The organism is Actinomadura fulvescens (assembly GCF_039533225.1).
Lineage (GTDB): Bacteria > Actinomycetota > Actinomycetes > Streptosporangiales > Streptosporangiaceae > Spirillospora > Spirillospora fulvescens.
This window is the reverse complement of record NZ_BAAATD010000002.1, coordinates 806996-864666: the sequence shown is the minus strand read 5'-3', so window position 1 is coordinate 864666 and position 57671 is coordinate 806996. Positions and strand designations below refer to the sequence as shown.

Sequence of the window (57671 nt, the reverse complement as noted above, 5' to 3'; positions counted from 1 at the left end):
GATCCCGACGAGCCTTCGCAGGCGGTGCCGGTGAGCGCGATCGAGGCGAGAGCCAGGCCGGCGACGAGACGGCGAGCGGACATGGGACCTCCAGGGGTCGGTCGTGGGAAGGGTGCGGGGTCCGGCGTTTCGAACGGAACGATTAGAACATGAGTGAATCGAGTTCACAACATCAATCTGTGAAGCATATTTGTTCAACGTGACTACGGTTCACAGGCATGCACTGTGTGTCGGATCGCGTCGTGTTAACGTGCTGGTTGCCGAGCGAGAGGAGGACCGGACGTGCCCGAGGACGCCACGGTGACCGCGGCCGACATCGCACGGCTGGCCGGGGTGGGCCGGGCAGCGGTGAGCAACTGGCGGCGCCGGCATCCGGACTTCCCGCGTCCGGTGGGCGGGACGGTGGCCAGCCCCACCTTCTCCCTCTCCGAGATCACGGCCTGGCTCCGTACGCAGGGCAAGCTGAACGAGGTCCCGCTCGAAGAGGACGTCTGGCAGCGGCTGCGCGGGATGGCGGCCGACGAGACCCAGCTCGGCGTCGTCATCGGCGAGGCGGGCGACCAGCTGCGGGGAGCGCGGCCGATGGCGGTCGAGGGGCTGCGGGAGCTGGCCGGGGCGTGGGGCGCCGAGGCGGCGTTCGAATTCCTCGTCGGCCGCCACCTTGAGGTGCACGCGCGGCGCGGCGAGACGACGCCCCCCGAGATCGCCGCGCTGATGGCCGGGCTCCTCGACCCGGGCACCGGCGCGGTGCTCGACCCCGCGTGCGGGACGGGCACCCTGCTCCGCGAGACGCGGTCGACGAAGTGGCTGCTCGGCCAAGAGCAGGATCCTGGGCTCGCGCACATCGCCCGCACCCGGCTGGCGTTCGCCGGAGCGCCGGGCGTCGAGATTCGGCCCGGCGACTCGCTGCGGTTCGACGCGTTCGGCGGCACCACGGTCGACGCGGTCCTGTGCGACCCTCCGTTCCACCATCGGCACTGGGGCCACGAGGAGCTCACGGCCGACCCGCGCTGGGAGTACGGGCTGCCTCCGCGGATGGAGCCGGAGCTGGCGTGGGTGCAGCACGCCCTCGCCCACCTGGCCCCGGGCGGCCTCGCCGTGATCCTGATGCCGCCCGCCGCCGCGGGCCGCCGGTCCGGCCGCCGTATCCGCGCCCAGCTCCTGCGCCGCGGCGCGTTGCGCGCCGTCGTCGCGCTCTCCGACTCCTACCATCTGTGGCTGCTGCGCCGTCCCGGCACCGGAACGTCCCCGAACGGGGTCCTGATGGTCGAGGGCGCGGACGCGGACGGCGTCACCCGGCTCTGGCGCGGCTTCCACGACGAGCCCGACCTCGACGAGCCCGGTCTCGGCCGGGTCGTGCCCGTCATCGATCTGCTGGACGACGAGGTCGACCTCACCCCGGGCAGGCACCTGGCGGCCGGAGGCGGGGCGCAGACCGCCGAGCGCTACGTGCAGACCCGCGACCGGCTGGCGGCGCTCGTCCGCGGGCTCGGCGAGCTGATCCCCGGCGTCGAGCCGCGGCCGGAGCCGCGCGAGCTGCCGGTGACGTCGCTCGCCGAGCTCGCCCGGATCGGCGCGCTGTCCCTCCACCAGGGGCCGACGGGCCGCGAACCCGATCTCGCCGGGTCCGGCCGTCCGCTCCTCACCACCGAGGACGTCATCGAGGGGCGGCGCCCGTCCGGCCGCGTCGTGGCCGCCGACACCGCCGGCACCGGCGAACCCTGGATCACCACCCGGAGCGGCGACGTGGTGGTGACGGCGGCGGCCCGCCACTTCGCCGCCCGGGTCGTGGACCAGGACGGCGCCCTGCTCGGCCCGCACCTGTGGCTCGTACGGGTGGATCCCGCGGCGCTCGACCCGCACTACCTCGCGGGCATCCTGCGCAGTACCGCCAACGTGCGGTCGTCCTCCGGCGCGACGACCGGCAGCCGCGTCGACCCGAGGCGCGCCCAGGTGCCGCGCCCGCCGCTTGAGGAGCAGCGCCGCCTGGGCGTGGTGTTCCGCCGCGTCGAGGAGCTGGAGCAGGCGTTGCGGGGCAGCGTCGCGCTCGGCAGCGAGATGGCCCAGCTGCTGGCGGACGGCGTCGCGCAAGGCCACCTTCTGCCAGAAGACCGCTGAAGATCGTCCATCCGCCCCGGCATCCCCGTCGATACGCCACAATGTGTGCCACTTCGGGGGCGGTTGCTGCAGAGGGGACACGATGGCACCGGGGCTACTGGCGGGTCGCTACGACCTGAGCACGCCGCTCGGACGCGGCGGCATGGGTCAGGTCTGGGAGGGCACCGACCGGCAGCTGGGTGACCGCAGGGTCGCGGTCAAGCTGCTCACCAACGAGCTCATCACGGCCCGGACGGACCCGGAGGAGCTCGTCCAGCGCTTCGCCCGGGAGGCCGCGTTCACCGCCCGGCTCCAGCACCCCGGGGTGCCGGCGGTGTACGACGCGGGCGCCTACGGCGGCGGCCTCTACCTGGTGATGGAGCTCATCGAGGGGCACACGATCGGCGACCTGATCGCCGAGGAGGGCCCGCTGCCGGTGCCCTGGGTCGCGGCGATCATGGCGCAGGTATGCGCGGTGCTGACGCTGGCCCACGGCCGCGGGCTCGTGCACCGCGACCTCAAGCCGCAGAACCTCATGCTCACCGGCGACGGGTCGGCGAAGGTCCTCGACTTCGGCGTGGCGACCGTGCTCGACGCGGCGGGCGTGCCGAGGCTCACCAAGACCGGCGACACCGTCGGCACGCCCGCCTACATGGCGCCCGAGCAGCTGCGCGGCGAACGGGTCACGCCGCACAGCGACCTGTACGCCGTCGGCTGCGTGATGTACGAGATGCTCACGGGCCGGCCCGTCTTCGAGGCCACGTCCCCGCACGCTCTCAGCTACAAGCACCTGCAGGAGACGCCGCGCCCCATCGACCGGCCCGACGTTCCGTCGCAGCTGGAGTGGCTGGTCCGGCAACTGCTCGCCAAGGAGCCGCGCGAGCGTCCCGGCGACGCCCGGGAGGTGTACGAACGGCTGCTCGGGTACGTCGGGCCCGCCGCGCCGATCGGCGGCATCGTCCTCTCCCCCGCCACCCTCAGCGGCCAGCACCTCTATGCCCAGGCCCTCGTCCGCCTCGCCATACCGGCCCCGCCGAAGGCGTCCGAGGCCACCGCGCCGGCGCCCTCGCAGCACATGAAACCGACGTTGAACCAGGCGGGCGCGGCACGGCACGGCGTGCCGGGCGGCGAGGCTCCGGTGGCCGTGGTGGGGAACCATTCGATCGGCTGGATGGTGCTGCACAGCCTCTGGGTCCTGCCGACGTTCTTTCTGGGCTTCACGTCGTGGACCTCGTTCCTCTACATCGGGATACGGCACCGGCATCGGCTCTGGCTCATCAGCAGCGCTGTGTACCTCGTCCTGCTGGTGTTCATGATCACGATGATGGAGATCAGGGGCCAGGAGTCGGCGTGGTTCGTCGGGTCGCTGCTCGTCCTCGTCTGCGCGGCGCCGGTGCACGCCCTGGCCACCATTCCCTTCCGCCTCCAGGCACGCGCCCGGGAGGCCGCGCGCCGCGCCGCCTCCCCGCCCGTCTGGCGCCCCGGCCCCGGAGGTCCGGCGGGCCTGCCGCCCGTCGCTCCCCCGGCCCCGGTGGACGCCCCGCCGCGACCGACCGCGCCCGCGCCGCCCTGGTGACACAACGGCCAAGGGCGCTGGTGAACACGCCGTTCCCCGGCCTCCGATTCCACGTTGAGGGCCCGGTGGCCGTACGGTAGTGCGCCGTGTCACCCACCCCCGAGAACGCGATCAACGACTCCGACGCAGCCCCCAGCCTGGACGACGCGCTGGTCGGCGAGGCGGTGCTGGGCGTCTACCGGCAGATGTTCGCCGCCCTGGCCCGCGACAGCGGCGCGGTCGTGGACGATCCCGATCTGGTGGACGTGGCAGAGACGTTGCTGACCGCGTTCGCGGACGCGGGTGAGGACGGGCTGAGCCGCGAGCAGATGCGCTACGTCTGCCGGCGTTACCCGGCCGAGGTGTTCGACAACCGGCTGCGGGTGCTGAAGGGGCTCGGCGCGATCCGGGAGGTCTTCCCCAAGCCCAACCAGCTGCGCTACCGCGCCTCGTTCACCAGCGTGGTGGGCCTGATGTTCGTCCGCCGCATGATGCTGGACGGCGGCCAGAGCGAGATGCACCGGCTGCTGGCGCTGGAGCAGCTGAACGTGGCCGACCCGCGGATGACGCCGGACCAGGCCCGGGACGGGGCCGAGGGGCTGGCGAGGGCGTTCCGGCTGTGGAGCGTCGAGCTGCTGACCCTGACGAACGGGACGATCGAGGAGCTGCGCGAGCAGGCGCCGAAGCTGTGGGGCACCGAGGAGATCCTGCTGCGGGCCGAGCGGCTGCACGGCGCGATCCTGCGGCGCTGGCCGCAGCTCGACCGGACGTGCACGGAGCTGCGCGCGGCGATCTACGCCTACGGCGACGCGTCCCGGCGGGCGGCGGCGCGGCTGACCGACTCCGCGGGAACGACGCGCAACCTCACCCTGCTGCCGCCGGAGACCTGGCGGACGTTCGCCCGGACGGCCTCGCGCGAGGACTTGGCGGCGGTCCTGGAAGGGTTCGTGTTCGACGCGGCGGCGCCCTGGCACGAGCCGTCGGCCGTGGTGACCGCGGTGGAGGACGGGCCGCGCGCCACGCCGCCCCGGCCCGCGCCGCCCCGGCCGTCCGTGCCCGACCCGGGCCTGTCGGACGACACCGGCTCCGACGACACCACCGCCGAACGGCTGCGTACCGTCGCCGAGCACGTGCTCCGGGGCGGGGATCGTGTCGCGGTCGAGGAGGTGCTCGGCGACGACTGGGTGACGGCACGCCGGATGCTGGCCGACCTGTCGGCGGCCCACCTGCACCCCGAGCTCCCCTACCGCCTGGTGTGGTCCGACGGCATGACCGTCCGCGAAGGCGGGTCGCCCACGTGGCTCTCGCCCGGAACGTTCGAAAGGACCGTCTCGTGAGCGTCGAGCCGCCCGTGAGCGTCGAGCCGGAGGTGCTCGCGCGGGCGCGGGCCCGCGTGCTGGGCGTGGCGTCGATCCCGGCGTCGGAGCCGGTCCCGGCCGGGCTGACGGCCGCGGGCGACGGCGCCCGGGTGTGGCTGCTGCCCTCGTGGCCGGACGGGGCCACGCCGGCACTGCTGGAGGAGTACCAGACCGCGCCGATGCCGCTGGACCGGCCGGGCCAGGCGCGGCGCGTCCTGGCCGCGGCGTTGCGCTGCTGTTGGCCGAGGCTGGACGACCCGCCGTGGCCCGGCGAACGCGCGCGGGTGGCGACCGTGCTGGAGGTGTACGGGATGATGGCGCGCGGCGACATCGAGCTCGCGCGGCGATGGGCGACCGGTGAGCTGCGCCGCCTGGCCGACACCGGCTGGCTGCTGCTCGACCAGGAAGCCGGGACGGTCCGGCCGGGTCCCCGGGTCGCGCTGTGGCCGGAGCAGTCGCTGAGCTCCCTGCGCGACCTGCTGCGGCGCCTTCCCCAGCCGCCGGAGGCCCCGGAGTCGCCGGAGTCGCCGGGTGAGTGAGCTGTTCGAGCCGCTGCTGCGGTCCTACGACGAGCGGCGGCGGTCGGAGCTGGTCGCCGCCTACATGGCCGTCGAGCACGCCGCCGAACCGGTGCCCGAGGTGCGTTTCACCGCGCTGCGCGAACCGGCGCTGCGCCGCACCGTCGAGGGCATGCTCGCGCTGACGGGCCGCACGCTCGTGCGCTCGAACCAGAACGAGTGGATCTCCGGATACCGCGACGACGTCGCCGCCGAGCTGGCGGGCGACCCCGCGTGCGTGCCGCCGGCCGGGGACCGTGCCGTGCTGGTGCTCGTCCTGATCCACTCGGTGGCGATCCCGCGGGCGGCCGGGCTGCTCGGCGAGGACGCGTGGACGTCGACGTATCCGACGCCGCTGGAGGAGCTGCGCCGCCGGTCGCAGCTGCCGATCGGCGAGCTGGAGGGCGCGCTGCGGCGGCTCCGCACGGCGGGGCTGGTGTCCCAGGTGAAGGCGGGGACCGGCGACGCGGGCGGTTTCGTTCCCGGGCCGCAGTTCCACCGGCTCACCGACGCCGCGCGCCGCCGCCTGCAAGAGGAGCTCATCCTCGCGGCCGGACCGGATTCGCCGCTCGCGGCGGCCATCCGGGCACGCCGCCGCGACCGAACCGGAGGGAACCTGTGACCGCTGTCCTGGAACCGCTGACGCCCGGCGCGGCGTCCGCCCGCCCGGGCGAGGCGGGCGTCGTCGGCGCCCGGACGCTGATCGCCGTCCAGGCGGTCAACATCTCGCGGTTGTCCACGCACCCGGTGCCGACCGTGCCGGGGACGCTCATCGTCGTCGCCGGGCAGGGCCCCAAGGACTCCAACGGCGCGGGCAAGTCGTCGTTCATCGCGGCGATCACAGCGCTGCTGGGCGACGAGCAGTGGCGGTTCGCGTCGGGCGCGCGGGCCGTCGCCGAGCTGCTGTTCAACGCCGAGCTGGCAGCGCAGGGCGACGCCCAGTGGGCGAGCGCCGAGCACGGCTACATCGTCGGAGTCTTCGACTACCCCGAGGGCGAAGAGGCCGAGGAGACCGACGACCCGGCCGAAAGCACGGCGCTGACCGTGTGGTTGCGGGTGAACGCCGACGCGCCGCATCTGGAGATCCGGTGGCGCCAGGGTGTGCACCTCGCCGCGGCGCCCTCGGAGGCCGAACGCGTCGCGGCGGCCGACCGGATGTGGGCCTCGCTGCCCCGCAGCGCCGGGCGCCGCGACCTGGTCGCCAAGGACCTCGGCAGGACGCTGTACGGGGGCCGGGTGCGCTGCGTGTCGTTCCTGTCCACGTCCGTGCGGTCCAAGGTCGCGACCAACCTGCTCTCCCAGCCGCTCAACGAGATCAGCCCGGAGCGCGTCTTCAGCGCGATCGCCGCGCTCACCGGGCTGGACCGGGAGCTGGAGGCCGAGCGCACGTCCCGCGCGGAGGAGCACCGCGAGCGGGCCAAGGCGGTCGAGGCGGGCGAGCGGCTGGCCGGATGGGAGAACGAGGCGGCCTCGCTGCTGCGGACGTTCGACCGGCGTGACCGTGCCCGTGCGGAGGTCGCCGCGGCGCAGCGCCACTGGCGGACCCGGCAGGCGCGGCTCCTGGTGGACGCCGCGGAGGCCGACGCCGCCTGCGCCGCCGAGCAGGACCGGCTGCGCGCGGAGAACGAGGAGATCGCCGCGGCGATCGGCGCCGCGGCCAAGGAGGTCGAACAGCTCACCGGCGGCGCGCTGGACGCGCGGCTGGCCGAGGCGGCCGCCGCCCTCGCCGACCTCAAGGGCCGGGCCGAGCAGATCGGCGCGGACAAGGCCGTGGCCCGCAACCGCATGGACGACCTACGCCGCCAGATCTCGGCGATGGAGGAGCGGCAGCGCGAAGCGGACGGCCGCGACGCCGAGACCGCGCAGCGCGAGCTGGCCGCAGCCGAGGCCCGCCGTGACGAGGCGCAGCAGGAGTTCGGCATGGCCAAGGGCGCGGTGGCACGCGCCGAACGGGAGCTCGCGGAGGCCGAGGCGGGCGAGAGCAGCGCCCCCGCCCAGATCCGTGCTCTCGCCGCCGCCGGGATCGCGGCCGTCGGCCTGCTCGACGCGGTCGAGCTCGCCGAGGACGTCCGGGACCGCTGGGAGACGGCGCTCTGGCCCTACCGCGAGGCCGTCGTCGTGGGCGCGGCGGACCTGCCCGCCGCGACCGCCGCCCTGCGCGGCCTCCCCGGCTCGATGATCGTCCCGGCGGACGGCGACCTGGCGGGCCACCCCGAGGGCGTGCGCTCCGACCGCCCGCTGCGCGGCTTCTTCACCGCCCTGGAGTCGGGCGGCGGGACCGGCGTCGTCATCGTCGGCGGCTTTCCCGAGCCGGTGACCGGCCGCGTGGCCCGCGTCGAGGCGGCCCGCGCCGCCGTGCGCACGGCCCGCGAGGGCCTCGAACAGGCCCGGCAGCGCACCTCCGACGCCGCCGCCGACGTCGCCCTCGCCGGTCGCCGCCTCACCGGCGCGCGCGCCGCCGCCGAGCTGGAACTGCTCCGGGAGACGATGACCGGCCTCCGCGAGCAGCTCGAAGACCTCGCGGGCAGTGAGGCCAAGCTGGGGCCGCGCCTCGGCTCGGCCGAGCAGACGCTCCGGCGTCTGCAGGCCAAGGCCGACACGCGTGCCCTCGAAGTGGACCGCCTGCGCGGCCGCCGCGAGGCGCACGAGCGCGACCGCGACCAGGTCCGCGCCAAACTGTCCGAGCTGGCCGACCGGCGGGCCGCCCTCGGCCTCGACGACCTCGAGAAGCAGTGGGGCGGCTCCCGCGACGGCGCCGCCGAATGGCTGGCGGCCCTCGACGCCGACGAGCGGACCTGGACTCCCGACGAGTGGTGGCACAGCGCCGAGAAGCACCTGTCCGAAGGCATGCGCCGGGTCTTCCCCGACGGCCCTGCCGACGACGACATGCCCGAGGAGATGCGCTTCCTCCTCAACGAGAGGGCCCAGGGCGAGGGCCGCCGGACCGAACGCGAGCAGGCCACGTTCCCCCGCCTGGTCAAGGCCCTGGAGAGCTATCTGCGCCAGCAGGAGGACTACGAACGGCACCAGCGCCGCCAGATCGAGGTGCAGCTGTCCGCCCGCCGGGCCGACCTCGACAAGGCCCAGAGGGGTGCCCAGGAGGCCGCCGGTGCCGCCGAGGCCCACCGCACCGCGCTCACCGCCGCGATCCGTGCCCGCCTCCAACGCGTCTCGGAGGAGTTCGAGAAACTGGACCTCGCCTACGGCGGCTATGGCGCGACCCTCGAATTCCCCACCCCGGAGCAGCCCGGCGACCCCGAGCAGGAGTGGCGCTGGCGCGTGACGCCCAAGTGGCGGCGCTCCGACGGCCAGCGGTACGTCCCGTACAACCGGCGCGCCAACACCGCCCTCATGGACGAGAAGGCGGTCAAGCTCGTCTGCGCGGCAGCCCTCGCCAGCTCCGGCGGCGGCCGCCTCGTCCTCGTCCTCGACGAGCTCGGCCGCAACCTCGGCAAGGAGCACCGCAAGGAGGCCGTCGCCCTCTTCCGCAAGATCGGCGAGACGCACGGCATCACGGTCATCGGCGCGCTCCAGGACGACATGGAGCCGTACGCCATCGACGCGTGCGGCCAGTACGTGAAGCTGCGCCGCTCGTCCGACACCATGCCCTACAACGAGCCGCCGGTGGTCGTCGGCTACGACGACCACGAACCCCGCGTCCGCCTCCTGACCGCCCAGATCTCCGCCACCCGCCCCGTGGATCACTAGGACAACCTTTTCGGCGTACCGGACGTCTCACCGGACGTGACCGAATGGCGTGTAACGGAATTCGAAGAGGTCCGCGAGCTCGGCCGGGGCGCGCAGGGCCGGGTCGTGCTGGCCCGGCACGCCGAGCGCGGCACGCCTGTGGCGATCAAGTACCTGCCGGCGGACGCGGACGACGCGGCCAAGGAACGGTTCCGCTACGAGGCGCGGATGCTCGGCCAGGTCGACAATCCGCATGTGGCGAAGCTCTACCGGCTGGTCGAGTCCGACGAGGGCATCGCGATCATCATGGAGGCGGTCGAGGGCGTCGCGTTCAAGACGATCCTCGAACGCTACGGACGGCTCGAACCCGAGGCCGCCCTCACCGTTCTCAAGGGTTCGCTGGCCGGGCTGGCCGCCGCGCACGCCGCCGGGGTCGTGCACCGCGACTACAAACCGGCCAACGTGGTCGTACGGGCGGACGGCCTGAGCAAGCTCATCGACTTCGGCATCGCCTCGTTCGCGGGCACAACGGCCGGGTCCGGCACGCCGGTCTACATGGCACCCGAGCAGTGGCGCGGCGGGTCCGCCACCCCGGCGACCGACGTGTACGCAGCCACCTGCGTCTTCTTCGAATGCGTCACCGGCGAGCGCCCCTACCGGGGCGACCTCGCGGCCCTGCGCCACGCCCATCTCGAAATGCCCGTCCCGCTTGAACAGGTGGACGAGCCGCTGAGGCACCTCGTGGCGCGCGGCATGGCCAAGCAGGCCGGCCAGCGCCCCGCGAGCGCCTCCGCGTTCATCGCCGAACTGGAGGAGACGGCGCGGCGGGCCTACGGCTCCGACTGGGAGTCGCGCGGCGTCCGGGTCCTCGCGACGTCGGCCGTGGCGTTCGCCGCGCTGTTCCCGCTGGCCGCCGCGGGCCTGGCGCCCGCCGGCACCGCCGCCGCGATGGGCTCGACGGCCGCGACCTCGTCGACGGGCGTGATGAGCGCCCTCGGCACCAAGGCGACCGTGGCCATCGCCGGGACGGCCGTGGTCGGCACGACGGCCGGTGTCTTCGGCGTCTACGAGCTCGCCAAGCCGGACGACACCCGGCGCCCCGCCGCCACCGCGACGACCCTCGCGCCCGGCCGCGACGTCACGTTCGGCAAGCTCTCCCTGCGGCTTCCCCTCAACTGGAAGTCGCATCCGCTGCCGGTGCACGAACGAAATTCCCGGACGCCGTTGACCTACAACTACCGGGTGAACGTGCCCGGCCCGTGCCGCGTACCGAAGATCGTGCAGGACAACGACAGGCGCGAGGGGAAGACGCGCGAGCAGGACACCTACTACAACAACTACTGCCCGAGCTTCGCGGTGATCGTCATGCCGTTCCGCAACGACGGCGAGCTGGGCTGGGACACGTTCAAGATCACAAGCACCTTCGCGCCCGACACCGAGGCCGCGCACGTCTGCCCGCCCCGCGCCGACCTGTACGGCGTCGGGGGGCAGAAGCTGGTGAAACGGGGCCTGGCCCCCGTCGGCGGACGCCAGGCCGAGTACCGCGAGTGGCAGATCAGATGCGCGAAGATCATTCCCAGGTACGAGAAGTCGAACGTGAGCTTCGTGCACCGGCTCTGGTACCTGCCGCAGTCCAAGGTCCTCATCGTCGACGAGTGGAACACGCCGAACCTCGGCGCGATCCTGGAAAAGGCCGTCTGGCGCTGATCCGTTCACCCGTTCGGCGACGCGGCGGGGCCGTCACCCTTCGCCGCCGTGACGCGTGTGGGCGTCGAGCCACTCGGGAGTCGCTTCGAGGTCCTCGCGCAGCGCGCGGGCGTCCGGCGTCCGCCGCTCCCGGTCCGGTTCGAGCGCGCGGGAGAGCGCCCGGCGCAGGCTCGGCGAGACCGGCAGGCCGGACAGGTCCGGTGTGCCGTTCAGGACCTCGTGGAAGATCGCGGCCATGTCGTGCTTGCCCGCCCACGGGTGCTCGCCCGCCAGGCAGAAGTACGCGACCAGCCCGAGGGCGTACAGGTCCGTCCGCGGGTCCGGGGTCTCGCCCCTGACCTGCTCGGGGGACATGTAGCGCGGGGTCCCGATCACCCCGCCGTGCGTGATCGGGGTGTTGTCGTCCATCACGCGGGCGATGCCGAGATCGACGATGACCGGCCAGTCCGGCCGCGGCATGATGACGTTCTGCGGCTTGAGGTCCAGGCGGACGATCCCCTGCTCGGCCAGGTATTCCAAGGCGCCCGTCAGCCGGTGGAGGAGGCGGACGACCTCCGCCGCGGCCAGCGGCCCCCGGTCCGTCACCAGGTCCCGGAGAGTGGGCCCGTCCAGCAGCTCCATCACGATGGCCGGGGTCCCGTCGGCACCGTCCACCACGTCGTACGACTCGACGATCTGCGGATGGCGCAGCCGCACCGCGAGCTCGGCCTCCCGCCGAGCCCGGGCGACCATCAGCGGCTGATCGGTGAGATGGGGCAGCAGCATCTTGACGGCGACCATCCGGGCGTAGAGCCGGTCGTAGGCGTGCCACACCGATCCCATGCCGCCCTGGCCGATCGATTCGCGCAGCTCGTAGCGGCCGGCGAGCAGGCGCGGCTGGTGGGCGGCGGGAATCCATTCGCTGCGCGACTCCGTCAGCTCGCCGCGCGACTCCGCCGGCCGAGGGGACGGGCGCGGCCCCGCCAGCGAGATCTCCATGGCACCGCGCTCGGACTCGTGCCGCATCGCGATGCCGAACAACGACCGCCGTACCTCGGCGGCGAGACGGTAGACCTTGTCCTGGGCGGACGGCACGTCGCCGATCATGGTCGCGGACGAGTTGAACTCGCGCGCCACCTCCAGCACGCCCTCGTCCGCCAGATGGTCGAGCAGCCGGTCCACGTTGCGCCGCGAGATGCGCAGCAGCGGGTCGAAGGCCGCGTCGTCGTCGCCCTCGCGCAGGATCTCGCCCGCGCTGAACGGGGCGCCGTCGCTCTGGAGCACCCGGTCGACCACGTAGTAGCCGCCCAGCCGCCACCGGTCCTCGTCGATCGCGACCGGGAAGAGCCGCTCGTGGCCGCCCCGCTCGAAGAAGCGGCGCAGGACCCCTTCCAGCCGGGCGAAGAACGCGACGCGCTTCGCGTTCTCCTCGTCCACCCGCAGGTACGGGCGGTCGCCCTCCCATCGCACGAACCGGTTGAACTCCTGGAGCAGCCGCCGCGGCACGCCCCTGGCCTTGAACCGCAGATAGTGGATCAGCCGCTGGAGCTCGTCGGGGTCGACCTCGGCGCCCGGCTCGACGACGTCGGCGAGCAGCCGGTCCGGGGCGTCCCAGCTGCACGGCACGTACATGTGCCAGCCGAACACGCTCTCGTAGACGCCGTTGCCGCGCGCGGCGTCGCTGAGGGCGCGGTCGTGCAGGTCCGGACCGGCGACGATCAGGAAGTGGGCGCCCGCCATCGTCAGGACGTTCTTGGTGCCGCTGAGGAGGTTCTCCACGGCCTCGCGCCCGGCCTCGTCCACGGTCAGCTTGTCGACCTCGTCGAGCACCACCACCAGCCGGAGCCGCGACGGCGCCGGGCGCGGCCACGGCCACAGCCGCCGCAGCCGCGAGCGCGGGCGGGGCAGGAGCGGCGCGTCCTGGTTGATCAGGGACACGATGCGCATGAGGTCGTGCTCGACGTCGGTCTCGGAGTAGGCGAGGAACGCCGCCTCGGTCGCCAGCGACCGGGTGTTGCGGACCGTCAGGTTGATCTTCGGGGTGACGGCGTTCACGAGCGCCTTGGCGCCGGCGCCGGTGCCGGCGCCGAGATCGAGCGCGGCGGAGCGTTCGCGCGCGTCGGACTGCGTCTCCTTGAACGAGAGCGACGTGCGCATGTACGCCAGCAGCAGGGACTGGCCCGTCTCGGGCGGAAGCCGGTCGAGCACGCCCGAGTCGCTCAGCGTCTCGAAGATCCGGCGGACCATCGCGAACAGCAGCCGTTCGGTGGTGGTGGACCGGGCGACGCTGAGCGAGACGGGCAGCACCAGCTCGCCCGGCGCGCTCCGCTCGGTGATCTCCTGCAGGGTGCGCAGCACGAGGGTGGACTTGCCGACTCCCCGGAAGCCGGTGACCAGGAACGTCCCGCCGCGCGAGTGGACGACGCGGCTGCGCAGTTCGGCGGCCAGCTCCTCGTTGCCGAGCGGCGGCAGCGCGTCCTCGCCGGCGGCCAGTGGCTCGTGCACGTACCGGAACGACTTCTTCAGCGGCACGTCGACCACACGAACCTCCCCGGACGGTCAGCGCCAGGTTAGACCGCGTCAGGGCTCCGCCGGTTCCGATTGACGCGACAATGCGCGAAGCTGTGTCACGGAGGGATGAACGTTGACGGATTGGAGCGTCTCGGGCTTCACGGAGATACGGGAGCTGGGCCGGGGGGCCCAGGGGCGCGTGGTGCTGGCCCGCCACGCCGAGCGGGGCACGCCGGTCGCGATCAAGTACCTGCCCGCCGACGCCGATCCGGAGGCCCAGGAGAGATTCCGGTACGAGGCGCGGATGCTCGGGCAGGTCGACAACCCGCATGTCGCCAGGCTCTACCGGCTCGTCGAGTCCGACGAGGGCATCGCGATCATCATGGAGGCCGTCGAGGGCGTCGCGTTCAAGACGGTCCTGGAACGGCACGGAAAGCTGGAGCCGGAGGCGGCCCTCGCCGTCCTCAAGGGTTCGCTGGCCGGGCTGGCCGCCGCGCACGCCGCTGGGGTCGTGCACCGCGACTACAAACCGGCCAACGTCGTCGTCCGCGCGGACGGCCTGAGCAAGCTCATCGACTTCGGGGTCGCCGTGCTCGCGGGCACGACGGCCGGGTCCGGCACGCCGGTCTACATGGCGCCCGAGCAGTGGCGCGGAGGTGCCGCCACCCCGGCCACGGACGTGTACGCCGCCACCTGCGTCTTCTTCGAATGCGTCACCGGCGAACGCCCCTACCGAGGCGATTTGGCCGCCCTGCGCCACGCCCACCTCGACACACCCGTCCCGCTCGACGAGGTGGACGAGCCGCTGCGGCATCTCGTGGGGCGCGGTATGGCCAAGGAAGCCGCACAGCGCCCCGCGAGCGCCTCCGCGTTCATCGCGGAGCTGGAAGAGACCGCGCGGCGCGCGTACGGGCCGGACTGGGAGTCGCGCGGCGTCCGGGTGCTCGCGGGCACGGCGCTGACCCTGGCGGCCCTCTTCCCGCTGGCCGCCGCGGGCCTGGCCCCGGCCGGCGCCGCGGCCGCCGCCGGATCCACGGCCGCGACCACGTCCACGGGCGTCTTCGCGGCCCTCGGCACCAAGGCGACCGTGGCGGTCGCCGGAACGGCCGTCGCCGGAACGAGCGCCGGGGTCTTCGGCGTGTACGAGGTCGCCAAGCCGGACGACACCCGGCGCCCCGCCGCCACCGCGACGACCCTCGCGCCCGGCCGCGACGTCTCGTTCGGCAACCTCTCCGTGCGCCTCCCCCTGGACTGGAAGTCGTACACGCTGCCCGTGTCCGACCCGCGCACTCGGAAGTCCCATCCGCCCAACTTCCGCGTCAACGTGCCGGGGCAATGCCGGATACCGAAGTTCATGCGGGACCTCCACAGGAAAGAGGGCCGCGGCCCGGAGGACTCGGAGTACTACAACAACTACTGCCCGAGCTTCGCGGTCATCCGCACGCCCTACAGCAACGACGGCCGCACCGGCTGGCACACCTTCGACATCAAGCAGATCTTCGGGCCCGAGACCGACGTCTCGCACGTCTGCCCGCCCCGCCCCGACCTGTTCGCCGTTCAGCCCATCACGCTGGTGAAGCGGGGCCTGGCGCCCGTCGGCGGACGCCAGGCCGAATACCGTGAATGGCGCATCGGCTGCGTCAAGGCCACCTCGACGTTCACCGCGACCGACGTGAGCTTCGTCCAGCGCGTCTGGTACCTGCCGCAGTCCAAGGTCCTCATCGTGGACGAGTGGAACACGCCGGGCCTCGCCGCGATCCTCCAGAAGGCCACCTGGACGGCCTGACGGTTTGGAGATCGTCATGCGCCAACCTGGGGACCGCGATCCGCGTCAGACCAGTCGGCGGATCATTGACGGGCAGGGAGCACGGCGTTGACGAAGTGGCAGGTCTCGGGGTTCGAAGAAGTACGTGAGCTGGGCCGGGGGGCCCAGGGGCGCGTGGTGCTGGCCCGCCACGCCGAGCGGGGCACGCCGGTCGCGATCAAATATCTGCCCGCCGACGCCGATCCGGAGGCCCAGGAGAGATTCCGGCACGAGGCGCGCATGCTCGGGCAGGTCGACAACCCGCACGTCGCCCGCCTCTACCGCCTGGTCGAGACCGAGCAGGGCGTCGCCATCATCATGGAGGCCGTCGAGGGCGTGCCCTTCAAGACGATCCTGGAACGCTACGGAAAGCTCGAACCCGAGGCCGCCCTCACCGTTCTCAAGGGATCTCTGCTCGGGCTCGCGGCGGCCCACACCGTCGGCGTCGTCCACCGCGACTACAAGCCCGCCAACGTCGTCGTCCCGGCCGACGGGCGCAGCAAGCTGATCGACTTCGGGATCGCCGCGTTCGAGGGCACGGCGTCGTCCGCGGGCACGCCGGTCTACATGGCGCCCGAGCAGTGGCGCGGCGGGCCCGCCTCACCGGCGACCGACGTGTACGCGGCCACCTGCGTGTTCTTCGAATGCGTCACCGGCCGCCGGCCGTACGCGGGAGACAGCCGGGCGGCGCTGAGGAAGGGCCACCTCGACACGCCCATCCCGCTGGAGGACGTGCCGGCCCCTCTGCGGCAGCTCGTCGCCAAGGGCATGGCCAAGACCCCCGAGCACCGTCCCGCCAGCGCGGCGGTCTTCGTCGGCGAGCTCGAAGAGGCCGCCCGTACGGCCTACGGCCCCGGCTGGGAGTCGCGCGGCGCCCGGGCCCTCGCCGGGACGGCCCTCGCGCTCGCCGCGTTCTTCCCGCTCGCCGCCGCCGGGCTCGTGCCGGGCGCGTCGGCCGCCGCCGGAGCCGGGGCCGGGGCCGGGGCCGCCGGGGTCGCCGGTGCCTCCACCGCGGGCTCGACCGGAGTGCTCACCGCGCTCGGCACCAAGGCCACCGTCGCCATCGCCGGAACGGCCGTCGTCGGCGCCACCGCCGGAGGCGTCGGCGTCTACCAGGCCGCCAAACCCGAGCCCAAGCCGCGGCCGGTGGCCGTCAGGACCTCGCCCGTGGCCGCCGGCGTCCCGGTCACGATGGGCAGGCTGCGCCTGTCCGTGCCCAAGGGATGGGCGGCCCGGCGCCTGGGAGGCCAGGGCGTCAACTACCGGATCGACGTGCCGGGCCGCTGTCCGTCCGGAGCCGGGTTCCCCAGCATGAAGGACGGCATGTACAACTACGGGTGCCCGAGCTTCGCGGTGCTGGACGAGTACTACCTGCTCTGGAAGAGCCAGGAGCAGCACGACGGCACCTACCGGCCGGGCAGGGCGTTCCATCCGGCGAACGACCCGGGAGGCGTGTGCCCGCCCAACCCGGTCAAGTACCGGATGCGCGCTCCCGACAAGCTCATGAAGAAGGGGATCGCCCAGGTCGGCGACCGCAAGGCCGAGTACTACGAGTGGCGTTTCTACTGCCTCGCCAACGACGTCAACCTCCGCCGCACGGACTCGTTCGTCCAGCGGACCTGGTTCTTCCCGCAGTCGAAGATCCTCATCGTGGACGACTGGAACACCCCCGGCCTGGAGCAGATGCTCGCCAAGGCCACCTGGCTCTAGTCGGTCAGGCCCAGCCTCTTGGCCTCCTTGGACAGCTCCTGGCCGGCGGTGACGCCCTGTAGCTCGTGCGCGAGCTCTTCGAGTTCGGAGCCGCCCGCCATGAGGGCGGTGAGCTCGTCCAGGGTGAGGTCGTCCTTGCTGTGGTACCCGATGCTGCGGCCACGCTTGAGGATCAGGAAACGGTCGCCGACCGGGTAGGCGTGGTGCGGGTTGTGGGTGATGAAGATGACGCCGAGCCCGCGTTCGCGGGCCTGGACGATGTAGCGCAGGACGACGCCCGCCTGCTTGACGCCGAGCGCGGCGGTGGGCTCGTCCAGCACGAGCACCTTCGCGCCGAAGTAGACGGCGCGGGCGATCGCGACGCACTGCCGTTCGCCGCCCGACAGGGTGCCGATGGGCTGGTCGACGTCGCGCAGGTCGATGCCCATGGCGAGCAGCTCGTTCTTGGTCGTCCGGCGCATGAAGCCGATGTCCATGAGCCCGAACGTCTTGCGCTTCTCCGACCCGAGGAAGAAGTTGCGCCACACGGGCATGAGCGGGACGACGGCGAGGTCCTGGTAGACGGTGGCGATGCCGCGGTCGAGGGCCTCGCGGGGCGAGGCGAAGGAGACCGCCTCGCCCTCGACGTGGTAGGTGCCGGTGTCGTGGCGGTGCAGGCCCGCCACGATCTTGATGAGGGTGGACTTGCCGGCGCCGTTGTCGCCGAGCACGCAGGTGACCTCGCCCGGCGAGACCTCCAGGGACACCTCGCGCAGCGCGATGATGTTGCCGTAGTTCTTGCCGACCTCACTGAGCCGGACCAGGGGGTCGTTCATCTGGACTGCTCCACTCGGCGGCGCACGATGAGGTTGACGACGGTCGCGATGAGCAGCATCGCGCCGAGGAAGAACTTGAACCAGTCGGGGTTCCACTCGGCGTACACGATGCCCTTGTTGACCATGCCGAAGATGAACGCGCCGATGGCGGCGCCGATCGCCGACCCGTAGCCGCCGGTCAGCAGGCACCCGCCGATCACCGCGCAGATGATGTAGAAGAACTCGTTGCCGACGCCCTCGCCCGACTGCACCGTGGCGAACGCGAACAGCAGGTGCATCCCGGAGAACCAGGCGCAGAACGCGACGCCCATGAACAGGCCGATCTTGGTCCGGGTGACCGGCACGCCGACCGCCCGCGCACTGGCCGCGGCGCCGCCGGACGCGAAGATCCAGTTGCCGGCGCGGGTGCGCAGCAGGATCCAGGTCGCCACCGCGACGAGCAGCAGCCACCACAGGACCGTGATGTTGACGTTGACGCCGCCGATCACCACGTCGGACGCGAACACGCTCCGCGCCGTCGCGAACCCGTCCATGTCGCGGACCGAGTCGGTGGCGACGTTGCCCGTGACGGCCTTGGTGACGCCGAGGTTGGCGCCCGCGAGCATGAAGAACGTCGCGAGCGTGATGATGAAGCTCGGCAGCCCGGTCCTGACGTACAGCAGCCCGTTCAGGAACCCCAGCGCGAGCGTGAGGACGAGCGAGATCACCACGCCCGCCCACACGTTCAGCGTGAGCTGGTAGCTGAACAGCGCCGCGATCAGCGCCGAGGTCGTCACCATCACCCCGGCGGACAGGTCGAACTCGCCGCCGATCATCAGCAGCGAGACGCCGACCGCCATGATGCCGAACGTCGAGCCCGCGTACAGCACCGTCGAGAACGAACTGGCCTGCAGGAACGCGTCGGCGACGACGGAGAAGAACACGAACACCGCCACCGCCCCGATCAGCGCGCCGAGCTCCGGGCGGCCCAGCAGCCGCCGCAGGGGCGACTGCCGGGCGACCCGTTCGTCGGCCCTGACCGGCGGCGGCTGGACGGCTGCCTGACCCATCAGCGCGTGCCCTGCTCGGCGAACCGCTCGATCGAGGCCGCGGTGTCCTTGGTGACGATGGCCGGTCCCGTCAGCACCGGCCGCCCGCCGCCGAGGACGTTGCCGTTGTTCTTGAGCAGCCAGATCTCGTCCACCGCCTCGTAGCCCTGCAGGTAGGGCTGCTGGTCGACGGCGAACTGGATGGTGCCCGCCTTGAGGGAGGCGACCAGTTCCTTGTTCATGTCGAACGTGGCGACCTTGGCCGTGCTGCCCGCCTCCTTGGCCGAGTCGACGGCGGTGGCGGCGATCGCGGCGTTCAGGGTCAGGATGCCGTCGACGGACTTGTCGGCCTGGAGCTTGGCGGTGATGGACGACTTGACCTGCGGCATGTTGGTGCCCTGCACGAAGAGGTTCTGCATAGAGCCGCCGAAGGTCTTCTTGGCACCGGCGCAGCGGTCCTCCAGCCCCACGTTGCCCTGCTCGTGGATGACGCACAGCGCCTTCTTCGGGCCGGCCTTGGCGAGCTCCCGGCCGGCGGCCTCGCCCGCCACGGTCTCGTCCTGGCCGAAGTGCGCGACCGCGCCGTACTGCGCGGACACGTCGGCGCCCGAGTTGATCGACACGACCGGGATCTTGGCCGCGGTGGCGCGGGCGACCACGTCCTTGAGCGCGTCCGGCTTGGCGAAGGTGACGATGATGCCGTCCACCTTCTTGTCGATGGCCGCCTGGACGAGCTGGGCCTGCTTGCCGCCGTCCGGGTCGGCCGAGTAGAGGAACTCCACGTTGTCCTTGGCGGCGGCCGCCTTAGCACCTTTCTGCACTATGTCCCAGAACGTGTCGCCCGGTCCCGAGTGCGTGACCATGGCGACCTTGAGCCGCGGTCCGGCGCCGCCGACACCCGGCGTCTTCTCCGCCTCCTTGCCGCCCGACTCGCTGCACGCGCCGAGCGTCAGGGACAGCGCCCCCGCCGCCGCCAAGGCCGCGAGGCCGGACCTCCGTATGCGCTTCATGAGGCGTTCTCCGTTCTCCCCCGAGGGGTGGACTGGAAAAAGGCGAAGAGAGATCACAGGTGGGAGCGCCGGGCGTGCCGCTCCTTCTCGTATCGGGCACGGGCCTGCCGGGTCGTCTCCAGCGCCGACACCTCGGCGACCGGGACGTCCCACCAGGCGTCGCTGCCGGGCGCGGACACGAGCGGGTCGGTCTCGACGTGGACGACGGTCGTGCGCGCGGACTCCTTGGCCCGCCGGAGCGCGGCGCGGAACTCCGCGACCGTGCCGGCGCGCTCGACGTCGGCGCCGAGGCTGGCGGCGTTGGCGGCGAGATCGACCGGGAGCGGGCCGCCCTCGCGGTCGCGGTAGGCGGTGCCGAGCCGCTGGGAGCCGACCGACTCCGACAGCCCGCCGATCGAGGCGAAGCCGTGGTTGTTCACCAGGACGACGACGAGCTTGACCCCCTCGGCGACGGCGGTCACCAGCTCCTGCGCCATCATCAGGTACGAGCCGTCCCCGACCAGCACGAACACGTTCCGGTCGGGCGCCGCGAGCTTGACTCCCAGCCCGCCCGCGATCTCGTATCCCATGCAGGAGTAGCCGTACTCCACGTGGTAGCCCTTGGGGTCGCGGGCGCGCCACAGCTTGTGCAGGTCGCCCGGCATCGATCCGGCCGCGCACACCACCACGTCGCGCGGCCCGCTGACCTCGTTGACGACGCCGAGGATCTCCGACTGGGCGGGGAGCGGCGGGTGGCCGCCCCCTTGGGCGGCGAAGCCGCCTCGGGGGGTGTGGGGGGTCGTCCCCCCTCGGGCGATGCCGTAGGCGTGGTCGACGGTCGTGTTCCAGCGCGCGACCAGCACCCGGGCCTCCTCCCGGTAGGAGTCAGGGACGGCCCAGGCTCCGACGGCCTCACGCAAAGCGGCGAGCCCGCCGCGGGCGTCCGCGACGAGTGACTCCCCCGCGTGCTTGGCGGCGTCGAACAAGGCGACGTTGAGGTTGACGAACCGTACGCCCGGCCTCGCGAAGAGGCTGCGCGAGGCGGTGGTGAAGTCGCTGTAGCGGGTCCCTATGCCCAGCACGACATCGGCCTCGCGGGCCAGCGCGTTGGCGGCGGTCGATCCGGTGGCGCCGATCGCGCCCACGGCGCAGGGATGATCCCAGGCCAGCGACCCCTTGCCCGCCTGTGTCTCGGCCACGGGCACACCGGTCTGCTCGGCGAACGCGCGCAATTCCTCAGTCGCGCCCGAGTAGATGACGCCGCCGCCCGCCACGATCAGCGGCCGTTCCGCTCCCATGAGCAGCTCCGCCGCCCGCGCCAGCGCGGCCGGCTCCGGTACGGGGCGGCCTACGTGCCAGACCCGCTCGGCGAACAGCTCGTCCGGCCAGTCGTACGCCTCGGCCTGGACGTCCTGCGGCAGCGCGAGCGTGACCGCGCCGGTCTCGGCAGGGTCGGTCAGCACGCGCATCGCTGCCAGCAGCGCGGACGGGAGCTGCTCAGGACGGTTGATCCGGTCCCAGTACTTCGACACCGGCTTGAGGCAGTCGTTGACCGACACGTCGTACGAACGGGCGTCCTCAAGCTCCTGGAGCACGGGGTTGGCGCTGCGCGTGGCGAAGACGTCGCCCGGGAGGAGCAGCACGGGGAGGCGGTTGACCGTGGCCAGCGCCGCGCCGGTGACCAGGTTGGTCGCCCCGGGACCGACCGACGTCGTACAGGCGTAGGTGCGCAGCCGGTCCTGCGTGCGCGCGTACGCGACGGCCGTGTGGACCATCGCCTGCTCGTTGCGGGCCATGTGATAGGGGAAGCCCTCCTCCAGCAGTGCCTGCCCGATCCCCGCCACATTCCCGTGTCCGAAGATTCCGAAGCATCCCGAGATCAAACGGTGACGTTCGCCGTCCCGCTCGGACCACTGGTGCGCCAGGAAGCGGACGGCTGCCTGCGCCACGGTGAGCCTGGTCATCGTTCCTCCACCGACGTCAGCGGGAGCCTCGGATCGACGGCCTGCGTGGTCCACGTCTCCCGGATCCAGGTGTGGGCCGGGTCGTCGCAGATCCGCCAGGCGCGTTCCTCCGAGGGCCCGGCCATCACGTTCAGGTAGTACAGATCGTGGCCCGGCACCGCCATCGACGGCCCGTGCCAGCCGTGCGGGATCAGCACGACGTCCCCGGTGCGGACCTCTTCGAGCACATCGGTCGAGCCGTAGACCCGCTGGTAGGCCATCCCGGACGGCCCCTCGACCTCGAAGTAGTAGATCTCTTCCAGGACGGACTCGGCCGGCGTCTCCTCGTCGTGCTTGTGCGGCGGGAACGACGACCAGCAGCCGCCCGGGGTCAGGACCTCGCAGGCGATGAGCTTGTCGGCGTACGGGAAGCCCTCGGGCGTGCCGAAGTTGTTGACCTGGCGGCTGGCCGGTCCCGCGCCGCGCAGCTCGACCGGCACCCCTCCCGCCGGGCCGTAGCGCGGGACGAGCCGTTCGCGGCACCGCGCGCCCGCCAGCGCGAACCGCCCCCGGCCGGTGACGGTGACCTGCGCGTCGCGCGGCACGTAGGCGAAGTCGGTGACCCGGGTGAAGACGGTGCGGCGCCCGCGCAGCTCCAGGACCTCGCCGTCGCAGGTGACGCGGCACGAGCCGGAGAGCGGCAGCACGATCATCTCGAACTCGCCCGTGCCGAACGTGTGCGCGCCGCCGGCCGGCAGTTCGAGGACGCGCAGCGCGGTGTGCTCCCAGCCGGCCGTCTCGGGCGTGACGACCAGGCCGTACGGCTCGTCGGCGGTCGTTCCGGCGGGCAGGTGGTGCTTCATGTCGAAGCCTCTCGCAGGAGTTCGTTCACTTCGGCCTCGGACGGCATGGCGTCGGAGCACGCCAGCCGGGAGGCCACGATCGCGCCGGCGGCTCCCGCGAACGCGACGGCGCGTTCGAGCTCCCATCCGGCGAGCAGGCCGTGGCAGAGGGCGCCGCCGAACGCGTCCCCGGCGCCGAGCCCGTTCACGACCTTCACTTGTACGGGCGGGACCTCCACCATCCGGTCGGCGGTCGCGGCCAGGACGCCTTCCGGGCCGCGTTTCACGACCGCCAGTTCGACGCCGCGGCCGAGGAGGGCGCGGGCGGCGGCGCGCGGCTCCCGCTCCCCTACCGCGATCTCGCACTCCTCCAGGTTTCCGACGGCCACCGTCGCGTGCTCCAGCGCGGCCCGCGCCCAGCGCCGTGCGTGCTCGGGCGCGGACCACAGCATCGGCCGGTAGTCCAGGTCGAGCACGGTCCGTCCCGTGTGCCCGGCCAGCGCGGTCAGGGTGGCCGTCCGGCTCGGCTCCTGTGACAGGCCGGTCACCGTGGCCCAGACCATCCGCGCCGAACGGATCGCGTCCAGGTCCAGTTCCTCCGGCCTGATCTCCAGATCGGGGGCCTTCGGGTACCGGTAGAAGTAGAGCGGGAAGTCGTCCGGCGGGAAGATCTCGCAGAACGCCAGCGGCGTCGGCAGCCCCGGCACCGCCGTGACGAAGCGGTCGTCCACGCCGTACCCCCGGAGCGCCCGGTGCACGAACCGGCCGAACGGGTCGTCGCCGGTCCGGGTGATCACCGCGGCGCGGCGGCCGAGCCGGGCGGCGGCCACCGCCACGTTGGTGGGGCTGCCGCCGAGGTACCTGCCGAACGTCTCGACGTCCTCCAGCGGGACGCCCACCTGATGCGGGTAGATGTCCACGCTCACCCGGCCCATGGTGATCAGGTCGTACCGGCTCGTCACGGCGCCCCTTCCGCCAGGCACGCCTCGGCCAGGTAGTCCAGGCTCGCGCGTACGTCCGCGCACGGCCCGGCGCCGGGCGGGGGTTCGGCGGTGAGCACGGTGTCCTGCTCCATGACGTACCAGCCTTCGTAACCGGCGCTCTCCAGACTGCGGACGATCCCGGCGATGTCAACGTCCCCGCGGCCGAGCGGCCGGTACATCCCGGCGGCGACCGCTTCGGTGTATCCGGTGTGGCCCGCGCGAACCTGGCCGGCGAGCCGCGCGTCCACGTCCTTGAGATGAACGTGCGCGATCCGGGGCGTGGCGGTGCGGGCCAGCCAGGACGGGTCCGTGCCGCCGACGAGGAGGTGCCCGGTGTCGAGGCAGAGGGGGATTCCGCACTCGCCGAGGACCAGCTCGATCTCACCGCGGCCCTCGACCATCGTGCCGACGTGCGGATGCAGCACGGCGCCGCGCCCGCGGCCGGCGGCCAGCGCGCAGATCGCGTCGAGGTTGGCCAGCAGCGTGCACCAGCCCTTGGTGTCCAGGGCCGGCCGCCGGTCGTACCCGTCGAGCCCGGTGACCGCCGCCAGCACAAGCGTCGTGCCCCCGCCGAGGTCGTCGAGGGCGCGCTCGGCCTCCGGCACCGGGTCGTGCGCGGGGTCGTGCAGCACGAGGGGCACGAACCCGCCGACCAGCTCCAGCCCGTACGACGCGAGCAGCTCGTCGCGTTCACGCCGTCCGGCCGGCAGGAACCCGGCGGGACCGAGCTCGGTCGCGGTGATGCCGAGGTCGCGCATCTCGGCCAGGACCCGTCCGGGCGCCGGCTGGTGGCCCCAGCCCGGCACCTCGCACACGCCCCACGAGATCGGGGCTCCGGCGATCCTCATCGGCGCACCTCCTCGATCTCGACGACCCGGCCCTCGTGCCTGGAGAGCTCGCACGCCTCGGCCAGATAGCAGGCTTCGAGCGCCTCCTCGGGCGGGCAGGGGTTGCTCCGCCGCCCGGCGACCAGGTCGGCGAACGCGCGCAGCTCGGCGTCATAGGCGGCGGCGAACCGTTCGAGGAAGCCGCTGTAGGCCTCGGCGGCATGCCCGGACCGGCCGTCGCGTTCCGGCACGGGGGTGACGGGCGTCTGGTCGTCCAGCCCGGCGACGACGCTGTCCTTGGAGCCGAAGACCTCCAGCCGCACGTCGTAGCCGGCGGCGTTGTAGCGCGTGGCCGACGCCGTGCACAGGGTGCCGTCGTCCAGCGTGACGAGCGCGGTCCCGGTGTCGACGTCGCCGTTCGCCCGGAACACCTCGTCGCCCTTGTTGGCGCCCATCGCCATGACCCGGACCACCTCGCGGCCGGTGACGAAGCGGATGGAGTCGAGGTCGTGGATCACGCAGTCGCGGAAGAGCCCGCCGGAGGCCGGGATGTAGCCCGCGGGCGGCGGCGCCGGGTCGAAGCTGCACGACCGCACGGTGTGCAGCCAGCCGAGCCGCCCGGACGCGACGGCGTCCCGTGCCACGAGGTAACCCACGTCGAACCGGCGCTGGAAGCCGACCTGGACGGGGATCGCGGCGGCCCGGGCGGCGGCCACGGTTTGGAACGTTCCATCAAGCGTGGCGGCCAGCGGCTTCTCGCAGAAGACCGGGATCCCGGCGGCCACCCCGCAGCGCACGAGCGCGGCGTGCGCGTCGGTCGCGGCGGCCACCACCAGGCCGTCGGCCCCCGCGGCGAACAACTCCTCGACGGTGTCGACGGCCCGTGCGCCGCGCACCCTGGCGGCCAGGTCACGGGCCCGCCGCGGATCGGCGTCGGCCACCAGCAGGGCATCGATCTCGGGCAGTTCACTCAGCGCGGCGGCGTGGCGGGCGCCGATGCGCCCCGCGCCGGCCAGGGCGATTCTCATGAGCCCCCTCCCGGGTGGCGGTTGGGTGGGACCCGAGTGTGATGGAGCGTTCCAGCACCGTCAACGGCCGGCACCCGCACTGACGGCATAAGAAGACGACCGAAACCGGGAGGGCCCGCCGATTGCCGGGCTACCCGACCAAACGCTAGTTTGATCGCATGCGGGTCTTCCTCACCGGCGCGTCGGGCTTCGTCGGGTCCTACACCGTGGCCGCCCTGCTCGCGGCCGGGCACCACCCGCGCGCCCTCGTCCGCGACCCCGGCAAGACCGCCAAGGTCCTCCACGCCATCGGCGTCCCCGCCGAGCACGTCGAGCTCGTGCCGGGCGACATGCTCGACGAGGCCGCCGTCGCCGAGGGCCTCGACGGCTGCGACGCCGCCGTCCACGCCGCCGCCGCGATCGGGGTCACCGGCCGCGAGGCGGACATCGTGGAGGTCAACGTCACCGGCACCCGCAACGTCGTCGGCGGCGCCGTGGCGCGCGGGCTCGGCCCGGTGGTGCACATCTCGACCGTCGCCGTCTTCGTTCCGCCGCCCGGGCCCGTCATCACCACCGACGGGCCGCTCGCCGCGCCCCGTACCGACTACGGCAGGTCCAAGCTGGAGGCCGAACGCTACGTGCGCGCGCTCCAGGACGAGGGCGCGCCCGTCACGATCCTCTACCCCGGCGGTGTCTGCGGTCCGCGCCAGCCGACGCTCGACGCCCTGATGGAGGGGCTCGCGGGTGCCCTCGGCAAGGCCTGGCCGATGCCGCGCGGCGGCGTCTCGATCATCGACGTGCGCGATCTCGCCGAGGCCGTCGCGCGCACGGTGACCGCCGGGCGGGGCGGCGAACGGTGGCTGCTCGGCGGCCACTATCTGACCTGGCCGGAGTGCGCCGACCTCTGCGACGACCTCACCGGGGTGAAGTGCCGCCGCCTCACCGTGCCCGGCTCCGTCATGCTCGGCCTGGGTTCGGCGCTTGACCTGGCAAAGCGCGTCAAGACGTTCGACTATCCGCTGACCCGGGACGCCGCCGAGTTCATGGTCAAGCTCGTGCCGACCGACGACCGGCCCGCGCTCGACGCCCTCGGCCTCACGCTGCGGCCGGCCCGCGACACCGTCGAGGACGGGCTCCGCTGGCTGGCCGCGGCCGGCCACCTCGACGCGCGCAAGGCCGGCCGTCTCGCCCCGGACACCGCCCGCAAGGAGCAGCAGATGCCCACCCTCGTCCAGCGCACGATCGGCCCGATCATGCAGCGGGTCTCCGGCTCCCCCCTGTTCGCCAGGATCGGCCCGAAGATCGTGCCGCCGCTCGACCGTGCCCTGCACAAGGTCAGCGGCGGCCGTTTCCTGCTCGGCCAGGCGCTCGTGCCCAGCCTCGTCCTCACCACCACGGGCGCCGTGAGCGGCAAACCCCGGCAGGCACCGCTCGCCTGCATGCCCGAGCCGGACGGCACCTGGATCGTCGTCGGCTCCAACTTCGGCCGTGAGAAGCACCCGGCCTGGACCGGCAACCTCCTCAGGAACCCCGACGCCGAGGTGAGCTTCCGCGGCCGGACGGTGGCCGTCACCGCCCGCCCGCTCGACGACGCCGAACGCGCCGAAGTGTGGCCGGACCTCCTCAAGGTCTGGCCGGTGTACGACCGTTACGTCGAACGCGTCGATCGTCAGCTGCGAATCTTCCGCCTCACGCCCAAGGCTGACCTCGGTCCCGGCGCCCGTTGAAAACTCTGCAACTCTGAAATCTTCGCCGTTGACGCGGGTGATTCGCCCCGCGAATAGTGATCACGCATGAGACGTCCAAAGATCGCCGCGATCGCCGCGTTCACGGTCGCGGTCGCCGGTCTGGTCACCGCTCCGGCCGCGAACGCCCAGCCCTCCCCGCTCGCCGCCGACGGCAAGGTGACGCTCGTCCGGGTCGAGGTGACGGACGCCGGCCAGGCCGAGCGGCTCGCCGGCACCGACCTCGACATCATGACGATCCGGCCCGGCCGCGCCCAGCTGCTGCTGTACGGGCCGTCGGACGAGCGCCGGCTGCGCACCGCGGGCTTCGTCCCGACGCTCCTGGTCGCCGACGTCGCGGCGGCGAACCGGCGGGCGCGGGCGGCCGAGGACGCCCAGGCCGTACGCGGTGAACGCTCCGGGCTGCCGACCGGGCGCGTCACTTACCGGACGCTGAGCGAGACCAACGACGAGCTCCGGCGCATCGCGGCGCGCTATCCGGACCGGGTGCGGCGCTTCAAGCTCCCCCACAAGTCGCTGCTCGGCACCGACGTCTACGGCCTGGAGATCTCCAACCGGGTGCACGCCTCCGGGCACAAGCCGTCGTTCCTGCTGACCGGGATGCACCACTCGCGCGAGTGGCCGACGGTGGACCTGACGATGGAGTTCGCCTGGGACATGCTGAAGAACGACTACCGGGACCGCCGCGTCACCTCGTTGCTCGACCGGGCGAAGCTCGTCGTCGTGCCGATCGTCAACCCGGACGGGTACGAGATGTCGCGCAGCCTGGTGCAGGAGCAGAAACGTAAGAACTGCCGGGTGGAGGACGGGAAGGTACCGACCCGCGAGCAGTGCGCCGACCCGGCCAACTTCGCCAAGGGCGTGGACCTCAACCGCAACTACGGCGCGTTCTGGGGCGGGCCGGGGGCGGGCTTCTCCACCACGACCAGCAACTACCGGGGCGCCGCCCCGTTCTCCGAGCCGGAGATCCAGAACATGCGGGCGCTGCTGACCTCGCGCCAGATCACCGTCGCGATCAGCAACCACACCCCAGACGCCAGGGTGCTGCGCGCGCCCAGCGCCCCCAACGAGCCCACTCCCGCCGAGGAGGCCGCGTACGACGCGCTCGGCCGGAAGATCGCGGGTCACACCGGCTGGCAGACCGGCCCCTGGCCCGAGGTCTACTACGACGCCTCCGGCACCACCGAGGAGATGGCGTTCTACTCCTCCGGCACGTTCGCGTTCACGTTCGAGAACACGCCGGGCCACGAGGGCGCCTACCTCTTCCACCCGGAGTACAAGTACGTGGTCGACCAGTATCTGGGCACCGGCATCTACAAGGGGTCCAACGTCCGCGAGGCGTTCCTGGCCGCCTTCGAGGGCGCCGCGGACCGGTCCCTGCACTCGGTCATCAGGGGCAAGGCTCCGGCGGGCCGCACGCTCACCATCACCAAGCCCTTCACCCTGGACTCGTCCGCCGTCCGCAATCCCGACGGGACGACCGGCCCGGCGCTGCCGGTGCCGACCACGGTCACCTCGTCGATGTTCCACTTCCCGGGCGGCCGGTTCAGCTGGGACGTCAATCCGTCGCTGCGGCCGAGCCAGTACGAGAGCGTGCTGCTTCCCGAGTCGTGGACGCTGACGTGCTCGGCGTTCGGCAAGGTGCGCAAGACGGTCACCGTGTCCGTCGCACGCGGCCAGACAGCCGAAGCCGACCTCAGAGGCTGCTGACGGGCGCGGTCCGGCCTCCGGGCCGCGGACACGGAGAACGCCTGTGCCGGGCACGAGGGCCCGGCACAGGCGTTCGTGGAACGGTCAGACGCTGACGGGGGCGTCGGTGGTGGCCGGCTCCAGGGCCAGGTCCAGCACCTCACGGACGTCGCTGACGGCGAAGACCGTCATGTTCTCCAGCACCTCCGCGGGCACCTCCTCCAGGTCCGGCTCGTTCCGCTTGGGCACGATCGCGGTCGTGATGCCGAGGCGGCTGGCCGCGAGCAGCTTCTGCTTGAGCCCGCCGATCGGCAGGACCCGCCCGGTCAGCGAGACCTCGCCGGTCATCGCGACGTCCGACCGGACGGGCCGCCCCGACAGGAGCGACGCCAGGGCGGCGGTCATCGTGATGCCCGCGCTCGGCCCGTCCTTCGGGATCGCGCCGGCGGGCACGTGGACGTGCACGCCGCGGTCCTTCAGGTCGCCGACCGGCAGTTCGAGCTCCGCGCCGCGCGAGCGCAGGTAGCTGAGCGCGATCCGGGCCGACTCCTTCATGACGTCGCCGAGCTGCCCGGTGAGCGTCACGCCGGTGTCGCCGGTCTCCTTGTCGGCCAGCGACGCCTCGATGTAGAGCACGTCGCCGCCCGCGCCGGTGACCGCCAGCCCGGTCGCGACGCCCGGCACGCCGGTGCGCCGTTCGGACTTGCTGAGCTCGACCTCCGGCGTGAACCGCGGCCGTCCCAGGTAGTCCTTCAGGTTGTCCGCTCCGATCGTGATCGGCAGCTCGGCCTTCTCCAGCGCCACGTTCGCCGCGACCTTCCGGAGCACCCGGGCGATCGACCGGTCCAGCGACCGGACGCCCGCCTCCCGCGTGTACTCCCCGGCCAGCAGCCGCAGCGCGCCGTCCTCGAACGCGACCTCGGCGGGCTCCAGACCGGCCTTCTCCAGCTGGCGCGGCAGCAGGTGGTCGCGGGCGATCGTGACCTTCTCGTCCTCGGTGTAGCCGTCCAGCTGGACCAGCTCCATGCGGTCGAGCAGCGGCCCGGGGATCGCCTCGATGACGTTCGCCGTCGCCAGGAAGAGCACGTCGCTCAGGTCGAGCTCGACCTCCAGGTAGTGGTCCCGGAACGTGTGGTTCTGCTCGGGGTCCAGGACCTCCAGCAGCGCCGCCGTCGGGTCGCCCCGGTAGTCGGCGCCGACCTTGTCGACCTCGTCCAGGAGCACGACGGGGTTCATCGAGCCCGCCTCGCGGACGGCCCGCACGATCCGGCCCGGCAAGGCGCCCACGTACGTGCGCCGGTGCCCGCGGATCTCCGCCTCGTCCCGCACGCCGCCCAGGGCGACCCGCACGAACTTGCGGCCCATGGCCCGCGCCACCGACTCGCCCAGCGAGGTCTTGCCGACTCCGGGAGGACCGGCCAGCGCCAGCACGGCACCGGACCGGCGCCCGCCGACGACGCCGAGACCGCGGTCAGCGCGCCGCTTGCGCACGGCGAGGTACTCGATGATGCGCTCCTTCACGTCGTCGAGTCCCGCGTGGTCGGCGTCCAGGATCTCCCGCGCGCCCGCGATGTCGTAGGAGTCCTCGGTCCGCTCGTTCCACGGGATGTCGAGGACCGTGTCGAGCCACGTCCGGATCCAGCCGCCCTCGGGCGAGGCGTCCGACGAGCGTTCGAGCTTGTCGACCTCCTTGAGCGCGGCCTCGCGCACCTTCTCGGGAAGGTCGGCGGCCTCGATGCGCGCCCGGTAGTCGTCCTCCTCGTCCGCCGGGTCGCCGTTCAGCTCGGCCAGCTCCTTGCGGACGGCCTCCAGCTGCTGCCGCAGCAGGAACTCGCGCTGGGTCTTCTCCATGCCCTCCTGGACGTCCTTGCGGATGGTCTCCGCCACGTCCAGCTCGGCGAGGTGGTCGCGCGCCCAGCCGATCACCAGGTTGAGCCGCTCCACCACGTCGGGGGTCTCCAGCACCTCGATCTTCTGCTCGATCGAGAGGTACGGCGCGTACCCCGCGTTGTCGGCCAGCACGGAGGCGTCGTCGATCTGCTGCACGACGTCGACGACCTGCCAGGCGCCCCGCTTCTGCAGGATCGCGCTCACCAGGCCCTTGTACTCCTTGGCCAGCTCGTCCGCGCGCCCGCCGGCGGGCAGCACCTCGATCTCGGTGCCCTCGACCCACAACGCGGCGCCCGGCCCGGTGGTCCCGGTGCCGATCTGCACCCGCGACACACCGCGGACCACGGCCCCCGGCTCCCCGCCCGGAAGCCGGCCCTCCTGCTCGATCACGCCCAGCGTTCCCACCGCGGCGTACTGCCCGTTGAGCCGAGGCACCAGCAGCACCCGCGGCTTGACGGCGGACCGGATGCCCGGCCCCTTGGACTGCGCCACGGCGCGCGCCGCCTCGATGGCCGCCCGGACCTCGCCGCTCTCGGAGAGATCAAGGGGAACGACCATGCCCGGCAGAACAACCCCGTCGTCCAGGGGCAGCACCGGCAGCGTCAGGGTCTCGCTCATGCTCAGCTCCAAAGTCTCGTAGGAACCCCACCCGAAGGTTGAGTCATACACACTCAAGAAAACGGAGCACGTTTTTGTTTCCTCAGCAACGTTCGCTCTCAGCGATCACCTTGGCATCTCACCGGTTGACACACCACCACTCTAGGAATCTATAGTACTAGGAACCTAGATATATGGGGGTTCCGTGATCGAGTTCTATCTGGACGAGCGGTCGGGGTTGTCGCCGTACCTGCAGCTGGTGCGGCAGGTACGGCAGGCGCTGCGGCTGGGGCTGGTGCGGGAGGGTGATCAGCTGCCCACGGTGAAGGAGGTCGTGGCGCGGCTGGCGATCAATCCGAACACGGTGCTGAAGGCCTACCGGGAGCTGGAGCACGAGGGGCTGGTGGCGGCGCGGCCGGGGGTGGGCACGTTCGTGACGGCGACGCTGGCCGGCGCGTCGCTGGCGGCGCACGAGCCGTTGCGGCAGGACCTGCGGCGGTGGCTGGCCAAGGCTCGGCTGGCCGGGCTGGACGAGGAGAGCATCGAGGCGTTGTTCATGACGACCTTTCGGTCCGCCGCTCAGCAGGACATAGCGTGACCGCCGTCCTGCGGGCCGAGGGCCTGGGCAAGAAGTACGGGTCCCGCTGGGCGCTCAGTGACTGTGACCTGGACGTTCCCGACGGGCATGTGGCCGGGCTGGTCGGTCCCAACGGCGCGGGCAAGACCACGCTGCTCAATCTGGCCGTCGGGCAGCTGACGCCGACGGCGGGCCACATCCGGGTGCTGGGAGAACGGCCCGGGTCCGGCCCCGCGCAACTGGCCAAGGTCGGTTTCGTCGCCCAGGACACCCCCACGTACCCGGGACTGACCATCGCCGAGCACCTGCGGCTGGGGGCGCGGCTCAACCCCGGGTGGGACGACGCGCTGGCCCGGGACCGCATCGCGCGGCTCGGCCTGGACCCCGGCCGCAAGGCGGGGAGGCTGTCGGGCGGGCAGCGTGCCCAGCTCGCCCTCACCCTGGGCATCGCCAAGCGGCCCCGGCTGCTGGTGCTGGACGAGCCGGTCGCCGCCCTCGACCCGCTCGCGCGGCGCGAGTTCCTGCAAGGGCTGATGGAGGCCGCCGCCGAGCACCAGCTCAGCGTGCTGCTGTCCTCCCACCTGGTGTCGGACCTGGAACGCGTCTGCGACTACCTGGTCGTGCTCGTCGACTCCCGGGTACGGGTCGCGGGCGAGGTCGACCATCTGCTGGCCACCCACCACAGGCTGACGGGGCCGCGGCGCGACCCCGGCCGGCTCCCCTCCGACCAGCACCTGGTGACCGCCAGCCACACCGAACGCCAGAGCACCTTCGTCGTGCGCACCGAGGCGGCGATCCACGACCCCGCGTGGACGGTGACACGGCTCAACCTGGAAGACCTCGTCCTGGCCTACATGGACCAGCGCACCGAGACGCGGCGGCCCACCCTGGAGGTGCAGCGATGATCTGGCTGACCTGGCGGCAGTTCCGCGCCGCGGCCGCGATGACGGCCGCCGCGCTCGCCGCGCTCGCCACCGTACTGGCCCTGACCGGTCCCGGCATGGCCGACGACTACTCCTCCGGCATCGCCACGTGCACCACCCAGGCCAACGGCTGCTCGAACTACCTCCAGTCGTTCTTCCACGACCACCAGGTGCCCTTCCTCGCCGTCACCGCGATCGTGCTCGTCCTGCCCGCCGTCATCGGGCTGTTCTGGGGAGCACCGCTGATCGCCCGGGAACTGGAGGCCGGCACCCACCGGCTGGTGTGGAACCAGAGCATCACGCGCGACCGCTGGCTGGCCGTCAAGCTCCTGCTCGTCGGCCTGGCCTCCATGACCACCGCCGGCCTCGGCACCCTGGCGGTGACCTGGTGGTCGGGTCCCATCGACAAGGCCGCCGCGGCCAACTCCCCCGGCTTCCCGCGGATGGGGCCGCTGCTGTTCGACGCGCGCGGCATCGTTCCCATCGGCTACGCGGCCTTCGCGTTCGCCCTCGGTGTGACCATCGGGATCCTGATCCGCCGCACGCTGCCCGCCATGGCCATCACCCTGACCGTGTTCGCCGCGGTCCAGGTCGCCATGCCGCTGCTGGTCAGACCCCACCTCATTCCCCCGGTCACGGCGACCGTCCAGCTGCCCGAGGCGAAGATCGACATGATCGGCATACAAGACGGCGGGCCCCTTCACCTGAGCCTGGAATCACAGGTGCCCACTGATCTGGGTGCCTGGGTCCTGTCGAGCCGGCTCGTCGACGCCGGGGGAAAGACCGTCGGCGGTGCCATCCCCGTCTCCACCTCGTCGGGGCCCTGCGCACCCTCGCGGGAGCCCCAGAGAAGAGTGGCCGATGCGGGGCAGGGACAGCGGCTGTCGCCGTGCCTCAACGAGCTCAAGCGGCTCGGCTACCGGCATGAGCTCAAGTACCAGCCCGGCAGCCGGTTCTGGGCCTTCCAGTGGTACGAGACCGGCGTCTACGCCGTTCTGTCCCTCGGGCTGGCAGGGCTCTGCTTCTGGCTGGTCCGCAGGCGCCTGTCCTAGGAAGACGGGCCGGGGTGGCACGATGGCGGGGTGTCGGATCATGACAAATCGCACCATGACCTGGCAGGGCGGGTGGCCGAGCAGGGCTCGATCGACGCGCTGCTGGCCGCGGGCCGGACGGGGACCAGCGGGGTGCTGGTGCTGCGCGGCGAGCCCGGCATCGGCAAGACGGCCTTGCTCGGCTACGCCGCGGCCGAGTCCGGGAGCCTGCGGCTCGTCCGCGGCACCGGGATCGAGTACGAGGCGGAGCTGCCGTTCGCGGGCCTGCAGTTGCTGCTGAGGCCCGCACTCGGCCACCTCGCGGAGTTGCCGCCACCGCAGCGCCGCGCGCTGGAGGCGGTGTTCGGGCTGGGCGGGGACGCCGTGCCCGAGCCCATGCTCGTGGGGCTCGCGGTGTTGTCGCTGCTCGCGGAGTACGCCGAGGAGAGCGGCCTGCTGTGCCTGGTGGACGACGCGCACTGGCTCGACGCGGCTTCGCGGGACGCGCTGCTGTTCGCCGCGCGGCGGTTGCAGGCCGAGGGCGTGGTCATGCTCTTCGCCGCGCGGGACGGGGAGGGTTCGTTCTCCGCACCCGGGTTGCCGGAGCTGCGGCTGCCGGGGCTGACTCCAGAAGCGGCGGCGGTCGTGCTCGACAGGCATCAGCTGAGCCCCGCCCTGCGCTACCGCGTGCTCGCCGAGGCGGGCGGTAATCCCCTGGCACTGCGGGAGCTTCCCGTGGCCCTGGCCGAGGAAGGACCCGCCGCGGCGTCGTTCAGCCCGGGAGCTCTTCCGCTGACCGGCCGGCTGCAACTGGCGTTCCACGGGCAGGTCAGCCGGATGCCTGAGGCGACGCAGACTCTTCTTCTGGTCATCGCCGCCGACGAGACCGGCGAGCTCGCCGTCGTCCTGCGGGCCGCCGGGGCACTGGGCGCGGACGTCGCCGACCTGACGCCCGCCGAGACCGCCGCTCTGGTGGTGCGCGGCGCCGACGACACCGGCATCGCCTTCCGGCATCCCCTCATCCGCGCCGCCGTTCACCAGCGGGCGCCCCTGGCGCAGCGCATCGCGGTGCACCGCGCGCTGGCCGCCGCCCTCGACGCTCCCGAACACGCCGACCGCAGGGCCTGGCACCTGGCCGCGGCGGCCACCGGACCCGATGAGGAGGCGGCCGCCGCGCTGGAACGCACCGCCGCGCGAGCCCGGGACCGCGGCGGGCACCAGGCCGCGGCGGCCGCGTACGACCGTTCGGCCCGGCTGTCCGCGATGCCTGGCGCCAGGGTCCGCCGGGAGTCCCTCGCCGCCGAGTCGTCGGTGGAGGCCGGGGACCTGGAACGTGCCAAACAGCTGGCCGACCGCGCCGCCCGGCACCCCGGCGGCGATGCCCTGCACGCCAGGCTGGCCCACGTCCAAGCACTGGCCGCCTTCTGGCAGGGCTCGTATCCGGCGGCGCATCGGCTGCTGCTCGACGGCGCCGGACTCAGCCGCGGACCCGACCCGGGCCAGGCCGCCGCGATGCTGGTCCAGGCGATCCACACCGGCTGGTACCTCGGTGAGCGGCACCTCGACGGGGTCGTGGGCCGGCTGGAGTCGCTGCCCTTGCCGGAATCGGATCCCATGGCCCCGGCGGTCGACTTTCTGGTGCGGCACCTCGGCCCCGGCGATGGCGGCCGTCCTCCTGAGTTGTCCGCGGCTCTGGACGCGGTACGGGAACGGGGGCGGGCACCCGACCAGACGTTGATGGTGCTGTGCGGGACCGCGCTCGCGCACGGCCAGGACGCCGATGCCTACGAGCTGGCCCGCGCGCTCGCGGACGAGCACCGCGGCCGGGGCGGGGCGGGACGGCTGCCGACGGTGCTGTTCTTCGTCGTCGAGGGAGAGGTCTTCACCGGCCGCCACCGGGACGCTCTCACGACGGCGACCGAGGCGCTGGGACTGGCCCGCGACACCGGCCAGCGGCAGTGGATCGGCCAGTTCGGCAGCGTGCTGGCGTACCTGCGTGCCGCCGAGGGTGACGAGAGCGCATGCCGGCGGCACGCGGAGGACGGGTTCGCCGGAGCGACCGCCGGAGCGATCGCTCCCGGCGCGCCGTGGGCGCACTGGTCGCTCGGCCTCCTCGAACTCGGTCTCGGCCGGGCAGAGGCGGCGCTCGCCCACTTCGACCGGCTGGCGCGCGAGCCGATGCGTCATCACATCTGTGCCACCCGGTCCACGCCCGACCTCGTGGAGGCGGCGATCCGGGTCGGCTCCCGCGAACGCGCCGACGAGCCGTTCGCGCGCTTCGAGCGGTGGGCGGAACGGGCGCGGCGGCCGTGGGCGGACGCGCTCGTCCTGCGGTGCCGGGCCCTGCTCAGCGGCGACGAGCGGGCGGACGGACTGTACGCCGAGGCGCTGAAGCTGCACGACCCCGGTGGCCGCCCCCTGGAGTACGCCAGGACGGCGCTGCTCTACGGCGAATGGCTGCGGCGGGCCCGGCGCAAGGCCGAGGCGCGCGTCCACCTGAACGAGGCGCTGGAGGTCTTCGAGCGGCTCGGCATGCGGCCGTGGGCCGAACGGGCGCGCGGCGAGCTCACCGCGACCGGCGCGGCGGACGTGGCACCGGCGAACGGGACACAGGGCGTCGGTGCCGCGCTCACCCCGCAGGAGTTGCAGATCGCACGGCTCGCGGCCCGGGGCCTGTCCAACCGGGACATCGCCGCGCAGCTCTTCCTCAGCCATCGGACGGTGGGCTACCACCTGTACAAGGCCTATCCGAAGCTCGGGATCGCCTCCCGGGGCGACCTCAAAGATCTCGCCGCCGAGCTGGGCATCTGACAATCTTGGACAGATGACCACATCACAGCAGATATCTCCCGGCCAGATCCTCCCCGTCGACGTCGACGCCGTACCGGCGGAGGAGGTCGGCCCCGGCATCCTGGTCCGCATGCTGCCGGGCATGCAGGGGATCAGGACCTGGGTGATCGACCTCGCCCCGGGCGCGCAGTGGCCCGGGCTCGACGTCCACGAGACCTACGGCGAGGCGTACTTCGTGGTCGAGGGCGAGGTCATCGAGGGCGATCGCACGTACGGCCCGGGGACGTACGTCGCCTTCGGCCCCGAGACGAGCCACCGCCCGCGCACCGAGACCGGCGCGCGCGCCTTCGGTTTCAACTACGACGTGTGACACGTCCTCGCCCGGGACAGCAGCCGCGTCGGCGCGGGGACGGACCGGCCGAGGCCGATCCGTCCCCGGCGCGGGATCAGGCGCCGGCCGGCACCTTGTCGAGAAAGCCGTGCACGTTGCTGATCAGGCCGTCGTCGCCGATGACCGCGACGTCGAAGCCGATGACGACCGGCTCGCCGCCCTCGGGGCCGAGGTGCCAGGTGAACCGGGCGAGGTTGTGGTGGGCGTCGGCCGGGCCGCCCGGGCTGAACACCAGCCCGCCGAACTGTCCCTGCACCGCCGCGATGGTCGCGTCGAGGCCGTCGACGCCCCGGACCGAGACCAGCGGGTCGGTGTACTCGGCGTCGGCGGCGAAGACCTCGGCGAGCAGGGCCCGCCGGGCGGCGGCGTCGGTCTCGTTCCAGGCGGCCAGGTAACGCTCGACCAGGTCGTTGATGTCGCTCATCCTCGTTCTCCTTCGTGGTTGTCGTCCGTTGACCACGACGTTAGGGAGATCGCCGGACCGGGGAATCCGTCGCGCTTAGGTACTTGCCGCAAGAGACCCCGGTAGCGGCTGTCGCGCGTGGGGCGCCCGGGCTACGCTCGACGTCATGGATCTTGGACTCGCGCCGCACACGATCGTCACGGTGGTGGCGGTCGCGCTCCTCGGCGTCGCGGCGGTCATCACGGCGATCAAGCAGGAGCAGGGCTGGCTGCGGGCACAGCGGCGGGTGTCGGCCGAGGTCGGGCGGCTGGAGCTCGCCGAGATCCGCGAGCTCCTGCGGCAGGGGATGGTGACGCCCACCCCGCAGTACTGGCAGGTGCTGGAGGAGGGCCTGGTGTTGTTCCGGCCGCGTGACCGGCGGGAGGAGCTCCAGCGCCAGCGGCTGCTGCAGGAGGTACGGCTGCGGCTCATCGGCGGCTGACCGATCGTGGCCGGGGGCTGGGCGTTTCGCGTTTTTTAGGTGATCATGATCCTCCGTACGACGAGGTGCGCGGTACTGGAGGTTTCGTGAAAGCTGGTATTCGATTCGCCGCCGTGACCGGCGTGGCGATGGCCGCGGGCCTGGTGTCCGTCCCCTCCGCCCACGCGACGGGCGGCGGAGCGCGGCACGACATCGTGGTGAAGGAGAACCGGAAGGGGTTCAAGGCGGCCGGGCCGGGCTTCACCCTGAAGCTGACCAAGGACGGCATCGTCACACGGGTCAACGAGGAGAAGTTCGGCGACCCGAGCACCGGCAACCCGATCGTCCGGCAGACGATCGACTTCGCCGGACGCACCCTGCGGCCGTTCGTGTGCGAGAACGGGACGTACACGATCAAGGCCGGGACGTTCAACCGGGCCTGGCGGTTCTCGCTGCTGGAGCGGCGGCCCGCGATCTACCCTGAGCAGTTCCAGACCGCCTTCCCCGGTTTCGTCACCCCGTTCCTCGGCGTGATCGACGCGACCGTGACGGACGCCGCCGGGGAGACGCTGCGGGTCCTCGTCTCGGATCTGGGATACGAGGCGCGGACGAGGAACGGCGGATTCCGCGCGACGTACCCGATCCACGGGCTGATCGTCGACGGCAAGGGCAAGGTGCGTGACCGCATCTCGCTCCTCGGGCGCTTCCGGTCGGGGCCGGACGGCGCGAACGCCCGGTACTGGATCGAGGACCGGGGCACCTGCCACCAGACCGCCGACCTCAAGTGGGGACCCGGCACCGACCGTGTGGTGGTGACCGGCCCCCTGCTGGTCCTGCCGTTCAACTCACCCGTGGTGACGCCCCGGCGATAAGGCCCGGGAAGCCGGTGCCGCCGCCCTCGGCGGCACCGGCGGCCCAGCACTCCCACCACGCTCACCCTCCGTCGCGCGACCTCGGTCGCCCGCGTGCTCCAAATCTTCGTTGACCTGGGTTTACGGCCCCATGACGTGCGGGTACTTACCGCAATGAGATCGTGACTCAGAGTAAAGGCGAACCCACTGGAACGGTAAACGTCCAGCTCTGAGCTTCGCCAAGCGAGGGAGGGTCCCCCATGCGGTGTCCGACGTCCGGCACTCCGGTCACAGATCTCGCCGACCCCCTGCCCGGTCCGGTCCGGACGGCCGAGGGCGTTCGCGGCACGCCACACCACACCCCTGACACGGCGTCGCACGGCGACACACCTCGGGTTCTCGGCCGTCCCGGACCGGCCTCGGCACTTCGCCCGGCACCGCGCGCGGCGTCCGGTGCGAAGCCGACCGGCCTGCCGCCACGGGAGCGCGGAGTGGCGGCAGGCCGGCTCACGGAGCCCGCGGCCGCCCGCCCCGACCCTGATCCCCTGCCACGGGCGCCGGTGCCGTACGCCCCCGCGGCACCGCCGTCCTTCACCGCCGGGCCGGCGGCGTCATCGAGCCATGCCGCCGGCCCGGCCATCCGGCACCCGCGCCCGCGCCGCCGCGCACCCGCCTGAGCCGCCGCGCCCGTTTTGTCGCCTGAGCGGCCGCCCGCCGCCCACTCGTACCGCACGCCGTTCCCATCGCAGTCCGACGCATCCGGAGAGGTCCATGCCCAATCGCGCTTCAGACGTTCGTGCTCCTCAGCGCCGCGCGCTCGCCACCCGCGTCGCGGCGGTCGTCACGGCTCTCGCCGCCGGCCTGCTGTCCGCGGGCAGCGGCCTGGCCACGGCCGACACCAGCGGCGACGGCGGCGTCGGCAGCGGCAACCAGGTGCTCCTCCCGATCAACCTGCCGATCACCGTGAGCGGGAACGCGGTCGGGCTCCTCGGCAACGCCTCGGCGGGCTCGCACGTCAACACCGCACCCCGTCCGGCCAAGGTCACGGCGACGAAGGCCGCCCCCAAGAAGGCGCGGCACAAACACAAAGCCGGGCACAAGGGCAGTGCCAAGGCCAAAGCCACCAAGAAGGCCGGGCACAAGGCCGCCAAGTGGACGCGCGAGGACCGGGGGCCCAAGACCTCCGGCAGAGGCGGTGTCCTCAGCGGTAACCAGGTGATCGCACCGCTCAACCTGCCCATCACGGCCTGCGGCAACGCCGTCGGGCTCCTCGGCACCGGACGCGCGGGATGCACGGCCCAGATCGCGTCCTCGCCCGGCGGCGGCCACAAGGCCAGAACGTCCGGGACGGGCGGCGTCCTCAGCGGCAACCAGGTGATCGCACCGCTCAACCTGCCGGTCACGGCGTGCGGCAACGCGGTGGCCGTCCTGGGCAGCGGCGCCGCCTCGTGCAACGTCACGGTCGGCAAGGCCAAGGTCCATCCGCCGAAGGCGAACCCTCCGAAGGCGCATCCTCCGAAGGCGCATCCTCCGAAGGGCGCCCCGCCCAAGAGCACGCCGCCCAAGACCGCTCCCGGCAAGCACGCGTCGCACGGCGGCCACCTGATGCCGCCGGTCGAAGGCGACGCGCCCCCGCGGAGCGTCGCCTCGACCGTCCGGTCCGGCGGCTGGAGCGAACTTCCCCGGACCGGGGCGCCCATCTGGCTCCTCGCCTCGTCCGCGGGCGCCGCACTCACGATCGGCGCGGGCCTGATGCTCGTCAGCCGGCGACGCCGGCGGCAGCCCGGTCCCGGCGAAGCCGCCGTCGCCGGCCCGCTCGCGAAGGGAGGTGACAACCCGACCTAACCGGAACGACGGGCGGACCGGATCTGTCCCGACCCCGTCCCCGGCCGCCCGGGAGCACGTTCGCACCGCTGCGACGCCCGGCCCGTGGCTGCACTCCGCCGCCGCGGGCCGCGGCGCGCCCGGCGTCAGGCCGTCTGGAACTTCTTGCGCCAGTACTGTCCGTGGATGACGCCGCCGAACCGCTCGACCGGCTCCTCCTCGCGTTCGAGCTCGAAGCCCGCGGCCCGGTAGATCCGGTGCGCGGGCCGCTGGAGCGCGGTCGTCCAGAGCATCATCTCCGCATAACCCGCCTTCTCCGCGAAGCGCACGCACTCACCGACCAGGGCGGCGCCGACGCCGAGCCCGCGGGCGGGCGGCTCGACATGCAGCAGCCGCAGCTGGGCGACCGCCTCCTCCTTCTTCATGCAGAAGACGCTGCCCACCGGCGCGCCGTCGAGCTCGGCGATCCAGGCGTTCTCGCACGCGGGGTCGTGGGACTCCCCGTACCCGGCCACGATCTTCGCGACGAGCGCCTCGTACGTACGGTCCCAGCCGACCTCCTCGGCGTAGAGCGCGCCGTTGCGTTGGACGACCCAGCCGAGGTCGCCGGGGCGCAGCGGGCGCAGGACGCAGGTGCCGCGCGGCGGGCCCGCGTCGTCCAGCACGTTCTGGATGGTCTTCATGGCCGTCACCAGCAGCTGCCGTCGCCCGGCCGGCAGCCGGTCCAGCATCGCCCGGATCTCGCCGACGGAACGTTCGTCCAGCATCGCGAACACCTCCCGGCCGTGCGGCGTGAGCCGCGCGACCTGGCGGCGCGCGTCGGCCGCGGACCGTTCCCGCCGGGCGATGCCGTCGCTCTCGAACCGGGCCAGCATCCGGCTCAGGTAACCGGGGTCCAGATCGAGCGCGCGCCGCAGCTCCAGGACCTCGGTGGCGTCCCGCTGCGCCAGCTCGAAGATCACCCTTGCCTCGGTGAGGGAGTACGGCGTCTTCAGCAGCCCCTCGCCGAGCACGCCGATCACGCCGGTATAGAAGCGGTTGAACGACCGGACCGTGGTGATCTCGTCCGCGATGACGTCCACGACTCACCTCCGCGCAATTGTTTGACTCGGTCAAACATAAGGGCGCGGGCGGGGCGGCGTCCAGCGGATCGCCGGGATCAGGCGCGGACCGCGGCCACCTCGCGCGCCTCGCGGACGATCTTCCGCTCGATGAAGAAGGCGAGGAAGGGCACCAGGCCGGCGGAGACCATGACGGCCATCTGCTTCAGCGGCCAGCCCGCCTTGCGCCAGAGGTCGTACGCGATCGCCAGGTAGACGATGTAGAGCGCGCCATGGATCGGCGAGATGATCGCCGACGGGGTGCCGTTGCCGCCGATGTAGCGGATGGGCATCCCCACGAACACCACGAGCAGCAACATCACGCCGACGACGAGGGCCAAGAGGCGGTACCGGTTGATGGCCGCTTCCACGGATCACACCTTTCTGGGGAGACGACGCGAGGACGCTCAGTCGCGCCGGTGGCTCTCGGAGTTGAGCCGCGCCAGGTAGCGGTTGTAGGCCGCCAGGGCGGGGTCCTCTTCCTCCTGCCGCCGGATGATCTCGCGCTTGACCGCGGCCGCCGCGGGCTCCTCGATCACCTTGGGCGCCTGGCGGCTGTCGTCACCGCTCAGCTCGTCGCGGATCATCTTGATCCACATCACGATCACGAAGATGGCGAAGATCGGCCACTCGAAGGTGTAGGCCCAGCTGCGGTCGTTGCCCGACTGGGCGCGGTCGTACTGCCACCACCCGAAACCGAGGAACGAGGCGCACAGCACGATCGCCAGCGCATGCAGTCCGAGCCAACCCGGGGTGAGGAACCTTCGCACGTCATCGAGAGTACAACCGGTACCGGGCAGCCGGCGCACAACCCCGTCTCACCGTGCCCGCCCCTTCGCCGCCGGGAGCGGCGGGCCGGTATAGACGGCCCGGGGGCGGAGCGGCCCGGCGCGTCCGTACTCCTCGATGGCGTGCGCGAGCCAGCCCGCGGTCCGCGCCACGGCGAAGATCGCCTCGCCGGAGCCCGGGGGCATCCCGGCGACCGAGGTAAGGGTGGCGAGGGCGAGATCGACGTTCGGCTCCGGAAGCCGCCGCCGCGCCGCCTCGGCGCGCACGGCGTCGGCGACCGCGAGCCGTGGATGGTCCGGCGCCACATCCCTGACCAGGTCGAAGAGAACGGTGGCCCGCCGGTCGCCGGACTTGTAGACCGAATGGCCGAAGCCCGGCACACGCTGCCCGGCGCGCAGCAGCTCACCGATCACGCGGCCCGCCCGCCCCGGCTCGCCGATCTCGGCGAACAGCCGTTCCGCGCCGAACGAGGCGCCGCCGTGCAGCGGGCCGCCGACCGTGCCGAGCCCCACGGCGACCACGGCGTACGGGTCGGCCCGGACGGACGCGGCGATGCGCGCCGCCAGGGTGGAGGCGGCCAGCTCATGATCGGCCAGCAGCACCAGCGCCGCCCCGAGCACCCGGAGCAGGCCCGGCTCCGGCGGGCGCTCGCTGAGCGCGCCCCACAACCGTCCGGCGATCGAGCCGTCCGCGCCGGCACCGGCGGTTGCGGTGGGCAGGGCGTCGACGAGACCGGCGATGAGCGCGCGGGCGGTGGCGAGGACGCCGTCCCGGTCGAGCTGGAACCGGAGCGGGTCGGCGGCGGCCAGCGCCATGGTGATCACCTGGAGCCGGTCCAGCGGCAGCACGTCGGCGGGCAGCCCGGACTGCGCGCCGACGGCCGCCGCGAGCCCGTCCGACGGCGCACGCCAGGTCTCACCCGGCCGCCCTTCGCCCGGCCTCCCTTCGCCCGGTGCACGCGCGGCTGGATCGTGCTCGCCGGTCCAGAGCCAGCCCGCGACCTCCTCGAAGGTGCTCGTCGTGGCCAGCTCGGTGGCGTCCCGTCCCCGGTAGTAGTGCCGGTCCGGGCCGAGCGCGGTGATGGCCGACTCGATCTCCAGCTCCGTGGGGCTCGGCGGGCGCCGGGGCCTGCCGCGCCGGGCCAGTTCCTCGATCTCTTCCGCGTCGAAGAGGCTGCGCCGCCCGTCGGCGTCACGCCTTCGGCGAAGCACGCCACGGCTCACGTACGCGTACAAAGTGGCGGGCTTCACACCGAGCCGTTCCGCCGCCGCGACAGCGTCGATCCACTCCCCCACCTGGATCTCCTCAGCCCTCGACCCCGATGACATTGATTTTAGTCAATATTGATACACGTTGATGAGAGTGTCAATCTGAACGCATGCCGCAGATTCATTTCCTCGATGTCACCAATCGCGACGGCGTGCAGACAGCCCGGACCGGGCTGTCGAAATTCGGGAAGACAATGGTCAACTTCTATCTGGGCCGCCTCGGGGTGGCCCAGTCGGAGATCGGCTTCCCGTTCCTGTTCCACGAGGTGCCCTACGTCCGGGCGCAGGTCGCCCTGGCCGAGGCCGGTGCGTTCGGACAGCTCCGGTTGTCGGGCTGGTGCCGCGGCGTCGCGGAGGACGTGGAGAAGGCGCTGCCGCTCGGGCTCGCGCACTACAACCTGTCGATCTCGACCTCGGACTACATGATCGCCAACAAGTTCCGGGGCCGGCTGGACCGGGACGCGATCGTCCGCGAGATGACCGCCGCCGTGCGCGCCGCCAGGAGCGGGGGCGCCCGAACCGTCGGGGTCAACGCCGAGGACGGCTCGCGCACCGGCGACGGGTTCCTCACCGAGTTCGCCCTCGCGGCCAAGGAGGCCGGTGCCGACCGGGTCCGCTACTGCGACACCATCGGCGGCGACACCCCGGACCGCATCCGGGAGCGCTTCGCCAAGCTCGCCGCGGCCACCCGGATGCCGGTCGAGACGCACTGCCACAACGACCTCGGGCTGGCGGTGGCCAACTCGGTCTCCGGCGCGCTCGGCGACCTGGAGGCGGGCCAGGACGCCTGGATCAACACCTGCGTCAACGGCGTCGGCGAACGGGCGGGCAATGCCGACCTGCTGTCCACGATCCTCGCGTTCCGCCACGGATTCGGCCTGGCGGAACGCGGCGCGGCGATCGGCGATCCGATCGACCTGTCATGGGCCCGGCGGTTCGCCCTGTGGGCGGGCTACGCGCTCGGCCAGCCGCTCCCCTACAACCAGGTCGGCGCGGGCCGCAACGCCTTCGCGCACGAGTCGGGCATCCACGCCGACGGCGCGCTCAAGGACCACGGCAACTACGAGCTGTACGACGAGGCGACGCTCGGCCCGTTCCCCGGCGACTGGCACGCGCGGGCCGGGCGGGTCGTCCTCACTGGGGAGTACGGAGGGAAGGCCGGATTCCGGCATGTCATGGACGGTCTCGGGATCGAGCCGGTGGACGAGGGGCTCGCGTTCAAGCTCGTCCAGCTGTGCAACGCGATGACCGGCCGCCCGCTCACCGACGACGAGCTGCGGCTGATCGGCGCGTACCCGCGCGAGCTCGCGCTGCTCTTCCCGGGGCTCCTCGACTGAGTTCTGAAACGCCCCTAATTGTCGGTCGGCAGGTCTACGTTCCGGGCATGGCTACCGCACAGGCATACGCCTACACGCGCCCGTCCGCGCTCACCGGAGATGCCCTGGGCCTGTCGACCTCGGGCGGCACGACCGCCACCGGCCCCGACGCGCACCCCCGCTTCTTCAGCGGCCTGCTCACCCAGGCCGCCCCCGCCGCCGCCGCACTGATCGGCCTCGCCGACGTCGCGCAGGCGCGCTACTTCCAGCCGCGGCTCACCGCGATGCGCGACCCGGTGGTGACCTGCAACGGCGACCGTCTCCGGCTGGAGTCGTTCTCGGCGTGCTGCGGCGTCTACGCGCGGCTCGACGTGCTCGAAGGCGCGCTGGACGGCGACGTGGTCGCGCTCGGCACCACGAACGTGGACGTGAACGGGCCGCTGCGCGAGGCGCTCGCCCGCGTCGGCGGCTCCGATCCGCTGCATCTGGCGGTCGGTGACGATGGGCTCGCGGTGACCACGCTCGACGGCGCCGTCGTCGAGAAGAAGGTGCCGCTGCCGGAGCGGTGGCTGCGCGGGTTCGCCGAGGTGCAGGTCATCGCCGCCGGGTTCGACCTGCGCGCCGAGGTGACGGGCCAGGAGGCGGTCCGGTTCCTGCGGTCGTTGCCGCGCGGCGTCCGTGACGTTCTGTGGGCGGCTCCCGCCGGGCGGGGGCTGCGGCTGACGTCCCGCCCGTCGCCGGGTTCGGTCTGCCTGCCCGGACCGGAGCGGCTGCAGACGATGCTTCCGCTGCTGCGTTTCGCCCGTGCGCTGCGTACGTACGGCCCTCCCGCCGCGGCCGACGCCGGGCCGGTGGCGAGCGCGTGGGAACTGGAGCTGCCCGGCATGCGGTACGTGCTGACGCTGTCTCCCGAGGTGCGGCGCGGCTTCTCCGGCGAGGGCGCGGTCCTGGACGCGCTCATCACCGACGAGGCGGCGGGCGACGCCGACCTGATCGGCACGCTGCTGGCGTTCGAACCGCGCGTCGAACCCGACCTGCTGGCCGAACGCGCGGGCGTCGACCGCGCGCGGGTCAAGGCGGCGCTGACGCAGCTCGGCACGTCGGGCCGCGTCGGTTACGACACCGCCGAGGCCGCGCACTTCCACCGCGAACTCCCCTACGACCCGGACCGCGTGGCCGCGATGAACCCGCGTCTGCGCGCGGCGCACGCGCTCGTGGACCAGGGCGCGGTCGCCTTCACCGCGGACGACGTCGCCGTCGTCACGGTCGACGGCAGGCCGCGCCAGGTGCGCTTCGACGGTGACCGCGCCTCGTGCACCTGCCAGTGGTGGGCCGACCACCGCGGCGGGCGCGGGCCGTGCAAGCACGTCCTCGCCGCCCGCGTCGTCCGCGCCAAGACCGCGCACCCGGCCGTGACGAAGGGACTCTGATGCACACCTGGGACGACGTCCGCGCCCAGCTGGCCGCGGGGAAGGCCGAGGTCGTGGCCTCGATGATCACGAGGCTCGACGACGCCGGGCGGACCGCGATCGCCAAGGAGCTTCCCGGCTACCTCAAGAGCCGGAGCAGCGGGAACTGGTCCCTTTGGGGGCACCACCGCCGGGAGGCCCAGGCCCTGCGGATCGCGGGCGCCGGCTGCATCCCCGGCGCCGCCGGCGCGGCGGCGTGGCTCTGCCGCGCCGATCTGGACATCCGCGACAACGGCGCGGTGCACGCCCTCCTGATCGCCCGCGTCGTCGCCGCCCGGCCCGCCTCGTGGCGCGCGGACGTGGCGCGGCGGATCTCCCGCCGGCTGCGCGTCACCGACCAGGCGAGCCGGTGGGGCGGCCAGGACCGGTGGCGGCTGGCGGACATGCTCGCCCGCAGCGGCGGCGAAGGACTGCCGGACGACGACGCCTACGTCGTGGGCTGGGCACAGTGGACCGACCCGTACCCCTGGCTGAACGAGGAGCCGTATCTCGACGAGCTTCTTCCCCGGATCTTCGAGGTGGAGGCCGTCGGCCGGGTGCTCGGCCTCCGGGCGCACGACGACGACCCGTGGATCGACATGCTCACCCGGCTGGCCGCCGTGGGGCGGGTCGAACGGGAGATGCTGCTCGACGGGTGCGTCCGCCGTCTCCTGCGCGGCGGCCGGATTCAGGATCTGCGCTGGTACCTGGACCTCTACCGGGCGCTGGAGCCGTCTCCCGCCGAGGCGAGGACCCACATCCGTGACCTCGCCCGGCTGCTGCCCGCCGCGCCCGGCCCGGTCGCGGAGTTCGCGCTGGACGAGCTGCGCCGGGTCGACGAGGCCGCGGACCTGGACGAGGCGACGTTCGCCGAGGTGGCCGAGGCGCTGCTCTTCCGCCCGGAGAAGAAGCTGGTCCGTGCGGCGCTCTCCTGGATCGACCGGACCGCCCGCGAGCGGGACCGCGTCGAAGCGTCGCTCACCGCGCTCACCGTCGCGTTCGGCCAGGACAAGCTCGACCTCCAGGAACGGGCCGCCAGGGTCGCCGCCAAGCACGCGGCCAAGGCGAGCGAACCCGTGCGCGACGCCGTCCGTCAGGCCGCGGCGGGCCTGCCCAAGGAGGCCCGCGACCGCGTCGCCGAAGCGTTCGGCGCGGTGACCGTCACGGCGGCCACGGCGCCGGTGACCGGCCTCACGCCGCCACCGCCGCCACGCGAGCTGCCGCCGCTCGCCCGTTCCGTCGCGGAGCTGACCGAGGAGGTGGCAGCGTACTTGCACGGCGAGCTGACGTGGCGCGACGGCGAACGTGTGCTCGCCGGCCTGGTCGAGTTCGCGCATCGTGAGCCCGGCGAGACGCGCGCCGCCGTGCGACGCGTCGTCCCCGACCTCGCGCCGTGGCTGCTCTTCGTTGACGACGACTACAGCGATCACCCGACGCGCTGGCTGGGAGCCGCCCTCCGGCCGCTGGTCGCGCCGGCCGAGCCGCGGCGGAAACCGGTTCCGGACCTCGACCGGAAGGGGCCGGCGCCGAGCGCGGCCCTGTGCGGCCGCATGCGCGAGGTCGCGGGCGCGGTGGGCCGTCTTCCGGTGCTGCTGGCGACGCCGACCCACACCACGGGCCACGTCGCTCCCGAGGTCCTGGTCGAACGGCTCGAACGGCTGGAGGCGGCGGGCCTGCGGCCCGGTCCGCTCGACCTGGAGCAGGCGCTGCTCCGGCTCCCCCGCGACATCCCCGGCGACGTCGTGCTCCGCGCCCGGCGCCTCGGCTCTCCCGAAGGCCGCCGGGCGGCCGCGTGGCTGGCGGACGGCGGGCTGCCCGATCCCCGGGTGACCTGTGAGGCGGTCTCGATCCCGCGCACCGTCTACAGCTGGCGAGGCAGCGAGTCCCAGGCCGTCGACCGGGTGCTGCCGACGATCGTCGCGGCGGAGACCGGAGGGGCCGAACCGGAGCCGCACGGCTTGGCCGACCTGCTGCTCGGCCTGCCCCGCCAAGGCTGGAAGCGGCTCGCATCGCAGGCGCATGTGCCCTACTGCTTCTCCTGGTGGCCTTCCCTCCTGCCCTCCCATCGCGAGGTCCTCGCCGCGCACCTGCTGGTTCCGTTCGCGGACGAGGTCGAGTCGCGACACGGGCAGGGCGGCATCCTCCTGTCCCTGGCCGAGGCCGACGGCCCCGTCGGCCCGGCGACGGCCACCGCGCTCGCCCTCGGGCTCGGCTCCAAGCGAGCGGAGGAACGCTCCGCCTCGGTCGACGCCCTCCTCACGTTCTGCGCGCGCGGGCAGTTGCCCCCGGTCGGCGACGCGATCGCCGTGCTGGCCGGGTCCGCCGGGGAGCTGAAGCTCAACCGGGTGACCGGCGCTCTCACCGACGCCGCCCGCGCCGGCGCGCACGCCGACGTCCTCCGCGTGATCGCCGCCGCGCTCCCGGAGCTGCTGCCCCGGCCCGGCGAACGCCCCATGACCGGTCTGCCCGACCTCATCGCCCTCGCCACCGAGGCGGCGGAGACGGGCGCCCGGTGTCCCGTCCCGGCCGGGCTCGCCGGACGGACAGGTACCGGCCGGCTGGCCCGGGAGGCGGGGCGTCTCCACCGGATACTGACGGGTGCCCCCGCTTGACTTGATACCCCGTGCCCGTATTATGAGCGCGCAATTCAGGCGCAACTGCGCGTTCAGTAATGACAATGACGGGGTGGGGCATGACGGTCCTCAGCAGCGAGACACCGGCCGAACCCGCCCTCGGGCGCCATCCGGCACAGCGGCGCGTCCTGGCGGTGCTCACCGCCACGCAGGTGCTGGGCGGGATCGCCGTCGCCACCGGGGTCGCCATCAGCACCCTGGCCGCGGCGACCCTCTCGGGCTCGGAGACGATCGGCGGGCTGGCCCAGACGAGCGCGGTCACGGGCGCAGCCGTGCTGGCCATCCCGATGGCCCGCGCCGCCGCCCGCCACGGGCGCCGCGCCGCGCTCACCCTCGCGTACGGCGCGGGCACGCTGGGCGCGGTGATCGCCGTACTCGCCGCGGCCCTGGAGGCGTGGCCGCTGCTCCTCGCGGGCCTGTTCCTGTTCGGCGGCGGCTCGGCGGGCGGGCTCGCCGCCCGCTATGCCGCGACCGACCTCGCCCGTCCCACCCATGCCGCACGCGACCTGTCCATCGTCGTCTGGGCCACCACGATCGGCTCGGTCGCCGGTCCCAACCTCGCCCACCCCGCCGACGAACTGGGCCGCGCGATGGGCCTCTCCGAGTGGGCCGGGCCGTACGCGCTCGCCGCCGTCGCCTACGGCCTGGCGGTGCTCGGCGTCTTCGCCCTCCTCCGCCCCGACCCGCTCCAGACGGCCGGTCCGAAGACGACCGCCCGCCGGTCCAGCGGATGGCACACCCTGCGCACCACTCCGCGCGCCCGGCTCGCCGTCGCCGCGATCGTCGTGAGCCACATGGTCATGGTGTCGGTGATGACCATGACGCCGGTGCACCTGAACCACGGTCACGCGAGCCTCACGGTCGTGGGCGTCGTCATCAGCCTGCACATCGCGGGGATGTACGCCCTCGCGCCCGTCGCCGGCTGGCTCGCCGACCGCCACGGCCGCATCCCGGTCCTGCTGGCCGGCATGGCGCTGCTGGCGTCCGCCGCCGCATTGGCCACCGTCTCCGCCCCGCACCACGTCACCCGGCTGACGATCGCCCTGGTCCTGCTGGGCCTCGGCTGGTCGTTCGGCCTCGTCGCGGGCTCCGCCCTGCTCACCGAGTCCGTCACCCCGCCCGACCGCCCGGCCGTCCAGGGCATTTCCGACCTGATGATGAACGTCGGCGGGGCGTTGGGCGGCCTCGCCGCCGGGGCGATCGTGACCGTCTTCTCCTACGGCACGCTCGCCGCGATCTCGGTGCTACTGGTTCTCCCCATGACGGCCGCGCTGACCGTCGCCTGGCTCCGGCGCCCGGCCCCCTGATCCGCGGCACCGTCTCCCGGGTTGTCGGCGGGACGTGCAACGATCACGGTCGTGCCGGGGTTGTGCATAGCGAGACGTGATGAGGAGGTCCGAAGATGGAGACCGCGACGCGGACGCTGACGCTCGGCGCGATCGAGACCTCGCTGGGCCGGTTGCTGGTCGGCGCCACCGAGCAGGGTGTCGCCTACCTGTCGTTCAAGGACACTCCCGGCACCCGGGCCCGCGCGGCGAAGCGGGCCGGGCTGCCGGTCGTGGACGACCCGGGCCGCACCGCCGAGGCTCTGGCCGGGCTCGCCGACTACTTCGCCGGGAAGAGCCTGACGTTCGAGGTACCGATCGACTGGCGGCTGACGTCGGACGTGCAGCGCAGGGTCCTGACCACGCTGTACGAGCGGGTGCCGTACGGGAAGGTCGTCACCTACGGCGAGCTCGACAGGCTCAGCGGGCTCGACGTGGGAGCCCAGGCGATCGGCCAGGTCATGGGCGGCAACCCGATCCCCGTGATCGTGCCGTGCCACCGGGTGGTGGCCGCGAACGGGCTGGGCGGCTACAGCGGCGGCTCCGGCGTCGAGGTCAAGCGGTGGCTGCTGACGCTGGAGGGGTCGGTGCCCGCCACACTCGACTGGGATCCGGACCGGGGACCCGCCGCTCCGTAGGCGAGAATGGCGGGGTGCCGAAAATCAGCGAAGCCACCGTCGCCGAGCATCGTGCCCGCCAGCTCCGGACGCTGCTCGACGCGGCCCGCGCGCTCGTCGCCGAGGAGGGCATCGAGGCGCTGTCGCTGGCCGCGCTCGCACGCCGCGTGGGGTTGTCACGGCCCAGCCTGTACGAGTACTTCCGTTCCAAGGACGACCTAGTCGCGGCCATCGTCGAGGACGAGCTGCCACGCTGGGCCTCGCTGGTCGACGAGGCGCTGGCCGGCGCGCCGGGCCTGGCGGGCAAGGTCGAGGCCTACGTCCGCGTCCAGCTCGAAGTCATGGCCGACGGACGGCACGCGGCCGCCGTGGCGCTCGTGGAGCACGCCCTGGCCGAGCCCGCCGCGCCGGGAGCGGCGGGGCGCGGCCAGGGCGGTGAGGCACGGCGGATCCGGGACGGGCACGCGCAACTGCTGCGGCCGCTGGTGACCGCGCTCGACGAGGCAGGGATCCGCGGTCCGGAGCTGCGCGCCCATCTCATCCAGGGCATCGTCGACGCCGCCGCCAAGCTGTTCGCCGAACGGCCGGGCAACGCCGAGGAGGTCATCTCCACCGCGGTCGCGCAGGCCCTGCACGGCCTCGGTGGCGACAGTGGCGGCGGCGGCCGGGGCGACGGTTGGGGCGACGGCGGTCAGCCCTTGGCGGCGACCTCGTAGTCGACGCCGGTGAGGTCTTCGGAGACCTCCCACAACCGGCGGCCCACCTCGGGCTTGGACGCGAACGGTGACGTGAAGACCTTCGTGGGGGTACCCCGGTACTGGGCGAGCCGCGGGCCATAGCAGGCGCCCGGCCGCACGCCGGGCGCGGTCGCCGCGTACAGCGTCGGCAGTGCCCCGGCATCCGCCGACTGCGCCATGACCGCGTTGACCACAGCGGCGCCTCGTTCCTGCAGCTTGTTGCCCGCCATCTTGGGGCCCGTCTCCTGCAGGTTGGTGGCGGCGAAACCGGGATGCGCGGCGACGCTCAGCACGGTGGGGAAACGCCGCGCCAGCTCCTTGGCGAAGACCAGGTTGGCGAACTTGGACTGCGCGTACGCGCCCCACTTGCGATAGCGCCTCTCGCCCTGCAGGTCGTCGAAACGCAGCCGCCCGACGTAGGCGATACCGCTGGTGACGGTCACGACGCGCGGCGCGGACGCGGCGAGCAGTGCCGGGAGCAGCAGCCCGGTGAGCGCGAAGTGCCCGAGATGGTTGGTACCGAACTGCATCTCGAAGCCGTCGGCCGTCGTCCGGTGCGGAAGGGCCATCACCCCCGCGTTGTTGACGAGGAGGTCGAGCGGAGCCGCGCCGTGCGTGCCCGCGAACGTCCGTACCGACGACAGGTCGGCCAGGTCGAGCGGCGCCAGAGCGACCTCGCCCGCCGGGACCGCCGACATGATGCGGTCGTGGGCCTGCTGGCCGCGTTCCATGCTGCGGCAGGCCAGCACGACGGACGCGCCGTGCCGGGCCAGTTCGAGTGCGGTGTGAAAGCCGATACCGCTGTTGGCCCCGGTGACGACCGCCCGCCGGCCGCTCAGGTCAGGGATCTCCGCCGCCGTCCAGCCTCCCATGGGCCACCTCCGCGTCATATCTCGACTTCCCAAATTAGAGGGATTGTCGAATAGCGACAACCGCCCGACCCGGATGTGGCGAACCCCACACGAGGATCTAGGCGGGAAGGTTCTTCTCGATGGCGCCGACGACCTCGTCCGACTCCGGCTCGGTCTGCGGGGCGAAGCGCGCCGCCACGGTGCCGTCCGGCGCGATGAGGAACTTCTCGAAGTTCCAGCGGATGTCGCCGGTGTGCCCCTCGGCGTCGGGAACGTCGACGAGCCCGGCGTACAGCGGATGACGTCCCGCCCCGTTGACCTCGACCTTCTCGGTCATCGGGAACGTCACGCCGTACGTCGCGGAGCAGAACTGCGCGATCTCCTCGTGCGAGCCCGGCTCCTGCCCCATGAACTGGTTGCAGGGTACGCCGAGGACCGTGAACCCACGTTCGGCGAAACGTTCCTGCAACCGCTCCAAACCCGCGTACTGCGGGGTGAGGCCGCACTTGGACGCGACGTTGACGACCAGCACGGCCTTGCCCTCGTACTGTCCGAGGTCCGCAGAGCCACCCTGCAGACCACCGATCTCTACCTCGTAGACAGACATGGGGCCGATCTTAGACCCGCCCCCGGCCGTCGCTACGTCCCGAGGGCGCCCACGAACGCGGCGAGCTGGTTGCCTGCCTTGGCGAGCTGGTCGAAGCCGTTGTTCACCACGCTGGCGGCTTCGGTGGGTTTGCTCAGAAGGTAGAAGATGACGAAGGCGATGGCCACATAGCGGAGGTTCTTCTTCATCCGTACGCCGTCCCTGTTGTAGCGCAGCGACACACTGACCCGATTCAATTGTGCCCAGCTGCTTCAACCCGCAAAGCGCGATTTTACTGTGCCTAGGGGCAAGTGCCGGATAGCGCACGCGAAAGAGCCCCGTACCGCCCGATGGGCACGGGGCCGGCGGCCACGCTCTGTTAGGGGATGCTGTTAGGGGATGGCGCTCACGAACTGGGACAACGACTCCGCCGCGGTGCCGAGACCCCCCAGTGCACTGTTCACGAGGCTCGCGGCGCCCTCGGGCCTGGTGATGACATACCAGGCGACGAATGCGAGCGCCCCCACTTTCACCCACTTCTTGTTCATACCTGCCCACCTCCCGCTGTCGTGTGCCTACCGGGAGTGATTCCCGGTGGCGGACGAGGGGGGCCCAAGGGGTCACAAAGGAAGAGTCAGAGGGGAGGGGCTTTGCGGCCGCTTCAGGTGCGTTCGGGCATCTTCGACGCACCTTCACTTGGAAGTTTCAGGAAAACTTTACGAACCACCTGACGAACCGGCCCCTCCGTGCCGAGTCAGATAGTCGAGATAGACCGGCCGTAGCGCGTCCGCGAGTTCGCCTTCGTCGGCGTGCGTGAACTCTTCGAGCAACGACAATCCGTGCAGCATGTCGAAGCCGGCCCGCTGCTGATCTCCCATCGCCGCGGCGGCCGCGGGGATGGCGCGCAGCAGGTCCCACAGGAAGCCGACGTCGCGGCGTTCCTTGGCGAGGTCGATCGCCCTGTCGTGGAGCTCCTTCGACGACAGGTTCTCAAGTTCCGCTACATCGGGCCTCTCATCGGGCATGCACCGACTCTAGCCACAAGGGCACGCCCACGCACACGCATGCCCCGCGGGGCACACGCCTACTTGGTAATGACTTCCTTGGGCACGGGCCGGTCCTCCTTGAGCGCGGAGAACAGCCGCTTGGACTGCGTGGGGTGCCAGGTGAGGTACGAGCCCGCCGCGGCCGACGACCCGGGGGCGCCCATCGGCACCGAGGTCGTGACGCCGTCGCCGCCGGAGACGCCGCGCATGGCCCACATCATCCGGGTGAGGTCGTACAGGTGGTCGCCGTCGTCCACGATGAAGTTGCTCGTCGCGTTCATGGCGAGCGGGACGCTCCGGAACGGGTTGAGGAACACGCCCGGGCTGCCGGCCTTCTTCATCAGCGCGCCGAAGAACTGCCGCTGGTGGTCGATCCGGTCCAGGTCGGCGCGCGCGCTGGCGCGGGTGCGCACGTACCCGAGGGCGTCACCGCCGTCGAGCGTCTGGCAGCCGGGCTTGAGGTCGATGCCGGCCTTGGGGTCGCGCATGCGGCTCTTGACGCAGATGTCGACGCCCCCGATGGCGTCCACGACGCCGACGAACCCGCCGAAGCCGATCTCCGCGTAGTGGTCGATGCGGATGCCGGTCGCCTGCTCCACGGTCCTGACGAGGAGCTTCGGGCCGCCGAACGCGAACGCCGCGTTGAGCTTGTTGGAACCCTTGCCGGGGATCGGCAGGTACGAGTCGCGCGGAAGGCTGACGAGCGTCGTGCCGCCGTCGCCGTAGTGCAGCAACATCATCGAGTCGGTGCGGCGGCCCGCGGCGTTGCCGGTCGCGAAGTCCTTCTTCTGCTGCTTGGACAGGCCCTCGCGGCTGTCGGAGCCGACGACCAGCCAGTTGGTGCCGGGTGTGTCGGCGGGACGGCCCGCGTAGTCGGTCAGCACGCTCTCGCGGTTGAGCCGGGAGTCCAGGTAGAAGTAACCGCCGACGACCACCACGAGCATGATCACGACCAGAGCCGCGAGGATCTTCGGCCAGCGGCGCCTGCGGACCAGGCGCCCCCGCGGCGCGTCCCCGCCGCCGTACGCGTCGGTCCCGCGCAACTGATCACCCGCGTACGGGTCGTCCGCGTACGGGTCACGCCCGTACGGGTCGCGCCCGTACGGATCACGCCCGGGCGGCTCCTGGTCATACGGGTACTCCGCCCCGGCGGGTGCAGGTTGCCTGCTACGCGCCACGCGGTTTCCCTCCTGTCGTGTCCAGCCGTCCGGCCAGGCATCGGTCATGTCGTAAACCCTAGTCATCCCGGCATAGCGTCCGCGTCCATCTGCCGCATGATTGTCCACTGCTACAAATCACCACGCTATGTGACATGTGAAGTGAAAGTTGTCAGTCGCCGGATGCACACTGCCCATGGTGATACGTACAGGCGAGGGGCCGTGGATGACTGCGTGGCAAAGATTTTCCCTTCGGGCCGTCCTTCCTAAGAAGGAGTCAAATCGTCAGGACGTACCGGAGGACGATCAGGCGGAGCCGGTCCTCCCGGAGCTGACCGAGCATCGCTGGACCCGGCATACCGGCGAGCTGGCCGAGACCAGCATGCGGACGATGGCGCGGCGGCTGCCCTCGGTGATCGCCCAGTCGGCGCGGCTGGCCTGGCGCGCCAGCAGGGCCGACACCTCGGTGGCGGTCGGGCTCAACCTCCTCGCCGGGGTCTTCACCGCGTTCGGGCTGCTGGCGACGACCGGCGTCCTCACCGCCCTGTTCAGCTCGGGCCCCACACCCGACCGGGTCCGCGCCGCGCTGCCCTCACTGGCGCTGGTCGCTGTCGCCGCCGCGCTGCGGGCGGGGTTGCAGGCGGCCGCGGGCTGGGCGCAGGCCCGGCTGGAGCCGCAGGTCGAACGGCTCGTCGAGCTGCGGCTGTACGAGCTGACCACGGCGGTCGAGCTGGCCGCCCTGGACGACTCGGAGTTCCTCGACGACCTCCAGCGGGCGCGCAGCCGCGGCATGGCCTCGGCGCCGCGCGTGGTGACCACGGCGGTGGACGTCCTCACCGGCGCCGTCGGGGTGATCGCGGCGGCCGGGACGCTGGGCGTCCTGCATCCGCTGCTGCTGCCGCTGCTCCTGCTGACCGCGCTGCCGGAGGGCTGGGCGTCGATCCGTTCGGCCCGGATGCGGTACGTGACGGAGCTGGCCCTGGTGGGCGTCGCGCGCCGCAAGTGGATCCTGTCGGACCTCATGGCCGACCGCCGCCACGCGGCCGAGATCCGCTCGTTCACCATGCGCGGCTTCCTGCTGGAGGAGTACGACCGGGTGGCCGCGTACCAGCGCGGGGTGGAGCTGGACCTGGCGCGCCGCCAGACCATCGCGCGGGTGTTCGGGGACGTGCTGCAGGGCGTCGCGACCGCGGGCGTCTACGTCGCGCTCGGCCTCATGCTGTGGGGCGGCGCGGTGCCGCTGGCGGTCGCGGGCACCGCGGTGCTCGCCATCCGCGCCGGGCAGACCTCGCTCGCCAACCTGGTCTTCGCCGTCAACCGCTGCTACGAGGAGGGTCTCTACTTCGGCGACTACCTCAACTTCAGCACGTCGGCGGAGGAACGTGTCACCGCACGCGCCCTGCCCTCGGCCCGGGCCGATACGGAGAAGGAGACGGCTACGGGGACGGACGCCACGGCCGCCCGGCTGCCGGACGCCTTCGACAAGATCGTCGTGGAGGACGTCACGTTCACCTACCCGGGCGCCGAGACGGCCTCGCTGAGGGGCATCTCGCTTGAGCTGCACCGCGGCGAGGTGATCGCGCTGGTGGGCGAGAACGGCTCGGGCAAGACGACCCTCGCGAAGATCATCGCGGGGCTGTACGACCCCGACGGCGGCGAGGTGCGCTGGGACGAGGTGCCGCTGCGCGAGGTCGATCCGAAGCAGCTGTGGGAACGCATCGCGGTCATCGCCCAGGAGTACACGCATTGGCCGATGACCGCGCGGCAGAACATCACGATGGGCCGTACGGCCGGCGACGCCGCCGGCACCGAGACCGCGGTGCTGGCAGCGGCGCGCGCCTCCGGAGCCGACGAGGTCGTCGACGGGCTGGCGCACGGCTATGACACGCTGCTGGACCGCCGGTTCCAGGGCGGCGCGGAGCTGTCGGGCGGCCAGTGGCAGCGCCTCGCGGTCGCGCGCGGCTTCTACCGGGACGCGCCGCTGCTGATCTGCGACGAGCCGACCGCCGCGCTGGACGCGCGCGCCGAGCACCATCTCTTCGAGCGGATCCGCACCCACGCCGACGGCCGCACCGTCCTGCTGATCACCCACCGGCTGGCCAGCGTCCGGCACGCCGACCGGATCTTCGTGCTCGACCAGGGGAAGGTGACCGAGGAAGGCGACCACGACCGACTGATGGCGCTCGACGGCCTCTACGCCGAGCTCTATACGCTGCAGGCGCGGGCCT

48 protein-coding genes (2 of these 48 running past the window's edge) are annotated in these 57671 nt (G+C 72.5%); 26 read left to right on the top strand and 22 right to left on the bottom strand.

Annotated elements, in window-relative coordinates:
* A protein-coding gene (locus ABD333_RS10780; RefSeq protein ID WP_344540151.1) for a DUF4352 domain-containing protein crosses the window boundary here: on the bottom strand, nucleotides 1-83 show its beginning. The gene continues 475 nt to the left of window position 1, outside the view; 83 of the gene's 558 nt are visible here — the first part of the coding sequence; it begins with the start codon at nucleotides 81-83; the stop codon falls past the left edge of the window.
* A gap of 199 nt (nucleotides 84-282) precedes the next feature.
* On the opposite strand from ABD333_RS10780, the gene ABD333_RS10775 reads away from it, so the two are divergent.
* From ABD333_RS10775 to ABD333_RS10745, 7 genes are all read left to right on the top strand, one after another.
* A complete protein-coding gene (locus ABD333_RS10775; protein ID WP_344540149.1) occupies nucleotides 283-2118 on the top strand; it encodes an N-6 DNA methylase in 1836 nt (611 codons plus the stop codon).
* An 82-nt stretch (nucleotides 2119-2200) separates the two neighbouring features.
* On the top strand, nucleotides 2201-3673 hold the full coding sequence (locus ABD333_RS10770; RefSeq protein WP_344540148.1) for a serine/threonine-protein kinase: 1473 nt from the start codon (nucleotides 2201-2203) through the stop codon (nucleotides 3671-3673).
* A gap of 86 nt (nucleotides 3674-3759) precedes the next feature.
* A complete protein-coding gene (locus ABD333_RS10765) occupies nucleotides 3760-4989 on the top strand; it encodes a hypothetical protein (protein WP_344540146.1) in 1230 nt (409 codons plus the stop codon).
* Nucleotides 4986-5549 carry a hypothetical protein gene (locus ABD333_RS10760; protein ID WP_344540144.1) on the top strand — a complete coding sequence of 188 codons (564 nt, stop codon included), beginning with the start codon at nucleotides 4986-4988 and terminating at the stop codon, nucleotides 5547-5549. The genes ABD333_RS10765 and ABD333_RS10760 overlap by 4 nt, the downstream gene beginning before the upstream one ends.
* Nucleotides 5542-6189, top strand: a complete 648-nt coding sequence (locus ABD333_RS10755; protein ID WP_344540142.1) for a hypothetical protein — start codon at nucleotides 5542-5544, stop codon at nucleotides 6187-6189. The genes ABD333_RS10760 and ABD333_RS10755 overlap by 8 nt, the downstream gene beginning before the upstream one ends.
* Nucleotides 6186-9275, top strand: coding sequence for a coiled-coil domain-containing protein (locus tag ABD333_RS10750; protein ID WP_344540141.1), 3090 nt, complete (start codon nucleotides 6186-6188; stop codon nucleotides 9273-9275). Before ABD333_RS10755 ends, ABD333_RS10750 begins: the two co-directional genes overlap by 4 nt.
* Before the next feature lie 36 nt (nucleotides 9276-9311).
* Complete coding sequence (locus tag ABD333_RS10745; RefSeq protein WP_344540139.1) at nucleotides 9312-10961, top strand: serine/threonine-protein kinase; 1650 nt, start codon at nucleotides 9312-9314, stop codon at nucleotides 10959-10961.
* Nucleotides 10962-10994: 33 nt separating this feature from the next.
* On the opposite strand, the gene ABD333_RS10740 is transcribed toward ABD333_RS10745, so the two are convergent.
* Complete coding sequence (locus ABD333_RS10740; protein WP_344540137.1) at nucleotides 10995-13481, bottom strand: serine/threonine-protein kinase; 2487 nt, start codon at nucleotides 13479-13481, stop codon at nucleotides 10995-10997.
* A gap of 103 nt (nucleotides 13482-13584) precedes the next feature.
* On the opposite strand from ABD333_RS10740, the gene ABD333_RS10735 reads away from it, so the two are divergent.
* Nucleotides 13585-15237, top strand: coding sequence for a serine/threonine-protein kinase (locus ABD333_RS10735; RefSeq protein WP_344540135.1), 1653 nt, complete (start codon nucleotides 13585-13587; stop codon nucleotides 15235-15237).
* A gap of 87 nt (nucleotides 15238-15324) precedes the next feature.
* A complete protein-coding gene (locus tag ABD333_RS10730) occupies nucleotides 15325-16965 on the top strand; it encodes a serine/threonine-protein kinase (RefSeq protein ID WP_344540133.1) in 1641 nt (546 codons plus the stop codon).
* On the opposite strand, the gene ABD333_RS10725 is transcribed toward ABD333_RS10730, so the two are convergent.
* The 8 genes from ABD333_RS10725 to ABD333_RS10690 are packed head-to-tail and all read right to left on the bottom strand — an operon-like array spanning nucleotide 16962 to nucleotide 25420.
* Nucleotides 16962-17780 carry an ATP-binding cassette domain-containing protein gene (locus ABD333_RS10725; RefSeq protein WP_344540132.1) on the bottom strand — a complete coding sequence of 273 codons (819 nt, stop codon included), beginning with the start codon at nucleotides 17778-17780 and terminating at the stop codon, nucleotides 16962-16964. The genes ABD333_RS10730 and ABD333_RS10725 overlap by 4 nt on opposite strands.
* On the bottom strand, nucleotides 17777-18829 hold the full coding sequence (locus ABD333_RS10720; RefSeq protein WP_344540131.1) for an ABC transporter permease: 1053 nt from the start codon (nucleotides 18827-18829) through the stop codon (nucleotides 17777-17779). The genes ABD333_RS10725 and ABD333_RS10720 overlap by 4 nt, the downstream gene beginning before the upstream one ends.
* Nucleotides 18829-19818, bottom strand: a complete 990-nt coding sequence (locus ABD333_RS10715; protein WP_344540130.1) for a sugar ABC transporter substrate-binding protein — start codon at nucleotides 19816-19818, stop codon at nucleotides 18829-18831. Before ABD333_RS10715 ends, ABD333_RS10720 begins: the two co-directional genes overlap by 1 nt.
* Nucleotides 19819-19871: 53 nt before the next feature.
* Nucleotides 19872-21761, bottom strand: a complete 1890-nt coding sequence (gene iolD / locus ABD333_RS10710) for a 3D-(3,5/4)-trihydroxycyclohexane-1,2-dione acylhydrolase (decyclizing) (protein ID WP_344540128.1) — start codon at nucleotides 21759-21761, stop codon at nucleotides 19872-19874.
* Nucleotides 21758-22603 (bottom strand): 5-deoxy-glucuronate isomerase, encoded by an 846-nt coding sequence (gene iolB, locus ABD333_RS10705; protein WP_344540126.1) that lies wholly within the window; start codon nucleotides 22601-22603, stop codon nucleotides 21758-21760. Before iolB ends, iolD begins: the two co-directional genes overlap by 4 nt.
* Nucleotides 22600-23517 carry a 5-dehydro-2-deoxygluconokinase gene (gene iolC, locus ABD333_RS10700; protein WP_410558622.1) on the bottom strand — a complete coding sequence of 306 codons (918 nt, stop codon included), beginning with the start codon at nucleotides 23515-23517 and terminating at the stop codon, nucleotides 22600-22602. The genes iolB and iolC overlap by 4 nt, the downstream gene beginning before the upstream one ends.
* A 23-nt stretch (nucleotides 23518-23540) precedes the next feature.
* Nucleotides 23541-24413 (bottom strand): sugar phosphate isomerase/epimerase family protein, encoded by an 873-nt coding sequence (locus ABD333_RS10695; RefSeq protein WP_344540122.1) that lies wholly within the window; start codon nucleotides 24411-24413, stop codon nucleotides 23541-23543.
* Nucleotides 24410-25420: a Gfo/Idh/MocA family protein gene (locus ABD333_RS10690; protein ID WP_344540120.1), complete on the bottom strand. Its 1011-nt coding sequence runs from the start codon at nucleotides 25418-25420 to the stop codon at nucleotides 24410-24412. Before ABD333_RS10690 ends, ABD333_RS10695 begins: the two co-directional genes overlap by 4 nt.
* A gap of 158 nt (nucleotides 25421-25578) precedes the next feature.
* On the opposite strand from ABD333_RS10690, the gene ABD333_RS10685 reads away from it, so the two are divergent.
* The gene (locus ABD333_RS10685) at nucleotides 25579-27126 is read left to right on the top strand and encodes a nitroreductase family deazaflavin-dependent oxidoreductase (protein WP_344540118.1); all 1548 of its coding nucleotides are present in this window, start codon (nucleotides 25579-25581) and stop codon (nucleotides 27124-27126) included.
* Nucleotides 27127-27192: 66 nt separating this feature from the next.
* Entirely contained in the window at nucleotides 27193-28854 is a 1662-nt protein-coding gene (locus tag ABD333_RS10680; protein WP_344540117.1) for a M14 family zinc carboxypeptidase, read from the top strand.
* 84 nt (nucleotides 28855-28938) lie between these two features.
* Here ABD333_RS10680 and lon read toward each other — a convergent pair whose 3' ends face one another.
* Nucleotides 28939-31341: an endopeptidase La gene (gene lon, locus ABD333_RS10675; RefSeq protein WP_344540115.1), complete on the bottom strand. Its 2403-nt coding sequence runs from the start codon at nucleotides 31339-31341 to the stop codon at nucleotides 28939-28941.
* 184 nt (nucleotides 31342-31525) lie between these two features.
* On the opposite strand from lon, the gene ABD333_RS10670 reads away from it, so the two are divergent.
* From ABD333_RS10670 to ABD333_RS10650, 5 genes are read left to right on the top strand one after another with little or no spacing between them, the layout of a single operon-like run.
* A complete protein-coding gene (locus ABD333_RS10670) occupies nucleotides 31526-31918 on the top strand; it encodes a GntR family transcriptional regulator (protein WP_344540113.1) in 393 nt (130 codons plus the stop codon).
* On the top strand, nucleotides 31915-32802 hold the full coding sequence (locus tag ABD333_RS10665) for an ABC transporter ATP-binding protein (protein WP_344540111.1): 888 nt from the start codon (nucleotides 31915-31917) through the stop codon (nucleotides 32800-32802). The genes ABD333_RS10670 and ABD333_RS10665 overlap by 4 nt, the downstream gene beginning before the upstream one ends.
* Complete coding sequence (locus tag ABD333_RS10660) at nucleotides 32799-33872, top strand: ABC-2 transporter permease (RefSeq protein WP_344540109.1); 1074 nt, start codon at nucleotides 32799-32801, stop codon at nucleotides 33870-33872. Before ABD333_RS10665 ends, ABD333_RS10660 begins: the two co-directional genes overlap by 4 nt.
* 30 nt (nucleotides 33873-33902) lie before the next feature.
* Nucleotides 33903-36662, top strand: coding sequence for a helix-turn-helix transcriptional regulator (locus ABD333_RS10655; RefSeq protein ID WP_344540107.1), 2760 nt, complete (start codon nucleotides 33903-33905; stop codon nucleotides 36660-36662).
* A gap of 13 nt (nucleotides 36663-36675) precedes the next feature.
* A complete protein-coding gene (locus ABD333_RS10650) occupies nucleotides 36676-37011 on the top strand; it encodes a cupin domain-containing protein (RefSeq protein WP_344540106.1) in 336 nt (111 codons plus the stop codon).
* Between the two features lie 76 nt (nucleotides 37012-37087).
* Here ABD333_RS10650 and ABD333_RS10645 read toward each other — a convergent pair whose 3' ends face one another.
* Nucleotides 37088-37456: a nuclear transport factor 2 family protein gene (locus tag ABD333_RS10645; protein WP_344540104.1), complete on the bottom strand. Its 369-nt coding sequence runs from the start codon at nucleotides 37454-37456 to the stop codon at nucleotides 37088-37090.
* Between the two features lie 145 nt (nucleotides 37457-37601).
* On the opposite strand from ABD333_RS10645, the gene ABD333_RS10640 reads away from it, so the two are divergent.
* From ABD333_RS10640 to ABD333_RS10630, 3 genes are all read left to right on the top strand, one after another.
* Entirely contained in the window at nucleotides 37602-37916 is a 315-nt protein-coding gene (locus ABD333_RS10640; RefSeq protein ID WP_344540103.1) for a hypothetical protein, read from the top strand.
* Nucleotides 37917-38002: 86 nt separating this feature from the next.
* The gene (locus ABD333_RS10635) at nucleotides 38003-38767 is read left to right on the top strand and encodes a hypothetical protein (RefSeq protein ID WP_344540101.1); all 765 of its coding nucleotides are present in this window, start codon (nucleotides 38003-38005) and stop codon (nucleotides 38765-38767) included.
* Nucleotides 38768-39517: 750 nt separating this feature from the next.
* Nucleotides 39518-40591, top strand: coding sequence for a chaplin family protein (locus tag ABD333_RS10630; protein WP_344540099.1), 1074 nt, complete (start codon nucleotides 39518-39520; stop codon nucleotides 40589-40591).
* A 125-nt stretch (nucleotides 40592-40716) separates the two neighbouring features.
* Here the strand turns inward: ABD333_RS10630 and ABD333_RS10625 are convergent, their stop codons facing one another.
* The 4 genes from ABD333_RS10625 to ABD333_RS10610 form a co-directional block, all read right to left on the bottom strand.
* The gene (locus ABD333_RS10625) at nucleotides 40717-41652 is read right to left on the bottom strand and encodes a bifunctional helix-turn-helix transcriptional regulator/GNAT family N-acetyltransferase (protein ID WP_344540097.1); all 936 of its coding nucleotides are present in this window, start codon (nucleotides 41650-41652) and stop codon (nucleotides 40717-40719) included.
* A 77-nt stretch (nucleotides 41653-41729) separates the two neighbouring features.
* On the bottom strand, nucleotides 41730-42041 hold the full coding sequence (locus tag ABD333_RS10620) for a DUF3817 domain-containing protein (RefSeq protein WP_344540096.1): 312 nt from the start codon (nucleotides 42039-42041) through the stop codon (nucleotides 41730-41732).
* A gap of 36 nt (nucleotides 42042-42077) precedes the next feature.
* Nucleotides 42078-42440: a hypothetical protein gene (locus ABD333_RS10615; protein WP_344540094.1), complete on the bottom strand. Its 363-nt coding sequence runs from the start codon at nucleotides 42438-42440 to the stop codon at nucleotides 42078-42080.
* Between the two features lie 48 nt (nucleotides 42441-42488).
* Nucleotides 42489-43754, bottom strand: a complete 1266-nt coding sequence (locus ABD333_RS10610; RefSeq protein ID WP_344540092.1) for a citrate/2-methylcitrate synthase — start codon at nucleotides 43752-43754, stop codon at nucleotides 42489-42491.
* An 83-nt stretch (nucleotides 43755-43837) separates the two neighbouring features.
* Between ABD333_RS10610 and ABD333_RS10605 the strand changes: the two genes are divergently transcribed.
* The 6 genes from ABD333_RS10605 to ABD333_RS10580 all read left to right on the top strand — a co-directional run bounded on the left by ABD333_RS10605 (nucleotide 43838) and on the right by ABD333_RS10580 (nucleotide 51782).
* A complete protein-coding gene (locus ABD333_RS10605) occupies nucleotides 43838-45064 on the top strand; it encodes a LeuA family protein (RefSeq protein WP_344540090.1) in 1227 nt (408 codons plus the stop codon).
* Nucleotides 45065-45111: 47 nt separating this feature from the next.
* Nucleotides 45112-46473 carry an SWIM zinc finger family protein gene (locus ABD333_RS10600; protein ID WP_344540089.1) on the top strand — a complete coding sequence of 454 codons (1362 nt, stop codon included), beginning with the start codon at nucleotides 45112-45114 and terminating at the stop codon, nucleotides 46471-46473.
* Nucleotides 46473-49103: a DUF6493 family protein gene (locus ABD333_RS10595; protein WP_344540087.1), complete on the top strand. Its 2631-nt coding sequence runs from the start codon at nucleotides 46473-46475 to the stop codon at nucleotides 49101-49103. Before ABD333_RS10600 ends, ABD333_RS10595 begins: the two co-directional genes overlap by 1 nt.
* A gap of 80 nt (nucleotides 49104-49183) precedes the next feature.
* Nucleotides 49184-50431 (top strand): MFS transporter, encoded by a 1248-nt coding sequence (locus ABD333_RS10590; protein WP_344540086.1) that lies wholly within the window; start codon nucleotides 49184-49186, stop codon nucleotides 50429-50431.
* Between the two features lie 95 nt (nucleotides 50432-50526).
* Nucleotides 50527-51087, top strand: a complete 561-nt coding sequence (locus ABD333_RS10585; protein ID WP_344540084.1) for a methylated-DNA--[protein]-cysteine S-methyltransferase — start codon at nucleotides 50527-50529, stop codon at nucleotides 51085-51087.
* A 14-nt stretch (nucleotides 51088-51101) separates the two neighbouring features.
* Nucleotides 51102-51782: a TetR/AcrR family transcriptional regulator gene (locus ABD333_RS10580; RefSeq protein WP_344540082.1), complete on the top strand. Its 681-nt coding sequence runs from the start codon at nucleotides 51102-51104 to the stop codon at nucleotides 51780-51782.
* Here ABD333_RS10580 and ABD333_RS10575 read toward each other — a convergent pair.
* From ABD333_RS10575 to ABD333_RS10550, 6 genes are all read right to left on the bottom strand, one after another.
* Nucleotides 51758-52675: an oxidoreductase gene (locus ABD333_RS10575; RefSeq protein WP_344540080.1), complete on the bottom strand. Its 918-nt coding sequence runs from the start codon at nucleotides 52673-52675 to the stop codon at nucleotides 51758-51760. The genes ABD333_RS10580 and ABD333_RS10575 overlap by 25 nt on opposite strands.
* A 97-nt stretch (nucleotides 52676-52772) precedes the next feature.
* A complete protein-coding gene (locus ABD333_RS10570) occupies nucleotides 52773-53261 on the bottom strand; it encodes a glutathione peroxidase (protein WP_344540078.1) in 489 nt (162 codons plus the stop codon).
* A 32-nt stretch (nucleotides 53262-53293) separates the two neighbouring features.
* The gene (locus ABD333_RS10565) at nucleotides 53294-53497 is read right to left on the bottom strand and encodes a hypothetical protein (RefSeq protein WP_344540076.1); all 204 of its coding nucleotides are present in this window, start codon (nucleotides 53495-53497) and stop codon (nucleotides 53294-53296) included.
* A 135-nt stretch (nucleotides 53498-53632) separates the two neighbouring features.
* Entirely contained in the window at nucleotides 53633-53788 is a 156-nt protein-coding gene (locus tag ABD333_RS10560) for a hypothetical protein (RefSeq protein WP_344540075.1), read from the bottom strand.
* 168 nt (nucleotides 53789-53956) lie between these two features.
* Nucleotides 53957-54265 (bottom strand): hypothetical protein, encoded by a 309-nt coding sequence (locus ABD333_RS10555; protein WP_344540073.1) that lies wholly within the window; start codon nucleotides 54263-54265, stop codon nucleotides 53957-53959.
* Nucleotides 54266-54324: 59 nt separating this feature from the next.
* Nucleotides 54325-55512 (bottom strand): LCP family protein, encoded by a 1188-nt coding sequence (locus tag ABD333_RS10550; RefSeq protein ID WP_344540071.1) that lies wholly within the window; start codon nucleotides 55510-55512, stop codon nucleotides 54325-54327.
* Nucleotides 55513-55669: 157 nt separating this feature from the next.
* On the opposite strand from ABD333_RS10550, the gene ABD333_RS10545 reads away from it, so the two are divergent.
* A protein-coding gene (locus tag ABD333_RS10545; protein WP_344540069.1) for an ABC transporter ATP-binding protein crosses the window boundary here: on the top strand, nucleotides 55670-57671 show its 5' portion. Its footprint extends 14 nt past the window's final position; only the first 2002 of its 2016 coding nucleotides appear in the window; the start codon lies at nucleotides 55670-55672; its stop codon lies off the right edge, out of view.

What these genes read in the sequence shown, in the direction of transcription:
- ABD333_RS10770 (WP_344540148.1), top strand. Translation starts at nt 2,201, where the DNA reads ATGGCACCGGGGCTACTGGCGGGTCGCTACGACCTGAGCACGCCGCTC.
- ABD333_RS10725 (WP_344540132.1), bottom strand. Translation starts at nt 17,780, where the DNA reads ATGAACGACCCCCTGGTCCGGCTCAGTGAGGTCGGCAAGAACTACGGC.
- ABD333_RS10720 (WP_344540131.1), bottom strand. Translation starts at nt 18,829, where the DNA reads ATGGGTCAGGCAGCCGTCCAGCCGCCGCCGGTCAGGGCCGACGAACGG.
- ABD333_RS10715 (WP_344540130.1), bottom strand. Translation starts at nt 19,818, where the DNA reads ATGAAGCGCATACGGAGGTCCGGCCTCGCGGCCTTGGCGGCGGCGGGG.
- iolD (WP_344540128.1), bottom strand. Translation starts at nt 21,761, where the DNA reads ATGACCAGGCTCACCGTGGCGCAGGCAGCCGTCCGCTTCCTGGCGCAC.
- iolB (WP_344540126.1), bottom strand. Translation starts at nt 22,603, where the DNA reads ATGAAGCACCACCTGCCCGCCGGAACGACCGCCGACGAGCCGTACGGC.
- iolC (WP_410558622.1), bottom strand. Translation starts at nt 23,517, where the DNA reads ATGGGCCGGGTGAGCGTGGACATCTACCCGCATCAGGTGGGCGTCCCG.
- ABD333_RS10695 (WP_344540122.1), bottom strand. Translation starts at nt 24,413, where the DNA reads ATGAGGATCGCCGGAGCCCCGATCTCGTGGGGCGTGTGCGAGGTGCCG.
- ABD333_RS10690 (WP_344540120.1), bottom strand. Translation starts at nt 25,420, where the DNA reads ATGAGAATCGCCCTGGCCGGCGCGGGGCGCATCGGCGCCCGCCACGCC.
- ABD333_RS10685 (WP_344540118.1), top strand. Translation starts at nt 25,579, where the DNA reads ATGCGGGTCTTCCTCACCGGCGCGTCGGGCTTCGTCGGGTCCTACACC.
- ABD333_RS10680 (WP_344540117.1), top strand. Translation starts at nt 27,193, where the DNA reads ATGAGACGTCCAAAGATCGCCGCGATCGCCGCGTTCACGGTCGCGGTC.
- lon (WP_344540115.1), bottom strand. Translation starts at nt 31,341, where the DNA reads ATGAGCGAGACCCTGACGCTGCCGGTGCTGCCCCTGGACGACGGGGTT.
- ABD333_RS10660 (WP_344540109.1), top strand. Translation starts at nt 32,799, where the DNA reads ATGATCTGGCTGACCTGGCGGCAGTTCCGCGCCGCGGCCGCGATGACG.
- ABD333_RS10650 (WP_344540106.1), top strand. Translation starts at nt 36,676, where the DNA reads ATGACCACATCACAGCAGATATCTCCCGGCCAGATCCTCCCCGTCGAC.
- ABD333_RS10645 (WP_344540104.1), bottom strand. Translation starts at nt 37,456, where the DNA reads ATGAGCGACATCAACGACCTGGTCGAGCGTTACCTGGCCGCCTGGAAC.
- ABD333_RS10640 (WP_344540103.1), top strand. Translation starts at nt 37,602, where the DNA reads ATGGATCTTGGACTCGCGCCGCACACGATCGTCACGGTGGTGGCGGTC.
- ABD333_RS10630 (WP_344540099.1), top strand. Translation starts at nt 39,518, where the DNA reads ATGCCCAATCGCGCTTCAGACGTTCGTGCTCCTCAGCGCCGCGCGCTC.
- ABD333_RS10605 (WP_344540090.1), top strand. Translation starts at nt 43,838, where the DNA reads ATGCCGCAGATTCATTTCCTCGATGTCACCAATCGCGACGGCGTGCAG.
- ABD333_RS10600 (WP_344540089.1), top strand. Translation starts at nt 45,112, where the DNA reads ATGGCTACCGCACAGGCATACGCCTACACGCGCCCGTCCGCGCTCACC.
- ABD333_RS10595 (WP_344540087.1), top strand. Translation starts at nt 46,473, where the DNA reads ATGCACACCTGGGACGACGTCCGCGCCCAGCTGGCCGCGGGGAAGGCC.
- ABD333_RS10590 (WP_344540086.1), top strand. Translation starts at nt 49,184, where the DNA reads ATGACGGTCCTCAGCAGCGAGACACCGGCCGAACCCGCCCTCGGGCGC.
- ABD333_RS10585 (WP_344540084.1), top strand. Translation starts at nt 50,527, where the DNA reads ATGGAGACCGCGACGCGGACGCTGACGCTCGGCGCGATCGAGACCTCG.
- ABD333_RS10575 (WP_344540080.1), bottom strand. Translation starts at nt 52,675, where the DNA reads ATGGGAGGCTGGACGGCGGCGGAGATCCCTGACCTGAGCGGCCGGCGG.
- ABD333_RS10570 (WP_344540078.1), bottom strand. Translation starts at nt 53,261, where the DNA reads ATGTCTGTCTACGAGGTAGAGATCGGTGGTCTGCAGGGTGGCTCTGCG.
- ABD333_RS10560 (WP_344540075.1), bottom strand. Translation starts at nt 53,788, where the DNA reads ATGAACAAGAAGTGGGTGAAAGTGGGGGCGCTCGCATTCGTCGCCTGG.
- ABD333_RS10555 (WP_344540073.1), bottom strand. Translation starts at nt 54,265, where the DNA reads ATGCCCGATGAGAGGCCCGATGTAGCGGAACTTGAGAACCTGTCGTCG.
- ABD333_RS10550 (WP_344540071.1), bottom strand. Translation starts at nt 55,512, where the DNA reads ATGACCGATGCCTGGCCGGACGGCTGGACACGACAGGAGGGAAACCGC.